Source organism: Ruegeria sp. CG1, assembly GCF_056537265.1.
In genome coordinates, this window is the sequence record NZ_JBQFRF010000001.1 from 1,073,483 (window position 1) to 1,127,457 (window position 53,975).

64 protein-coding genes (2 of these 64 running past the window's edge) are annotated in these 53,975 nt (G+C 57.2%); 37 read left to right on the forward strand and 27 right to left on the reverse strand.

Annotated features, from left to right (window positions below; genetic code table 11):
* The 4 genes in view from ACR0AU_RS05355 to ACR0AU_RS05370 are tightly spaced (at most 45 nt apart) and all read left to right on the forward strand, a layout consistent with a single transcriptional unit that may run on beyond the window.
* A protein-coding gene (locus ACR0AU_RS05355) for a glutathione S-transferase family protein (protein WP_480795375.1) crosses the window boundary here: on the forward strand, positions 1-523 show its 3' portion. It extends 179 nt beyond the left edge of the window; only the last 523 of its 702 coding nucleotides appear in the window; its start codon lies off the left edge, out of view; the stop codon is at positions 521-523.
* A 1-nt stretch (position 524) separates the two neighbouring features.
* Positions 525-1,898, forward strand: coding sequence for an L-serine ammonia-lyase (locus ACR0AU_RS05360; protein WP_170393564.1), 1,374 nt, complete (start codon positions 525-527; stop codon positions 1,896-1,898).
* Positions 1,899-1,925: 27 nt separating this feature from the next.
* On the forward strand, positions 1,926-2,342 hold the full coding sequence (locus ACR0AU_RS05365) for a GFA family protein (RefSeq protein ID WP_170510657.1): 417 nt from the start codon (positions 1,926-1,928) through the stop codon (positions 2,340-2,342).
* A gap of 45 nt (positions 2,343-2,387) precedes the next feature.
* Positions 2,388-3,302, forward strand: a complete 915-nt coding sequence (locus ACR0AU_RS05370) for a DMT family transporter (protein WP_480795376.1) — start codon at positions 2,388-2,390, stop codon at positions 3,300-3,302.
* Here ACR0AU_RS05370 and ACR0AU_RS05375 read toward each other — a convergent pair.
* Entirely contained in the window at positions 3,247-3,954 is a 708-nt protein-coding gene (locus ACR0AU_RS05375) for a thiamine diphosphokinase (RefSeq protein WP_170645837.1), read from the reverse strand. The two genes, ACR0AU_RS05370 and ACR0AU_RS05375, sit on opposite strands and share 56 nt — an antisense overlap.
* 120 nt (positions 3,955-4,074) lie before the next feature.
* Between ACR0AU_RS05375 and ACR0AU_RS05380 the strand changes: the two genes are divergently transcribed.
* Complete coding sequence (locus ACR0AU_RS05380) at positions 4,075-5,763, forward strand: hypothetical protein (protein ID WP_480795377.1); 1,689 nt, start codon at positions 4,075-4,077, stop codon at positions 5,761-5,763.
* Positions 5,764-5,861: 98 nt separating this feature from the next.
* Here the strand turns inward: ACR0AU_RS05380 and ACR0AU_RS05385 are convergent, their stop codons facing one another.
* From ACR0AU_RS05385 to nthA, 6 genes are all read right to left on the reverse strand, one after another.
* The gene (locus tag ACR0AU_RS05385; protein WP_170404917.1) at positions 5,862-6,569 is read right to left on the reverse strand and encodes a YfaZ family protein; all 708 of its coding nucleotides are present in this window, start codon (positions 6,567-6,569) and stop codon (positions 5,862-5,864) included.
* A 79-nt stretch (positions 6,570-6,648) separates the two neighbouring features.
* On the reverse strand, positions 6,649-6,891 hold the full coding sequence (locus tag ACR0AU_RS05390; protein ID WP_170731856.1) for a DUF2842 domain-containing protein: 243 nt from the start codon (positions 6,889-6,891) through the stop codon (positions 6,649-6,651).
* Positions 6,891-8,183 (reverse strand): adenylosuccinate synthase, encoded by a 1,293-nt coding sequence (locus ACR0AU_RS05395; protein ID WP_170393577.1) that lies wholly within the window; start codon positions 8,181-8,183, stop codon positions 6,891-6,893. Before ACR0AU_RS05395 ends, ACR0AU_RS05390 begins: the two co-directional genes overlap by 1 nt.
* Before the next feature lie 220 nt (positions 8,184-8,403).
* Complete coding sequence (locus ACR0AU_RS05400; protein WP_170510675.1) at positions 8,404-8,733, reverse strand: nitrile hydratase accessory protein; 330 nt, start codon at positions 8,731-8,733, stop codon at positions 8,404-8,406.
* A complete protein-coding gene (gene nthB / locus ACR0AU_RS05405; protein WP_170731853.1) occupies positions 8,730-9,407 on the reverse strand; it encodes a nitrile hydratase subunit beta in 678 nt (225 codons plus the stop codon). The genes ACR0AU_RS05400 and nthB overlap by 4 nt, the downstream gene beginning before the upstream one ends.
* Positions 9,404-10,018, reverse strand: a complete 615-nt coding sequence (gene nthA, locus ACR0AU_RS05410; protein WP_170511094.1) for a nitrile hydratase subunit alpha — start codon at positions 10,016-10,018, stop codon at positions 9,404-9,406. The genes nthB and nthA overlap by 4 nt, the downstream gene beginning before the upstream one ends.
* A gap of 151 nt (positions 10,019-10,169) precedes the next feature.
* Between nthA and secG the strand changes: the two genes are divergently transcribed.
* From secG to ACR0AU_RS05440, 6 genes are all read left to right on the forward strand, one after another.
* Positions 10,170-10,538 (forward strand): preprotein translocase subunit SecG, encoded by a 369-nt coding sequence (secG, locus tag ACR0AU_RS05415; protein WP_010439184.1) that lies wholly within the window; start codon positions 10,170-10,172, stop codon positions 10,536-10,538.
* Positions 10,539-10,697: 159 nt separating this feature from the next.
* A complete protein-coding gene (locus tag ACR0AU_RS05420; protein WP_170421030.1) occupies positions 10,698-12,341 on the forward strand; it encodes a CTP synthase in 1,644 nt (547 codons plus the stop codon).
* Positions 12,342-12,443: 102 nt separating this feature from the next.
* Positions 12,444-13,220, forward strand: a complete 777-nt coding sequence (locus tag ACR0AU_RS05425; protein WP_170393586.1) for an isocitrate lyase/PEP mutase family protein — start codon at positions 12,444-12,446, stop codon at positions 13,218-13,220.
* Between the two features lie 71 nt (positions 13,221-13,291).
* A complete protein-coding gene (locus ACR0AU_RS05430) occupies positions 13,292-13,585 on the forward strand; it encodes a DUF1330 domain-containing protein (protein ID WP_170393588.1) in 294 nt (97 codons plus the stop codon).
* 41 nt (positions 13,586-13,626) lie between these two features.
* The gene (locus ACR0AU_RS05435) at positions 13,627-14,076 is read left to right on the forward strand and encodes a tellurite resistance TerB family protein (protein WP_170393590.1); all 450 of its coding nucleotides are present in this window, start codon (positions 13,627-13,629) and stop codon (positions 14,074-14,076) included.
* Positions 14,077-14,097: 21 nt separating this feature from the next.
* Entirely contained in the window at positions 14,098-14,535 is a 438-nt protein-coding gene (locus tag ACR0AU_RS05440) for a tellurite resistance TerB family protein (protein ID WP_170393592.1), read from the forward strand.
* A 31-nt stretch (positions 14,536-14,566) separates the two neighbouring features.
* On the opposite strand, the gene ACR0AU_RS05445 is transcribed toward ACR0AU_RS05440, so the two are convergent.
* Together ACR0AU_RS05445 and ACR0AU_RS05450 are read right to left on the reverse strand one after the other, a co-directional pair.
* Positions 14,567-15,145: a disulfide bond formation protein B gene (locus tag ACR0AU_RS05445; protein ID WP_170393594.1), complete on the reverse strand. Its 579-nt coding sequence runs from the start codon at positions 15,143-15,145 to the stop codon at positions 14,567-14,569.
* A 9-nt stretch (positions 15,146-15,154) separates the two neighbouring features.
* The gene (locus ACR0AU_RS05450) at positions 15,155-15,310 is read right to left on the reverse strand and encodes a DUF5993 family protein (RefSeq protein WP_223118239.1); all 156 of its coding nucleotides are present in this window, start codon (positions 15,308-15,310) and stop codon (positions 15,155-15,157) included.
* 366 nt (positions 15,311-15,676) lie between these two features.
* Between ACR0AU_RS05450 and ACR0AU_RS05455 the strand changes: the two genes are divergently transcribed.
* The 4 genes from ACR0AU_RS05455 to ACR0AU_RS05470 all read left to right on the forward strand — a co-directional run bounded on the left by ACR0AU_RS05455 (position 15,677) and on the right by ACR0AU_RS05470 (position 19,007).
* A complete protein-coding gene (locus ACR0AU_RS05455; RefSeq protein ID WP_170393596.1) occupies positions 15,677-16,453 on the forward strand; it encodes an ABC transporter ATP-binding protein in 777 nt (258 codons plus the stop codon).
* Positions 16,454-16,486: 33 nt separating this feature from the next.
* Positions 16,487-17,236, forward strand: coding sequence for a transporter substrate-binding domain-containing protein (locus tag ACR0AU_RS05460; protein ID WP_170393598.1), 750 nt, complete (start codon positions 16,487-16,489; stop codon positions 17,234-17,236).
* An 80-nt stretch (positions 17,237-17,316) separates the two neighbouring features.
* A complete protein-coding gene (locus ACR0AU_RS05465; protein WP_170393600.1) occupies positions 17,317-18,204 on the forward strand; it encodes an ABC transporter permease in 888 nt (295 codons plus the stop codon).
* On the forward strand, positions 18,201-19,007 hold the full coding sequence (locus ACR0AU_RS05470; RefSeq protein ID WP_170393602.1) for an ABC transporter permease: 807 nt from the start codon (positions 18,201-18,203) through the stop codon (positions 19,005-19,007). The genes ACR0AU_RS05465 and ACR0AU_RS05470 overlap by 4 nt, the downstream gene beginning before the upstream one ends.
* On the opposite strand, the gene ACR0AU_RS05475 is transcribed toward ACR0AU_RS05470, so the two are convergent.
* Complete coding sequence (locus ACR0AU_RS05475) at positions 19,004-19,831, reverse strand: M90 family metallopeptidase (protein WP_480438403.1); 828 nt, start codon at positions 19,829-19,831, stop codon at positions 19,004-19,006. The genes ACR0AU_RS05470 and ACR0AU_RS05475 overlap by 4 nt on opposite strands.
* Positions 19,832-20,024: 193 nt before the next feature.
* On the opposite strand from ACR0AU_RS05475, the gene ACR0AU_RS05480 reads away from it, so the two are divergent.
* From ACR0AU_RS05480 to ACR0AU_RS05500, 5 genes are all read left to right on the forward strand, one after another.
* Positions 20,025-21,344 (forward strand): glutamine synthetase family protein, encoded by a 1,320-nt coding sequence (locus ACR0AU_RS05480; RefSeq protein WP_480795378.1) that lies wholly within the window; start codon positions 20,025-20,027, stop codon positions 21,342-21,344.
* A gap of 58 nt (positions 21,345-21,402) precedes the next feature.
* Positions 21,403-22,083, forward strand: a complete 681-nt coding sequence (locus ACR0AU_RS05485; RefSeq protein ID WP_170731848.1) for a type 1 glutamine amidotransferase — start codon at positions 21,403-21,405, stop codon at positions 22,081-22,083.
* Positions 22,083-23,441, forward strand: coding sequence for a glutamine synthetase family protein (locus ACR0AU_RS05490; RefSeq protein ID WP_170731847.1), 1,359 nt, complete (start codon positions 22,083-22,085; stop codon positions 23,439-23,441). The genes ACR0AU_RS05485 and ACR0AU_RS05490 overlap by 1 nt, the downstream gene beginning before the upstream one ends.
* A 12-nt stretch (positions 23,442-23,453) precedes the next feature.
* Positions 23,454-24,758 carry an NAD(P)/FAD-dependent oxidoreductase gene (locus ACR0AU_RS05495; protein ID WP_480795379.1) on the forward strand — a complete coding sequence of 435 codons (1,305 nt, stop codon included), beginning with the start codon at positions 23,454-23,456 and terminating at the stop codon, positions 24,756-24,758.
* A 112-nt stretch (positions 24,759-24,870) separates the two neighbouring features.
* Positions 24,871-26,070 (forward strand): DegT/DnrJ/EryC1/StrS family aminotransferase, encoded by a 1,200-nt coding sequence (locus tag ACR0AU_RS05500; RefSeq protein ID WP_480795380.1) that lies wholly within the window; start codon positions 24,871-24,873, stop codon positions 26,068-26,070.
* A 9-nt stretch (positions 26,071-26,079) separates the two neighbouring features.
* Here ACR0AU_RS05500 and ACR0AU_RS05505 read toward each other — a convergent pair whose 3' ends face one another.
* From ACR0AU_RS05505 to ACR0AU_RS05520, 4 genes are all read right to left on the reverse strand, one after another.
* Positions 26,080-26,835, reverse strand: coding sequence for a trypsin-like serine protease (locus tag ACR0AU_RS05505; RefSeq protein ID WP_170393616.1), 756 nt, complete (start codon positions 26,833-26,835; stop codon positions 26,080-26,082).
* A gap of 8 nt (positions 26,836-26,843) precedes the next feature.
* On the reverse strand, positions 26,844-27,398 hold the full coding sequence (gene phaR, locus ACR0AU_RS05510; protein WP_170404880.1) for a polyhydroxyalkanoate synthesis repressor PhaR: 555 nt from the start codon (positions 27,396-27,398) through the stop codon (positions 26,844-26,846).
* Between the two features lie 135 nt (positions 27,399-27,533).
* Entirely contained in the window at positions 27,534-27,980 is a 447-nt protein-coding gene (locus tag ACR0AU_RS05515; RefSeq protein WP_029621740.1) for a phasin family protein, read from the reverse strand.
* 132 nt (positions 27,981-28,112) lie between these two features.
* On the reverse strand, positions 28,113-29,915 hold the full coding sequence (locus tag ACR0AU_RS05520; protein WP_480795381.1) for a PHA/PHB synthase family protein: 1,803 nt from the start codon (positions 29,913-29,915) through the stop codon (positions 28,113-28,115).
* A 111-nt stretch (positions 29,916-30,026) separates the two neighbouring features.
* Between ACR0AU_RS05520 and phaZ the strand changes: the two genes are divergently transcribed.
* Positions 30,027-31,298 (forward strand): polyhydroxyalkanoate depolymerase, encoded by a 1,272-nt coding sequence (gene phaZ / locus ACR0AU_RS05525; RefSeq protein WP_170404873.1) that lies wholly within the window; start codon positions 30,027-30,029, stop codon positions 31,296-31,298.
* On the forward strand, positions 31,295-31,879 hold the full coding sequence (locus ACR0AU_RS05530; protein ID WP_170731841.1) for a DUF6151 family protein: 585 nt from the start codon (positions 31,295-31,297) through the stop codon (positions 31,877-31,879). The genes phaZ and ACR0AU_RS05530 overlap by 4 nt, the downstream gene beginning before the upstream one ends.
* Here the strand turns inward: ACR0AU_RS05530 and ACR0AU_RS05535 are convergent.
* The 4 genes from ACR0AU_RS05535 to ACR0AU_RS05550 form a co-directional block, all read right to left on the reverse strand.
* Positions 31,876-32,586, reverse strand: coding sequence for an alpha/beta fold hydrolase (locus tag ACR0AU_RS05535; RefSeq protein ID WP_170393627.1), 711 nt, complete (start codon positions 32,584-32,586; stop codon positions 31,876-31,878). The two genes, ACR0AU_RS05530 and ACR0AU_RS05535, sit on opposite strands and share 4 nt — an antisense overlap.
* Before the next feature lie 73 nt (positions 32,587-32,659).
* Positions 32,660-33,274: a hypothetical protein gene (locus ACR0AU_RS05540; RefSeq protein ID WP_170732430.1), complete on the reverse strand. Its 615-nt coding sequence runs from the start codon at positions 33,272-33,274 to the stop codon at positions 32,660-32,662.
* A gap of 20 nt (positions 33,275-33,294) precedes the next feature.
* Positions 33,295-34,311: an alpha/beta hydrolase gene (locus tag ACR0AU_RS05545; RefSeq protein ID WP_480795382.1), complete on the reverse strand. Its 1,017-nt coding sequence runs from the start codon at positions 34,309-34,311 to the stop codon at positions 33,295-33,297.
* Positions 34,302-35,051 (reverse strand): alpha/beta fold hydrolase, encoded by a 750-nt coding sequence (locus ACR0AU_RS05550; protein ID WP_170731837.1) that lies wholly within the window; start codon positions 35,049-35,051, stop codon positions 34,302-34,304. Before ACR0AU_RS05550 ends, ACR0AU_RS05545 begins: the two co-directional genes overlap by 10 nt.
* Before the next feature lie 216 nt (positions 35,052-35,267).
* Between ACR0AU_RS05550 and thrS the strand changes: the two genes are divergently transcribed.
* From thrS to ACR0AU_RS05575, 5 genes are all read left to right on the forward strand, one after another.
* Positions 35,268-37,226 (forward strand): threonine--tRNA ligase, encoded by a 1,959-nt coding sequence (gene thrS / locus ACR0AU_RS05555; protein ID WP_170421002.1) that lies wholly within the window; start codon positions 35,268-35,270, stop codon positions 37,224-37,226.
* Between the two features lie 221 nt (positions 37,227-37,447).
* On the forward strand, positions 37,448-37,750 hold the full coding sequence (locus ACR0AU_RS05560; protein ID WP_010439128.1) for a BufA1 family periplasmic bufferin-type metallophore: 303 nt from the start codon (positions 37,448-37,450) through the stop codon (positions 37,748-37,750).
* Positions 37,751-37,821: 71 nt separating this feature from the next.
* Positions 37,822-38,679: an MNIO family bufferin maturase gene (gene bufB, locus ACR0AU_RS05565; protein ID WP_480795383.1), complete on the forward strand. Its 858-nt coding sequence runs from the start codon at positions 37,822-37,824 to the stop codon at positions 38,677-38,679.
* Positions 38,676-39,437 (forward strand): HvfC/BufC family peptide modification chaperone, encoded by a 762-nt coding sequence (locus tag ACR0AU_RS05570; protein WP_170731833.1) that lies wholly within the window; start codon positions 38,676-38,678, stop codon positions 39,435-39,437. The genes bufB and ACR0AU_RS05570 overlap by 4 nt, the downstream gene beginning before the upstream one ends.
* The gene (locus tag ACR0AU_RS05575) at positions 39,434-39,952 is read left to right on the forward strand and encodes a DoxX family membrane protein (protein ID WP_170393639.1); all 519 of its coding nucleotides are present in this window, start codon (positions 39,434-39,436) and stop codon (positions 39,950-39,952) included. The genes ACR0AU_RS05570 and ACR0AU_RS05575 overlap by 4 nt, the downstream gene beginning before the upstream one ends.
* A gap of 1 nt (position 39,953) precedes the next feature.
* On the opposite strand, the gene ACR0AU_RS05580 is transcribed toward ACR0AU_RS05575, so the two are convergent.
* Positions 39,954-40,322: a hypothetical protein gene (locus ACR0AU_RS05580; protein WP_170596068.1), complete on the reverse strand. Its 369-nt coding sequence runs from the start codon at positions 40,320-40,322 to the stop codon at positions 39,954-39,956.
* 42 nt (positions 40,323-40,364) lie between these two features.
* Entirely contained in the window at positions 40,365-40,682 is a 318-nt protein-coding gene (locus ACR0AU_RS05585; protein WP_170596070.1) for an ArsC/Spx/MgsR family protein, read from the reverse strand.
* Positions 40,683-40,896: 214 nt separating this feature from the next.
* On the opposite strand from ACR0AU_RS05585, the gene ACR0AU_RS05590 reads away from it, so the two are divergent.
* Positions 40,897-41,103, forward strand: a complete 207-nt coding sequence (locus ACR0AU_RS05590; protein ID WP_008758035.1) for a cold-shock protein — start codon at positions 40,897-40,899, stop codon at positions 41,101-41,103.
* A 115-nt stretch (positions 41,104-41,218) separates the two neighbouring features.
* On the opposite strand, the gene thyX is transcribed toward ACR0AU_RS05590, so the two are convergent.
* Positions 41,219-42,130, reverse strand: a complete 912-nt coding sequence (thyX, locus tag ACR0AU_RS05595) for an FAD-dependent thymidylate synthase (RefSeq protein WP_480795384.1) — start codon at positions 42,128-42,130, stop codon at positions 41,219-41,221.
* 177 nt (positions 42,131-42,307) lie between these two features.
* On the opposite strand from thyX, the gene ACR0AU_RS05600 reads away from it, so the two are divergent.
* Genes ACR0AU_RS05600 through ACR0AU_RS05610 form a run of 3 tightly spaced genes read left to right on the forward strand, consistent with a single transcriptional unit; the run spans position 42,308 to position 44,204 of the window.
* Entirely contained in the window at positions 42,308-42,736 is a 429-nt protein-coding gene (locus ACR0AU_RS05600) for a VOC family protein (RefSeq protein WP_170393645.1), read from the forward strand.
* Complete coding sequence (locus tag ACR0AU_RS05605; RefSeq protein ID WP_170662131.1) at positions 42,733-43,437, forward strand: DUF1194 domain-containing protein; 705 nt, start codon at positions 42,733-42,735, stop codon at positions 43,435-43,437. Before ACR0AU_RS05600 ends, ACR0AU_RS05605 begins: the two co-directional genes overlap by 4 nt.
* On the forward strand, positions 43,434-44,204 hold the full coding sequence (locus tag ACR0AU_RS05610) for a DUF1194 domain-containing protein (RefSeq protein WP_170731829.1): 771 nt from the start codon (positions 43,434-43,436) through the stop codon (positions 44,202-44,204). The genes ACR0AU_RS05605 and ACR0AU_RS05610 overlap by 4 nt, the downstream gene beginning before the upstream one ends.
* Here the strand turns inward: ACR0AU_RS05610 and ACR0AU_RS05615 are convergent.
* From ACR0AU_RS05615 to ACR0AU_RS05625, 3 genes are all read right to left on the reverse strand, one after another.
* Positions 44,151-44,648 (reverse strand): MarR family winged helix-turn-helix transcriptional regulator, encoded by a 498-nt coding sequence (locus ACR0AU_RS05615; RefSeq protein WP_170393651.1) that lies wholly within the window; start codon positions 44,646-44,648, stop codon positions 44,151-44,153. The two genes, ACR0AU_RS05610 and ACR0AU_RS05615, sit on opposite strands and share 54 nt — an antisense overlap.
* Before the next feature lie 77 nt (positions 44,649-44,725).
* Positions 44,726-44,983 (reverse strand): succinate dehydrogenase assembly factor 2, encoded by a 258-nt coding sequence (locus ACR0AU_RS05620; protein ID WP_170393653.1) that lies wholly within the window; start codon positions 44,981-44,983, stop codon positions 44,726-44,728.
* A complete protein-coding gene (locus ACR0AU_RS05625) occupies positions 44,980-45,372 on the reverse strand; it encodes a helix-turn-helix domain-containing protein (RefSeq protein WP_170393655.1) in 393 nt (130 codons plus the stop codon). Before ACR0AU_RS05625 ends, ACR0AU_RS05620 begins: the two co-directional genes overlap by 4 nt.
* A 92-nt stretch (positions 45,373-45,464) precedes the next feature.
* Here ACR0AU_RS05625 and ACR0AU_RS05630 point away from each other — a divergent pair, with 92 nt between their 5' ends.
* Both ACR0AU_RS05630 and ACR0AU_RS05635 read left to right on the forward strand, forming a co-directional pair.
* Positions 45,465-46,667 carry a pyridoxal phosphate-dependent aminotransferase gene (locus tag ACR0AU_RS05630; protein WP_480795385.1) on the forward strand — a complete coding sequence of 401 codons (1,203 nt, stop codon included), beginning with the start codon at positions 45,465-45,467 and terminating at the stop codon, positions 46,665-46,667.
* Positions 46,668-46,681: 14 nt separating this feature from the next.
* Complete coding sequence (locus ACR0AU_RS05635; RefSeq protein WP_170404825.1) at positions 46,682-47,083, forward strand: hypothetical protein; 402 nt, start codon at positions 46,682-46,684, stop codon at positions 47,081-47,083.
* 4 nt (positions 47,084-47,087) lie between these two features.
* Here ACR0AU_RS05635 and ACR0AU_RS05640 read toward each other — a convergent pair whose 3' ends face one another.
* From ACR0AU_RS05640 to ACR0AU_RS05650, 3 genes are all read right to left on the reverse strand, one after another.
* Positions 47,088-48,452, reverse strand: a complete 1,365-nt coding sequence (locus tag ACR0AU_RS05640) for an MATE family efflux transporter (protein WP_170645810.1) — start codon at positions 48,450-48,452, stop codon at positions 47,088-47,090.
* Positions 48,453-48,581: 129 nt separating this feature from the next.
* On the reverse strand, positions 48,582-49,511 hold the full coding sequence (ppk2, locus tag ACR0AU_RS05645) for a polyphosphate kinase 2 (RefSeq protein ID WP_170404818.1): 930 nt from the start codon (positions 49,509-49,511) through the stop codon (positions 48,582-48,584).
* Between the two features lie 169 nt (positions 49,512-49,680).
* Positions 49,681-50,289 carry a carboxymuconolactone decarboxylase family protein gene (locus ACR0AU_RS05650; RefSeq protein WP_480795386.1) on the reverse strand — a complete coding sequence of 203 codons (609 nt, stop codon included), beginning with the start codon at positions 50,287-50,289 and terminating at the stop codon, positions 49,681-49,683.
* Between the two features lie 378 nt (positions 50,290-50,667).
* On the opposite strand from ACR0AU_RS05650, the gene ACR0AU_RS05655 reads away from it, so the two are divergent.
* The 4 genes from ACR0AU_RS05655 to ACR0AU_RS05670 form a co-directional block, all read left to right on the forward strand.
* Positions 50,668-50,892, forward strand: coding sequence for a hypothetical protein (locus ACR0AU_RS05655; protein ID WP_170776118.1), 225 nt, complete (start codon positions 50,668-50,670; stop codon positions 50,890-50,892).
* 275 nt (positions 50,893-51,167) lie between these two features.
* Positions 51,168-53,126, forward strand: coding sequence for a DNA topoisomerase IV subunit B (gene parE / locus ACR0AU_RS05660; protein ID WP_480795387.1), 1,959 nt, complete (start codon positions 51,168-51,170; stop codon positions 53,124-53,126).
* Positions 53,127-53,129: 3 nt separating this feature from the next.
* A complete protein-coding gene (locus ACR0AU_RS05665) occupies positions 53,130-53,363 on the forward strand; it encodes a hypothetical protein (RefSeq protein WP_480795388.1) in 234 nt (77 codons plus the stop codon).
* A 546-nt stretch (positions 53,364-53,909) separates the two neighbouring features.
* On the forward strand, positions 53,910-53,975 hold the start of the coding sequence (locus tag ACR0AU_RS05670) for a hypothetical protein (RefSeq protein ID WP_170731822.1). 321 nt of this gene lie beyond the right edge of the window; the window shows 66 of its 387 coding nt (coding positions 1-66); it begins with the start codon at positions 53,910-53,912; its stop codon lies off the right edge, out of view.

The following is a 53,975-nucleotide window of genomic DNA, read 5'->3' on the forward strand; positions in this document are numbered from 1 at the left end:
GCCTCAGGGTCCGATCTTCGAGACCGCCGCAATCCTGCTGTGGGTGGCCGATGCGCACGGGCAGATGGCCCCTGCACCCGACAGCCCGGATCGTGCGGCTTTCCTGAAATGGCTGTTCTTCGCCTCCAATACCCTGCATGCCGATCTGCGCATCCTGTTCTATGCCGAGAAATACATCGCCGCGGATCAGGCCGACACGCTGCGCGCAGGCATACGGCCCCGGCTGCGTCAGCATCTGAACCTGCTGGACGCGCTGGCCAAGAACGCGCCGGATTGGTTCTGCGCTGATCACCCCTCGGCCCTGACAATCTACGTCGCCTGCATGATGCGCTGGATGGCGCTATACCCTGCTCAGGCGGATCGCAGCTGGTATCAGCTGGCTGACACGCCGTATCTGCAAACGATCCTGATGCAACTAGAATCACGCCACTCGACCCGTGCCGCCATTGGCGCCGAGGGGCTGGGGGTCACTCCCTTCACCTCGCCAACCTACGCCAACCCTCCAGAAGGCTCAGCTACCTGATATGTTTCTCTCTGTCTTCGATATGTTCAAAGTGGGCATTGGCCCATCCTCGTCTCACACCATGGGTCCTATGGTGGCAGCCGCGCGGTTCCTTGACCTGATGCGCGCCTCACCGTTCGAGTTTTCGGGCCTGCGCGGCTCGTTGCACGGCTCGCTGGCCTTTACCGGCGTCGGCCACGCCACCGACCGCGCTACCATTCTGGGCCTCGCCGGGTTTGTGCCTGACACCTATGACAACGACAAGGCCGAAGCCACACTGGCAGCTATCGCAGAATCCCATACGGTGACACCCGAAGGCCTGCCGACGCTGAGCTTTGATCCCAAAGCCGATCTGATCTTCGACTACGACAACAATCTGCCCGGTCATGCCAATGGTATGATCCTGATGGCCACTGACGCACAAGGCGATGTCATCCTGCGTCAGGTCTACTACTCCATCGGTGGAGGATTTGTTCTTACGGAAGAGGAATTGGCCGAAGGCAAGGCAACTGACGAAGGTGCGCCTGTGCCCTTCCCGTTCAAATCCGCCGCCGAAATGCTGCAAATGGCCAAAGACAACGGTAAAAGCATCGCTCAGATGAAGCGCGAAAATGAGATCGCGCGCGGTTGCGCGGATAGCTTTGCCAAAGGCACCGCGCGTCTTTGGCAGGTCATGAATGACTGCATCGAGCGTGGGCTAAAAACGGATGGCATCCTGCCCGGTGGTCTCAGCGTGCGCCGCCGCGCCAAAGGCATTCACGATGCCCTGCTGGCGGAACGAGGCATGAACCTGAATGCCCCGCATACGATCAACGACTGGATGAGCGTCTACGCCATGGCCGTGAACGAGGAAAACGCAGCCGGTGGGCAAGTTGTCACCGCCCCCACAAATGGCGCGGCAGGCGTGCTGCCATCAGTTCTGCGCTATTACCTCGATCACGTGCCCGGCGCGTCCGAAAGCCATATCGAGGATTTCCTGCTGACCGCCGCCGCCATCGGTGGTCTGGTCAAATTCAACGCTTCGATCTCGGGCGCTGAAGCGGGCTGTCAGGCCGAGGTTGGCAGCGCGTCAGCCATGGCTGCGGCAGGCATGTGCGCCGTGATGGGCGGTACGCCTGAGCAGGTTGAAAATGCCGCCGAGATCGCGTTGGAACACCACCTTGGCATGACCTGCGATCCAGTCGCGGGCCTTGTGCAGGTGCCGTGTATCGAGCGTAACGGATTGGGCGCGATTAAGGCCGTCTCGGCGGCCTCGCTGGCCCTGCGTGGCGACGGCAAGCACTTTATGCCTTTGGACGCGGCCATTGAAACGATGCGCCAGACCGGCGAGGATATGCACGAGAAATACAAAGAAACATCTTTGGGCGGGTTGGCCGTCAACGTGCCGAACTGCTGATCTGACAGCAAGAACAAGTGGGGTGACATGCGCGGACACTGCCTGTGCGGCAAGATTGGATACGAGGTTGATCCTCCGGTTCTGTCCTGTGTCACCTGCCATTGTGACAGCTGCCGTCGCCAATGCGCCGCTCCGATGACCACCTATTTCGGCGTGCGCGACGGCAATTGGCGCTGGATCGGGGAAGAACCGAAACGCTTCAACTCCTCCCCCGGGGTCGAGCGCAGCTTTTGTCCCCATTGCGGCACACCGATATCCTTCCGGTCGACGGTGATGTCGGATGTGATGCATCTCTACGTCGCGACACTGGAAAATCCCGAAGTACTCAGCCCGACCTTGCATGTCGCGCACGAGGAAAAGCTTAGCTGGCTGCAGCTTGGTGACGGCCTGCCCACCTGCATCGGCCCGGATTACACCAAAGTCCAACCCCTGCCCGACACCTGAGATCAGAGCTTCCCCCTGTGCCGCTAAAGCGCTAGCGTCGCGCACATGACTCAGGATCGTCCCGTTCTCGGCATCATTTTGATGCTCGGTTTTTGCGTGCTCGCACCGCTGGGTGACGGGATGGCAAAGCTGTTGGGTGAAACCACAGCTTTGGGACTGCTGGTACTGGTGCGGTTTGCTGTTCAGGCGATGATCCTGATCCCACTGATCGCGATGACCGGCAAGCCATGGAAGATGATGCCGCGCGTTTTGCGCCTGACGATGATCCGCACCCTTCTGCACATCATTGGTATCGCAGCGATGTTCACAGCGCTGCAATATATGCCGCTGGCCGATACCGTGGCCATCGCCTTTGTAATGCCCTTCATCATGCTGCTTTTGGGCAAATACGTACTGGGCGAACAGGTCGGCCCCCGTCGTTTGATCGCCTGTGTCGTGGGATTCATTGGCACCTTGCTGGTGATCCAGCCCAGCTTTGCTGAGGTCGGCGCGCCCGCCTTGCTGCCCCTGATCGTTGCGGTGGTCTTCGCCCTGTTCATGTTGGTTACGCGGCAGATCGCCAAGGAAACAGACCCGGTTGCACTGCAGGCGGTATCGGGGGCCATGGCTACCGTCTTTTTGCTTCCGATTGTCCTGCTGGGTTCCCAGATCGGCCTGCCAGCAATGTCCCTGACGATACCCACGGCCGAGACGCTCTGGCTGCTACTGGGGATCGGTGTGCTGGGCACCTTGGCGCATCTGCTGATGACATGGTCTCTGCGCTATGCGCCGTCTGCGACTCTGGCCCCGATGCAATATCTAGAGATTCCGGTCGCCACCCTGATCGGCTGGCTGATCTTCCACGATCTGCCAAACGGGCTGGCCGCGCTGGGCATCGGCATCACCATCGCCGCCGGGCTCTACGTTATCCTGCACGAGCGGGCCAACGCTCGGTCCGGCCCGACTGAAACGCCTGCATGACCTGATCCAACGCCGCGCGCGGCAGGATCGTCAGCAACCCGGGTCCATCGACCTCAAGCGTTAGCGCGCCTAGCGCTCGGTTTGAGGTTCCGACCTGCCCGTCCGGTTCTAGCACCAGATCATCAATCGGCCATTCCAGCCCCTCGCTGCGCCCGGTCACCCGCCGCAGCGGAAACAATGAAACCGTGTCTCCTACTGTGAGCTCCAGACTGATCCTGGGTGGCGCATGAAAGACAATTTCTCGTGCGCCCAACAGGACACAAGGCCGATCCTGCAACCGAACCAGAGTATTGAACGCCACCAACTGATGATCCACCCGCGCGCCCAGAAATCCTGCTGCCAGCACCACAGGCGCATCCATATTGCGCAGCGCCTTGTCAAAATCGGTGCTGTTCTGCTCGGATATCCGGAACAACCGATCCTTGGGAATCCGGGCCCGATATTCTGCCGTAATCGAGTCCAAATCGCCGATCACTGCGTCCGGCATCCGTCCCGAATCAATCAACGCAGCCGCACCGCCATCCGCCGCAACGGCAGAATTGACGCGATTTAGCACCAGATTCACATCCTCTGAACAGATTTCGCCCCCACCAAACAGCCCGATTGGCCCGCCAGAGCGAACAATTGCCCCATTTTCCACAAGATTGACCATATTTTCCAGTTTTGGACATAATGAAACCACAAAATGATAGCTTCATGGCTAGAGTTTCGAGTCGGTTGCCCCTGCTGTGTCTGGTAGTCGACCTGGTAGTTTGTAAAGGACATGCGTCTGATGGTACAGAACAACAAGGTACTCACCGTTTCATACGGCACCTTCTCGTGCACCCTCGAAGGTTTTGACGATTCATTTGAAACAATGAAGGCGATCGCCGAGTATTTCCGGGACCTTGCAGCGGATGACCGATACTTCGGATCGGAACCCCCTCAGCCTGACGCCGAGATGCTGACCCGGATCGCACAGCGGGACGCCGCACAGAAGGTTGAAGCCAGCCAGAACGAGACCGGCCTGTTGCTGCGCGCAACGGAAGCCGCCCCGGTTGCAGCACCGACCCCCGCTGCAATTGCGCCAGCCACAACACCTGAACCTGTTCAGCCTGTCGCGGATGTTGTTCCCCCTGCTCCGTCTGCTCCGCAATCCGACGATGCCCCCGCCGCTGACAGTATCGCAGCCAAGCTGCAGCGAATCCGGGCTGTTGTTTCGCATTCCGATGCTGCCCCTGCCGGATACTCTGAAGACGAAGACGTCAGCTATCTGCAGCCTGTGAAGCCAAAGGTCGATGCAATCTCTGCCGCTTTTGAGTCCGGCGCGCTGAGCCCGGCCGATCTGGAAGACACTGCTACGGACGACGCTCCGGCAACGGCCCCGCAGGTCGAACAGCCTGCCGAACCCGCGCAAATGGCAACGATTGCCGAGCTGCCGGTTGAGGACGAAGAACCACTCGCGCCTGCCGCTATCGAGCAGGACGAAGTCGAAGCAGCCCCGATCATCTCACCGGCGATCACTGCCGAACTTGAAGACGAGGACGAAGCGCCCGAACAGCCGTCGGCCGATGTCACGGACAAGGACGTGTTGTTCTCGGACCTCGACGACGAATCTGAAACTGAAGACGAAGGCCCGTCAAACATCCTGAATGGCCAGGACGACACCGACGAAGACGACACCGACGAAGATGAAACATCACCGGATCTTACCGGCCTCACCCATGGCGTCATCTCGGCCGAGGATGAGGCGCTGCTGCTTGACGAAATGGCGCTGGTAGAATCCGAGCTGGCGGCAAACACGACGGCTGAGCTGCCCGATATGACGGGTTTGGATCAGGACGTATCGCGCCTGATGGACGAAGCGGGCGCCCATATGGATGATCCTGCCACCAGCGGCCAGCGCGAAACATATTCTCACCTGCGCACTGCCGTTGCTGCAACCGAAGCAGACCGCGAAGATGGCGCAGACAAATCTCAGACCCCCGAGGATGATTATCGCGGTGATCTGGCCTCGGTCGTCAATCCACGCCGACCCGAGATCGAGGTCACCAGTGAACGCCCCACCCCGGATGCTGCCGCACCATTGAAACTGGTGGCTGAACAGCGGGTGGATACCGAAACGGCTGACACCGGCCCGGTGACACCGCGCCGTGTCACCTCGGCGGACGAGGAATCTGCAGATGAAGAAGGTGGTTTTGCAGCCTTTGCGCAAGAACAGGGTGCCCAATCACTACTCGACCTGCTGGAAGCTGCCGCGGCTTATCTGTCCTTCATCGAAGGTCAGGAGCAGTTCTCACGTCCACAGCTGATGAACAAAGTTCGCTCGCTCAAGCAGGAATCGTTCAACCGCGAAGAAAGCTTGCGCTCATTCGGTCAGTTGCTGCGGGACGGCAAAATCGAAAAGGCCGGAGGTGGCCGTTTTGCCGCCTCAACCCAAATCGGGTTCCGCCCGAACGACGACGAGCGTGCCGCTGGCTGACTCCAAGATCCCCAAATACCCCCTCAAGACAAAATTGGGCCAGAGGAAACTCTGGCCCTTTTTCGTTCCGTGGCTGGCAGCCAAAAAGCCAATCAAGTTCAGAAGTTGAACGCCAGCGCCACGTAAGGGCCGGTCAGGATCAGATCAATCACATCGCGCCCGTCTTCAAACTCAACATCCAGATGGCGATACCCGCCCGCAACGTTGATATTCTCACGCCACTTCCAACTAGCCTGCACCAGCGCCTCCCACTGGAATTCCGAGCCATAACCGAAGCCGCCGATATTGCCCATCGCTGTGAGGCTCCAGCGGTCATTCAGCGCGTAGTTATAGCGTGCGCCGATCAACGGGTCGGTCCAGCTTTGATCTGTGCTGAAGGTGCGATCCAGCACGGTGGTCGAAACATCCAGGTCCCAATGGCGCAGCCCGGCCAACGCTTCCAACCGTGACCGATCATCCTGATAGACCGCATAGCTGGCCGCCAGTGAGACCATCGTGCCCTCAAGATCCCAACTGGCTGCATCGTCAAACCGACCGACCGAGACATCGTCACCCAAATTGAGATAATTGAACTCACCACCAATGGTCCAACGCCCATTTCGGGCCTGACCAGCGATCAGGAACGCGCCCTTCAGAATGTCGAAGATCGAGGTATCCCCGTTCACCGGCGGGTTTGGTCCCACGTCCAGTGAGGTTCTGAATTCCGGCCCCCAGAAATAAGGCGCAATGGTATAGCGCCAATCATCGGCCTGAGCGCTGCTCGCGATACATGTTGTGGTAACCGCCGCTAATACCCGGTTTTTCATGCCCTATCTGCCTCTGGTTGCCGCTATAGAAAGTTGCAAACATCGTGCCACGCAGAAGACACCAAGACAATCGGGCGGCTTAGCTTTGATCTTGATCCGGGTCCTCTTTGCCCACCCCGCGGAAGACAAATTTGAACGGCAACGCCCAGACAATGCCAAGCGCGACATATACCAGAAGTTCCAGCCAGATCGGCGGGCGATCCAGCCAGTTCACGATTGTCACAACCGCAACGATATAGATGGGGAGCCCGATCAGCAGCAGCACCAATGACCACCGCCGACGTGCCTTATAGCTGAGGCCGGGTTTGTCGTTTCTGCTCATCAATCTGCAAACGGGTCGGTCACCAGAATGGTGTCCTCCCGCTCCGGGCTGGTGGACAAAAGGGCGACCGGACATTCGATCAATTCCTCGACGCGGCGCACGTATTTGATCGCGTTCGCAGGCAAGTCTGCCCAACTGCGCGCGCCTTCGGTGGATTCGCTCCAGCCCGGCATCTCTTCGTAAATCGGCGTGCAACGTGCTTGCTGGTCGGCGGCGGTCGGCAGATAGTCCAGACGATCGCCATCCAGCTCATACCCGACACAAATTTTCAGCGTCTCGAACCCGTCCAATACATCCAGTTTGGTCAGGGAGATGCCGTTCACGCCGCTGGTCGCGCAGGTTTGGCGTACCAGACAGGCATCGAACCAACCACAACGGCGTTTGCGCCCCGTCGTGGTGCCGAACTCATGCCCCCGTTCGCCCAGGCGTTGGCCATCTTCGTCGTCTAATTCGGTTGGGAAAGGCCCCTCACCCACGCGGGTCGTGTACGCCTTGACGATGCCCAAAACGAAGTCGATCGAACCCGGCCCAATCCCAACGCCTGTCGAGGCCTGGCCCGCAATTACATTCGACGATGTCACAAACGGATAGGTCCCGAAATCGATATCCAGCAGCGCACCCTGTGCGCCTTCGAACAGGATTCGCTTGCCTGCCTTGCGCTTCTCGTTCAGCACCTTCCACACCGGTGCTGCGAAAGGCAAAATCTGCGGCGCGATCTCTTTCAACTGCGCAATCAACGCGTCACGATCAATAGGTTCCAACCCCAGCCCATTGCGCAGCGCATTGTGATGGACCAGAGCCCGATCGACCCGCAGCGCCAGCGTCGCATCATCAGCCAGATCAGCCACCCGGATTACACGCCGACCAACCTTGTCTTCATAGCATGGACCGATCCCGCGACCGGTCGTGCCGATCTTGGCCACCGAGTTCTGGCTTTCGCGCGCACGATCCAGCTCGCCATGGAACGGTAGGATCAGCGGGGTGTTCTCGGCAATCATCAGCGTCTCGGGCGTGATATCGACACCCTGCGCGCGGATGGTACCGATCTCTTTGATCAGGTGCCAAGGGTCCAGAACGACCCCATTACCGATCACGCTCAGCTTTCCACCGCGTACCACGCCCGAAGGTAGCGCATGCAGTTTGTAAACCTCACCCTCAATGACCAGCGTGTGCCCGGCATTATGTCCACCCTGAAAACGCGCGATCACATCCGCTCGCTCACTGAGCCAGTCGACGATCTTGCCTTTTCCTTCGTCGCCCCACTGGGCGCCGACAACAACCACGTTGGCCATATCCGGTCCTTTTGCGCTGAATATTCAAACCCGGCTCATATAGCCGGGCACAGACGGCAGGGAAACCGATATTTCGCCGCAGATACAAATCGTGCCGCTCGCGATGCCTCCGGTGGAGGTGATTTTGGCCAGATGAAGAGCGGATCCCCTGCTTCATCTGGCCAAAAGTACCTCGGGGGAGTCGCCCGGACGGGCGGCGGGGGCAGCGCCCCCTCTGCTTTTAGCGCAATTGTACGGGATGACCGTGGGGTGTTGTCAGGTAAGCCTCTTCCCATGCATTGCGAAGATCCTGGACATCATCAGTGGGCGCTTCCCCCTGCTCAGCCAGCAGCGCCTCCAAGGTCTCCAACCAAGCGTGAAAGTAATCGTCCCCACCATCCAGATCTTTTTTGAGGCCGTTCCGTTTCAAAGTATTGGAAAACCGTTCCGCCCAGTCCGGCCAATCAAACCGGCCCGCTTCGTTCAAGGCCACTGTGACCGCAAAAACCTGCGCGTGCCAGGGCTCGGCAAAAATCGGCTCGGGGGCTGAGTGAGTGATACAATCGCTCATGCGGGCTCCAAATAAGACTGCCAGAGGTCCAGCACGACTTCATCCGCCGGGTGCTCAGGGTTTGCCCAAAGTTCTGAGGCGGGAAACACGACCGCGTAGAGCGGCTCAGGGGCTTCACCCAACCCATGGGCGTTGGAATCCGGCAGGACATGAGTGCCATGCAGCCTGAGGATGCGACCCGTTGCACCCGCGGCATAGATCGGCAACCGGGTGTGGCCGCCATCAACCAGTCGATTGGCGCTCTGGCCCAATGCTCGGACTGCTTGTCCGGCTTGAAACCGAACTTCGACGTTCGACGGGCGATCTGCGGGTCCACCTTTGGCCAAAGCGCCTGCGACGGCGTCAGCCTTCAGGGTACGCTCAGTCAGAGGATGAACACCATCCCCGTCAACACCGCGCAAATCATCAAGCGTCAGGACACCCTTTTCGACCAGAAGATCAGCCAGACCAGACATCCATTTCTCATAGTAAGAAAACCGCGCGTAGTCCGTAGGAGACAGTTTTTCACGCGCGTGGCGTGAAACATCGATGTTCCATTGCCCCAGAAACCCCGCAGCGAGCGTTACCGCCAGCGCCCTACCGTGCCAGTCTTCGGCAAACACCGGCGCGTCTTCGGGTTCCGGGTTCACCGGACCATCACCAAAGCGCCCTCCCATATCATGTACGCGCGTCATGACGGCACCTTGGGTAGCCCAGTGCCGATCATGCTGTCGCGGGTGACCAGCGCCGCCAATTCGTCCGCGTTCAATCCTTCTGTGCCCTCTGGGCGCATCGGCAGGACGAGGTAACGAATTTCGGCCGTCGAATCCCAGACGCGAACCGATGTACCTTCGGGCAAGGTAACACCAAACTCAGACAGGACCTTGCGCGGCTCTCGCACGGCGCGGGCGCGGTAGGCGTCAGATTTGTACCAGCCGGGTGGAATTCCTAGCAGCGGCCACGGGTAACAGCTGCACAAGGTGCAGACGACCATGTTGTGCTGTTCAGGCGTGTTCTCGACGACCACCATATGCTCACCCTGACGACCGTAATAGCCCAGATCCGCCACGACTGATGTGGCGTCTGCCAGCAGTGAGGCTTTGAAATCGGGATCACTCCAAGCCTTTGCAACAACATGCGCGCCGTTCTGTGGCCCTATCTTGTTCTGATAAGTATCGATGATTTCATCCAGCGCTGCAGGATCAATCAGACCCTTGCGGGTCAGAATCGTCTCAAGCGCTTTGACGCGCAGCGCGGGTTCGGGAGGCAACAGGGCGTGCGGGTGGTCGTGATCATCATGTGGCATGAGGCGCAGCCTGCGCGACAGCACAGCGCTCTGTCCAGTCTCTTTGGTGTGATATGAAACATCACCGCACGTGATGCCAACTCGTGACTTGCCCCCGCTGGCAAACTTGCATAAGTACCACGCGATACACGCCACGCTGTACAGGACCACCATGGAAAACGTCGTTCTCATCATCCACCTTCTTCTGGCCTTGGGCCTGATTGTCGTTGTGCTGATGCAACGTTCCGAAGGCGGCGGCCTTGGCATGGGTGGCGGTGGCGGCGGGGCCATGACGGGCCGCGCGGCAGCAACGGCGTTGGGCAAGCTGACATGGATCCTGGCCGCGTGCTTTATCGTCACCTCGATCACGCTGACGATTCTGGCGGCCCAGAAATCTTCTGGCAGCTCGGTGATTGACCGTTTGGGCGTGCCTGCCCCGGCCCCGGCTGAGGAAAGCGCTCCGGCAGTCCCATCGGCAGATGAATTGTTGCCGCCGGCGCAGGGCGACAATGCTCCGCTGATCCCGCAGGCGGCCGACTAAGCCACAAAACCTAGAAAATCATAAGGGAACTGCAACAGCATCTTGCGGTTCTCTTGCGCTATGTGCGCGAATCCTTTATACGTGAAGTCCCGTGATGCAGCGGTTTTTTCGAACCGCCGGGCAGCTAATAATGACGTCTCACGGGAGCAGCCGAAAAACATGGCGCGTTTTATTTTCATCACTGGTGGTGTGGTTTCGTCCTTGGGCAAAGGACTGGCTTCGGCGGCGTTGGGATCGCTGTTGCAGGCCCGGGGATATTCGGTGCGTCTGCGCAAGCTGGACCCCTATCTAAACGTCGATCCGGGCACCATGTCGCCCTTCGAACATGGCGAAGTATTCGTTACCGATGACGGCGCTGAAACCGATCTGGACCTTGGCCATTACGAACGCTTCACCGGTGTGGCGGCACGCAAGACCGACTCGGTCAGCTCGGGGCGGATTTATTCCAACGTGCTGGAGAAAGAACGCCGTGGAGATTACCTCGGCAAAACCATTCAGGTGATCCCGCACGTCACGAATGAGATCAAGGATTTCATCGCGATTGGCGAGGATGAAGTTGATTTCATGCTCTGTGAAATCGGCGGCACCGTAGGTGATATTGAGGGCCTGCCCTTCTTTGAAGCGATCCGCCAGTTCAGTCAGGACAAGCCGCGCGGTCAGTGTATCTTCATGCACCTGACGTTGCTGCCCTATATCAAAGCCTCGGGCGAGTTGAAAACCAAGCCAACCCAGCACTCGGTGAAAGAGTTGCGCTCGATCGGTCTAGCCCCCGACATTCTGGTCTGCCGGTCCGAGGGACCGATTCCAACCAAAGAACGCGAAAAGCTGGCCCTTTTCTGCAATGTCCGCCCTGACAGCGTGATTGCCGCACAAGACCTCAGCACCATCTACGACGCCCCGCTGGCCTATCACCGTGAAGGTCTGGATCAGGCGGTTCTGGACGCATTCCAGATCAGCCCGGCCCCCAAGCCCGATCTGGCCAAATGGGAAGACGTCAGCGACCGCATCCACAACGCCGAAGGCGAAGTGAAAGTAGCCATCGTCGGCAAATACACCCAGCTTGAAGATGCCTACAAGTCAATTGCCGAGGCCCTGACCCATGGCGGCATGGCCAACCGCGTCCGCGTCAAGATCGAGTGGGTCGATGCCGAGGTGTTTGACAACGAAGACGCCGCACCTCATCTGGAAGGCTTCCACGCCATCCTGGTCCCCGGCGGCTTTGGCGAGCGTGGGACAGAAGGCAAGATCAAGGCCGCTCAATATGCGCGTGAACACAAAGTGCCCTATCTGGGCATCTGTCTGGGCATGCAGATGGCCGTGATCGAAGCCGCACGCAACGCGGCGGGAATCACCGAAGCCGGGTCCGAGGAATTCGACCACGAGGCTGGCAAAAAGCGTTTTGAACCCGTTGTTTACCACCTGAAAGAATGGGTACAAGGCAACCACAAGGTCGAACGCAAAGTCGGAGACGACAAGGGCGGCACCATGCGTTTGGGCGCCTATAACGCGGTTCTGGCCGAAGGCTCGAAGGTCGCGGAAGTCTATGGCGGCACCCAGATTGAGGAACGCCACCGTCACCGCTACGAGGTCGACATTAAGTACCGCGACAAGCTGGAAAAGGCGGGCCTGAACTTCTCGGGCATGTCCCCGGATGGTCGTTTACCGGAAATCGTCGAATGGTCGGATCACCCATGGTTTATTGGTGTTCAGTATCACCCGGAACTGAAATCCAAACCCTTCGACCCGCACCCCCTGTTCCGCGAATTCGTGCGCGCCGCGAAAGACACCTCGCGTCTGGTCTGATCACGGGCCGATAACAGATTTGTACCAGTCGGCGCGAAATATCTTTACGCGCCGGCGGTTTGCACGGTTAACTGCCGCCATAGCAGCGACAGGAGACCGGCCATGACCGATCAGATTACCCAAGCAGAAACATTTGCCGCCCTGCACAAGAAGGGTGATCCGGTCATCCTCTATAACATTTGGGACCCCGGCAGCGCCGTCGCTGTACGCGATGCAGGGGCCAAAGCGCTGGCGACTGGCAGTGCTCCGGTCGCGATGGCGCAGGGGTTTTCGGACGGCCAGAACATCCCGTTTGAGTTGGCGTTAGACAACGCTCGCCGCATTGTCGAGGCGGTTGATATACCGGTCACCATGGACCTCGAAGGCGCTTATGCCGAGGATACTTTTGGCATATCGGCCAATGTCAAACGCGCGCTGGAAACCGGTGTAATCGGCTTTAACTTCGAAGATCAGGTCGTTGGAACTAAAGATCTTTATGACATCGAAACACAGGCAGCGCGTGTCGCTGCGATGCGCGAAAGCTGTGACGTGGCCGGTGTTCCCGCCTTCATCAACGCCCGCACTGACATCTTCCTCAAAGCCGCTCCGGACACGCATGATCAAGCGATGCTGGATGACGCCATGGCCCGCGCGGCCGCCTACGCCGATGCCGGAGCCAGCGGGTTCTTCGCGCCGGGCCTGAAAGACGAATCCATGATCGGCCAGCTTTGCGCGGCCACCGACCTGCCGGTCAACATCATCGCCCTGCCCGGCACGCCTGACACGCCGACGCTGGCGAAACTCGGCGTGGCCCGGATCAGCTATGGCCCGGTTCCCTATCGGCAAATGACCGCTTGGTTACAGGATTCAGCACGCGCCGCGCTGCAATCCGGTGGATGATCCACTTTTAGGGGATTGCATTTCAACCTGTTCCTCCGCACCTTGCATCCGATACCAGCGGAGGACACCTTGTGGCCAAAGGATACTGGGTTGCCCATGTCGATGTAGACGACATTGAAACCTACAAATCTTACATTGCTGCCAATGCGGCCCCATTCGCCGATTACGGGGCCAAGTTTCTTGTACGCGGCGGCGAGAGGAGCGAGCCTGAAGGCAAGGCTCGCGCCCGCACAGTTGTCATCGAATTTCCCAGCTATGAACAGGCGCTGGCCTGCTATGAAAGCGATGCCTATCAAGCCGCCAAGGCCTTGCGCGATCCGGTTTCGACCGGCGATCTTGTGATTATTCAGGGCTATGAGGGCTAGCACCGCTTGGCGCGCCTCGAATTACGGAATATCCTGCCGATATGTTGAAAAAATTCTTCCAGGCCTTTCGGCCGCCGCAACATGACAAACTGCCCGATCCTGATGCCGAACTGGCCCTGGGAGCATTGCTGGTACGTGTCGCGCAGGCCGACCGCGACTACAAGCTGGAAGAGATCAGCCTGATCGACCGCATTCTTGCGCGACTTTACCAGCACAATGCGATCGAGGCCGCCAAGGTCCGCGCCACCTGCGAAAAATTGCACGCAGCTGCTCCGGAAACAGATACATTCGGCAAACTGATCCGCGAAACCACCGATCTTCAGGAACGCTTGGCCGCGCTTGACGCCCTGTGGGAGGTCGTGCTGGCCGATGGCAACTCGGACGAGGGCGAGGTCAAGATCGTCGAAGAAGCCCGCATTGCCATGGGCCTCAGCTTCAACGACAGCAAAGCGGCACGCGAGCGGATACAAAGCCGCTTGGAAGCGACCTAGGCTATCTCTATATAAACGCTTATGTTCAGTGATTTCCTGTCCCGGCTCACGCAGCCGCAGCCCGACCCGCTTGTCGAAGATGATGCCCGTCTGGCCCTCACCGCCCTGTTGGTGCGTATCGCTCGGTCCGACAACGACTATGCCGATACCGAAATGGCCCGAATCGACCGCATCTCGGCCGAACGCTACGGCCTGTCGCCATTTGAGGCCGCAGCCCTGCGCGCCCGAGCCGAAGACCTTGAAGCCGAGGCGCCCGACACCGTCCGCTTTACTCGCGCCATCAAAGAGGCGATCGCCTATGACGACCGCCTGGCCGTTGTGCAGGCCATGTGGTCGGTCGCACTGGCGGATGGGCACCGCAGCGGTGAAGAGGATTCTCTGCTACGCCTTGTCGTCAGCCTGCTCGGCGTGAGCGATGTGGATTCGGCGCTTGCAAGACAAAAGGCGGCGAAGGTCTGATCAACCGGCAAGCCTTTGGGCGTTGTCAGCGCTATGAATCGCTGCCTTCAAGCTCATTCAGAAACTTGTAGTCTGTCGGCGGATCGTCACAGATGCCGGGCCCACACTCCAAAAGCGCCGAACCAGCGTTCGCGACAGCCAATGCCAAAATCAGGAAAAACGCTGTTTTGGCCAATGTACTTCCTCCGAAGCGTTCGGTTGCCCGAACGTCCGACGCAAGATCATACTGCTTCTCGAATACCAGCATGATTGCGGTGCCAAGGATGATCAAACCAAAGGCAACTCCCGCCCAGGTATAGAAGTGTAGGCCCAGAACCGGGGAGCCGTAGTGCCCTGTTCCGGGCACGATATGCAGCAGAATCTGCCGGATCGAAACACTGATCCCAAAGATCGCCGCCACCAGCACGATGCCATAGTTTCTGGCGCGCGTACCCCACAACAGGTTAAGAGCAAGCCCGAACCCAACGGCCACGAATCCCACGCGTTGGAGCAAACATAACGGACAGGGCAGTTCGTAAAGGACAAGCTGAAAGTAGAAGGCAAGCACCAGAACCAGGCAAACCGCCAGTGCACCAATCGCATTCATGTTACGAGCAAATTCAGGTGACATTGGACGACCTCACAGTTGAATCGTTAAGGGGGTCGTGGCGTGAAACTTCAGCCAGTAGGCACTAGCCAAAAGCGTCAGCACGAACAATGCGTATGAAATTCTGACCAGCTTAAAGTATGCCAGCACCATCGTGCCGGCGAACAATGCAAATAATAGCGCGATCACAAGAAGCCCCTTACGTGAATTGAATTCGTATATTTCAATCTTTAACTCAAAACGAATTATTCCCAAATTCAAACAGTTTTGGTGATTGGATCAAGCCAGTTCAATAAATTTGGTTTCGCTGAGGATCACCTCGATTGATCCGGAATCCTGTGACCTGAATCTCTGGGCCGCAATCAAGAGATTGATCTGGCTGACCTGTCGATAATGGTGCATCGAGCCACAGAATGCGCCCAACAAACTGACAGTTTAGACAGCGCGACCGCCCGATTTGGCAATTTCGCTGCGTGAACTTGTCAATTGCGCATTGCATTAGCCCGATTTTTCAGCCCTATTACCGCACCAACACCAATCATATCTGGACTGCCCGTGACAGACGCCGCTCCCGTCATTGAGATCAAGAACCTGCACAAAAGCTTTGGCCAACTCGAGGTGCTCAAGGGCGTGGACATCACCGCGCATCGCGGCGACGTCGTGTCGCTGATCGGATCATCCGGCTCGGGGAAGTCTACCCTGCTGCGCTGCTGCAATCTGTTGGAAGACAGCCAAGAGGGCGAGATTCTGTTCAAAGGCGAGCCCGTCCGTTGGACTGGCAGCCACAATCATCGCCGTCCCGCCGATCCCAAGCAGGTGCTGCGCATCCGCACAAATCTGTCGATGGTGTTCCAGCAGTTCAATCTGTGGGCCCATATGACCATCCTGCAGAATGTGATGGAGGCTCCGGTCACTGTCATGGGCCGCGACAAGGCCGAGGTCGAAGACAGCGCGCGCAAATATCTGGAAAAGGTCGGCATCGGCGACAAATGCGACGTCTATCCGGCGCAACTATCGGGCGGACAGCAACAACGCGCCGCAATCGCACGTGGGCTGTGCATGGAACCTCAGGCGCTGCTGTTTGACGAACCGACCTCAGCGCTCGATCCCGAACTGGAACAGGAAGTGATCAAAGTGATCAAGGATCTGGCCGCAGAAGGCCGCACCATGATCATCGTGACCCATGACATGAAGATGGCTGCGGATATCTCCAGCCACGTTGTGTTCCTGCATCAGGGCCTGATCGAAGAAGAGGGTTCAGCCGAAGACATTTTCACTGCCCCTGAATCCGAACGGCTTCAGGGCTTTCTCTCCGCCACTCAGGCGGCTTAACCAACGGACAGAACCAATAAAGGGGAGTAACTCATGAAAAACCTGATTCTGACCACCGCAGCGCTGGCGTTGACCGCCGGTATCGCAATGGCCGAAACTGTGCGCATGGGCACCGAGGGCGCCTACCCTCCGTACAACTTCATCAATGATGCTGGTGAGATCGACGGCTTCGAGCGTGAAGTCGGTGACGAGCTGTGCAAGCGCGCTGGTCTGGAATGCGAATGGGTCAAGAACGACTGGGATTCGATCATTCCGAACCTGGTCTCGGGCAACTACGATACCATCATCGCCGGCATGTCGATCACTGACGAACGCGATGAGGTCATCGACTTTACCCAGAACTACTACCCGCCGACCGCCTCAGCTTACGTAGCTGCTTCAGATGGCGCTGACACGAAAGGTGGCATCGTCGCTGCACAGACCGCAACCATTCAGGCCGGTCACGTTGCTGAATCCGGCGCGACTCTGGTCGAATTCGCCACCCCCGAAGAAACCATCGCCGCCGTGCGCAACGGCGAAGCGGATGCGGTGCTGGCGGACTATGACTTCTTGGTCCCGATTGTTGAGGAATCCGGTGGCGAGCTGGTCTTTGTCGGCGATCTTGTCCCGCTGGGCGGTGGCATCGGCATGGGCCTGCGCGAGAGCGACGCAGAACTGCGCGGCAAGTTCGATGACGCTATTTCGTCCATGAAGGCGGACGGCACGCTCAACGAGATGCTGGTCAAATGGTTTGGCGAAGGTATCGCTACATACAACACAGACGGCTCGGTCGTAACCAACTAAGCCCTCCGTCCAATTGTCCGGCGCGTGCGCGCGCCGGACCTGCCGGACCTGAGACCGGCCAGACGTTCGAAAGACGCCTTATGTTCTCCTACTGCGCTGATCCTGACACGCTGGGCACGTTCCGCTGGTTCTCGTGCTATCTGACCAATGGCGTCCACTGGTCGTTCTACTTGTCGTTCTTCAAGGTGCTGGGTCTGCTGGCCGTCACCGCCCCGGTCGCCCTGAGCTTCGGTTTTGCCGGCGCTATGGCAGCGCGATCGCATTTCCCGCCGCTTAGCTGGCTGGGTAAGGCCTATATCGCCATCGTGCGTGGCGTGCCTGATATCGCTTTCTTTCTGTTCTTCGTGATCGCTCTGGATCAGGGCTTTGAATGGCTGCGCCATAAAGTGCTCTGCCCCGAATGGACCGATCCGGTGCGGCAGGGCAACGACTTCATCGTCTGTCAGGCCGCCAAGCTGCCGCTGGGCACTGCACCCGAATGGGTGCATGAAACCTACGGCTTCTTCCTTGCCGTCGTCACATTCTCTATCGTGTTCGGCGCGTTTGCCGCCAACGTCCTGTTCGGCGGCATGCGCGCTGTACCACACGCCCAGCTTGAGACGGCCGCAGCCTACGGCATGACACGCCGCCAGACCTTTTGGCGTATCCTGGTGCCGCAAATGTGGGTCTACGCCCTACCCGGCCTATCGAACCTGTGGATGGTGCTGATCAAGGCCACGCCACTGCTGTTTCTGCTGGGCATCGAAGATATCGTCTATTGGGCGCGCGAGTTGGGCGGCACAAAAACATCCCGCTTTACCGATTACCCTCATGGCGACTGGCGCATGTGGTACTTCCTCGCCCTGCTGATCTTCTACCTCGGCATGACCCGCGTCTCGGAAATCGGGCTTGAGAAACTGATGCGCCGCCTGTCCCATGGTCAGGCCACATCGGGCGGAGAGCTTCTGCGCAAGGAGACCACCGCATGAGCTGCATCCAGACCATTCAGGACTACGGCCTCCGTTCGCTGGGCTTTGGCGAGCGCCTGCTGCCCAAAACCGATTTCACCCTGTGCGAGCACTTCACGCTGATCGGCTCGGGCATGATCTGGAATATCTATTTCGGGATCATGGCGATGGTCACGGGGTTCTTCCTCGCCACCGCGTTGGCCGTCGGCAAAGCCTCGTCGAATAAATGGCTGCGTAAACCGTCCGAGTGGTTCATCTTTTTGTTCCGCGGCTCGCCGCTGTTCATCCAGTTCTTCTTCGCCTATTTCTTCTTCCTTTCGCTGAAGAAGCCCTATCCGATGTTCGACGCCTTCACCTCGGCCTGGCTGGGGGCGCTGATCGTGCTGTTCCTGAATACTTCCGCCTATTCGGGCGAGATCTTCTATGGCGCCCTTCGTTCAATCCCCAAGGGCGATATCGAAGCCGCCGACGCCTATGGCATGTCCGGTTGGTCGCGCTTCCGACGTATCGTTTGGCCCACAATGCTGCGGCTGGCGTGGCCCGCCTATACGAACGAAGCGATCTTTGTCTTCCAGTCCACCACACTGGTCTTCTTCTCGGCCTTCCCGGCCTGGCAACAACGGGGCGACGCGCTCTATTACGCCAGCTACTTCGCGGACAAGACTTTCAACCCGTTCATCCCCTACCCGATTCTGGCGTTCTATTTCATCCTGCTGACGCTGGTCATCGTTTGGGGCTTCGGAAGGGTCAACAAACGCCTGAACCGCCACCTACCTGCCGAGCGGAAAGCCAAGATGCGCTTCCGACTAAATCTGGCGCGCTAAGCCCACTCCACCGGGTTCAGCCGGAACAGTTTCGAAAGCTGCTCATAGACCTCGGGCACCTCGTGCTTCAGCGCCTTCGGGCGCTCAAAGAACACTTCAACCGAAACGGCAAAGAACTCTTCATGCCCGGTCGCGCCATACGGATCGATGACTGTCCGCCGCCCGCTTTCAACCGCATCGACATGCGCGTCATAGGCGCTCAGGAACACCTTTTCCCATTCCGCGAATGTCTGCCCTTCACTCAGGATCGGTACGCCATTTGTACCCCCGGACAGATCATCGATCTGATGCGCAAATTCATGCAGCACTACGTTCTGCCCGTCGCGATCATCCAGAGCGCCCTGCTGGCTGTGTGCCCATGATAAAATGACCGGTCCGCGATCCCAGCTTTCCCCGGTCCGCACTATCTCTTTCTCGGACACGACATAGCCCGAGCGCCGCTGCTGCTTTGACTTGAACGCATTGGGATAGATCAGAATGGTCGTCAGATTGTCATACCAAATGTCGCTATTGATCACGAGCAAACAGGCCTGCGCCGCAATCGACAGCTCCATCTCCTCAGTCACTTCCAACCCGTCGCAGCCGTAGAAGCTCACTTGATCCAGAAACAGGTTCACCTTGCCATCCAAGTGGCTGCGCAGCCCGGCGGGCAGCCGCCGGATGATGGGAACTTGCTGATCAATGATGTCCCGTTGATCCGAGGTCAGACGCGTCGCCAACAGCGCCGCGCGGGCCTGTCTCTTGGACCAGACGTAATAGCCGACCCCGCCTGCGATCAGTAACACTATGGTAAGAAAGATGAACATATATGAGACTATAGGCATCGCTACGCCCGGCACAATCGGGCACCTGAATGTTGTACAACTCGGAAGACAGCGGTCTCGACCACTGTACAAGTCGGTTGATTTTCAACATCGCGCCCCACCGCAAGCGACGCCTGTTCGTAATTTGATCAAATTTCGTGACAAGACGCTAATCCTGATTTAAACCTCTCGTGACTAGACCACGGAGCCCCCAATGGACCTGAGCGCCCTGCATACATTCCGCGTCGCCGCCTGTGACCTCAACGGTCAGATGCGTGGCAAACGCGTGCCGCCCTCATACGGTGCCAAGTTGGACAAAGGCGCCGTACGCATGCCGTTCTCTGCGCTCAATGTCGATCTCTGGGGCGCTGATATCGAAGGCAGCCCGCTTGTCTTCGAAAGCGGTGATGCAGATGGTGTGTTGCGCCCCACCGGGCGTGGTCCGGTTCCCATGCCCTGGCTTGATACACCCACCGCGCTGGTGCCCATGTGCCTGTACCACGATGACGGCACGCCTTTTGCGGGCGATCCGAGACACGCGCTTTCTGCGGTTCTAGATCGATTTTCCGAACGGGGCTGGTCGGTCATCGCCGCTACCGAACTCGAGTTCACTCTGCTTGACGCCTCAGGCGACCAACCGCAGCCTCCGATCAACCCGGTCACGCGCCGCAGGCTCCGGGACGAAGCCGTTCTGTCGATGGCCGAAATGGACGCGTTTGATGCGTTCTTCACCGATCTCTATGATGGTTGCGCCGCTATGGGTATTCCCGCTCAGACTGCAATATCTGAAAGCGGGATCGGTCAGTTCGAGATCAATCTGAACCATCAGGACGCCATGCGCTGCGCCGATGATACGTGGCTTTTCAAGACCTTGGCGCGTGGCGTGGCCCGCAAGCATGGCTTCACAGCAACTTTCATGTCCAAGCCCTATGCCGAGGATGCGGGCAACGGAATGCATGTGCATTTCTCGGTCGTCGATGTCGATGGACGCAATGTCTTCGATGACGGAGGGGCCGAGGGAACCGATGAACTGCGCTCGGCGGTTGCTGGATGTCTGACCGCGATGCCCGGCTCTACGCTGATCTTCGCTCCTCATGGCAATTCTTACACGCGCCTGGTGCCTGGTGCCCACGCACCCACCGGAGCAAGCTGGGCCTATGAAAACCGCACGGCGGCCCTGCGCATTCCGGGTGGTGTCCCTGCCGCCCGACGGATCGAACATCGCGTTGCTGGCGGTGACATCAACCCCTATCTCATGCTGGCCGCAGTTCTGGGCGCGGCAATGGTTGGGATCGAGGATGGCCTGCGACCGCCCAGCCCGATTTCGGGCAATGCCTATGAGTTGACGGATCTGCCGCAACTGGCAGCCGACTGGCCGTCGGCCATCTCTGCTTTCGAAACTGACCCGGTAGTTGCGCGCATTTTCCCGGACGATCTGATCCGCAACCTGGTGATGACCAAACGGCAGGAAATTGCACGATTCGCGTCCCACCCCCCTGACGAGCACTGGCTCAGCTATCTTGAGAGCGTTTGAACCTCTTGCCCAGCTCGCTTCGCTCCGTTAGAATAAATTTGATCAAATTTGGTGAACTATGAAAATCGGCATCCTTGTAACCGGCCACCCACCCGATGAATTGCATGAACAATTCGGGGAATATGATGGCATGTTTCGCGCATTACTGGGTGGGAACGGCTTTGAATTCCAAACATACGCAGTGGTCGATGGTGAGTTTCCGGAAGACGCGCATCAGGCCGACGGGTGGATCATCACCGGATCTCGTCATGGCGCATACGAAGATCACGTTTGGATTCCCCCGCTTGAACAGCTGATCCGGGATATTCAGAAGACAGGGAACCCCTTGATTGGTGTCTGCTTTGGACATCAGATCATCGCGCAAGCGCTTGGTGGAAAAGTGGAAAAGTTTGATGGTGGCTGGGCTGTAGGACGCACGGAATACAGCTTTGGCGATCAGACCGTCACCTTGAATGCTTGGCATCAGGATCAAGTGACCAAACTGCCCGCAGGTGCGGTGGTCACCGGTACGAATGACTTTTGCCAAAACGCCATGGTCACCTATGGCGATACGATCTGGACCGTGCAGGCCCATCCTGAATATGGAAATGACTTCATACAGGGCTTGATGGAGACCCGAGGCAAAGGCGTGGTTCCCGATGCGTTGATGCAGGCGGCAGCGAACCGGAAAGATGCCCCGGATGATAATGCCAAAATCGGACACCACATGGCAGAGTTCCTAAAGAAAGCGAGGGCCTGATGGCCGACTGGACAGATCAGCTGCCTGAGGCGGCGCGCACCTACTTTGAAGGCAAACGGCTGGATGAGGTTGAATGCATCATCTCTGACCTGCCCGGCATCGCCCGCGGCAAGGCGGTCCCGGCGTCAAAGTTTGCCAAGCAATCCTATTTTCACCTACCCGACAGCATTTTCTACCAGACCATCACAGGGGATTGGGGCGAAGCTGCAGGTGAGGACGGTTTCATTGAGCGGGACATGATCCTGAAACCCGATTTCTCAACTGCGTCGGCCGCTCCTTGGACGGGTGACTGGACCTTGCAGGTGATTCACGACGCGTTCGATCGAGATGGAGAGCCGATCCCTTTCAGCCCCCGCAATGTGCTCAAACGCGTTGTGAAGATGTATCACGACAAAGGTTGGAAGCCGGTTGTCGCCCCCGAGATGGAGTTTTTTCTTGTCGCGCCAAATGTAGACCCGGCGCAGGGTATCAAGCCGATGATGGGCCGCTCGGGCCGACCTGCGGCGGCGCGGCAGGCTTACTCGATGACAGCGGTGGATGAATTCGGGCCGGTGATCGACGACATCTACGACTTTGCCGAATTTCAGGGGTTTGAGATCGACGGGATCACGCAAGAAGGCGGTGCCGGACAACTAGAGATCAACCTGCGTCATGGCGATCCGGTGAAGCTGGCGGACGAGGTATTCTATTTCAAACGCCTGATCCGCGAAGCCGCGTTGCGTCACAACTGCTTTGCAACATTCATGGCGAAACCGATCGAAGATGAACCGGGCTCGGCCATGCACATCCATCACTCGATTATCGACATGGAAACGGGTCAGAATATCTTCTCGGGCCCTCAGGGCGGAGAAACGGACGCCTTCTACAACTTCATCGCCGGCTTGCAGAACCACCTGCCTGCAGGGCTGGCGGTGATGGCACCGTATGTGAATTCTTATCGTCGCTACGTCAAAGACCATGCGGCCCCGATTAATCTGGAGTGGGCACGCGACAATCGCACAACTGGCATTCGCGTACCTCTGTCCGGCCCCGAGGCGCGCCGGGTCGAAAACCGCATCGCAGGCATGGACTGCAACCCTTATCTTGGTATCGCATTGTCGTTGGCCTGTGGCTATTTGGGCCTGACTCAGCAAGAACGCCCACGCCGCCAATTCTATGGCGACGCCTATGAAGGCGACGGCGATATCCCTCAGATCATGGGTGAAGCTCTGGATCTGTTTGATGAAGCCACTGCCCTGCACGAAGTTCTGGGTCCCGAGTTCGCCCGTGTCTACGGCATCGTCAAACGTGCTGAGTACGAAGAGTTCCTGCAGGTCATTTCCCCGTGGGAACGCGAGCATCTGCTGATGAACGTCTAGGGCAAAGACGCGATGAACCTGCTGTATTCTAATGACCGCAAGGCGGAGTACCCGCCAAGCTGGTATGCCGCGACGGCGCACGCCTTTGACCGCCACCCGGCGCTTGAAGGCGACCATTCCGCAGATGTCTGCATTGTCGGGGGCGGATATACGGGCCTTTCGGCAGCATTGCACCTGGCTGAGGCTGGGTTCGATGTTGTCCTGCTGGAAGCTCATCGCGCGGGCTTTGGGGCTTCGGGTCGCAACGGAGGCCAACTGGGCAGCGCGCAGCGTTTGGATCAAGAGGATCTTGAACGGCTTGTCGGTGATGAAGACGCGTTAAAGCTTTGGGATCTGGCCGAAGAAGCCAAGGATCTGGTCAAATCTCTGATCTCAAAACATCAGATCGATTGCGACCTGAAGCCCGGCATTGCGGTTCTGGGCTTTAACAACTCGGAGCGCGCAGAGCTACATGATCACGCGGCGCATCTGTCGGGTAAATACAAATACGACCAAATCGAAACTTTAGATGCCGATGCCGCGCGCGGACTTTGCCCCTCACCAGCCTATGCGGGTGGGTATCTGGACAATGGTGCCGCGCACCTACACCCGTTGAACTACGCCCTCGGCCTTGCGCGTGCCGCTGTCAGAGCCGGATTAAGACTGCATGAAGACACCGAAGCTCTTGGCATCGATCAGGGCGCTCGTGTCACTGTACGCACTGAAAAGGGCAAGATCACTGCCGATCACGTTATTCTGGCCTGCAACGGATACCTCGGAGATCTGAACCGGCAAGTTGCATCGCGCGTGATGCCCATCAACAATTTCATCGCGGCAACCGAACCTTTGGGCGCTGAAGTGCAAAAAGTTTTGGCCAAAGATATCGCCGTTGCTGACACCAAGTTCGTGATAAACTATTTCCGGCTAAGCGCCGATGGCAGGCTGCTGTTTGGGGGTGGCGAAAGTTATGGTTATCGTTTCCCCGAGGACATCGCCGCAAAAGTCCGCAAGCCGATGACCGAGATTTTTCCGCATCTGCGTGACGTCAAAATCGACTACGCATGGGGCGGAACGCTGGGCATCACCATGCGGCGCATGCCCTATTTGACCCGGGTTGCGCCAAATATCCTGTCCGCCTCGGGTTATTCTGGCCACGGCGTCGGCACCGCGAGCCATGCGGGGCAACTCATGGCGTTGGCGATCCAGGGGCAGGCTGAGGGGTTCGATACCATGGCCCGCGTTCCTGCAGTGCCATTCCCGGGTGGTCCTGCTTTGCGGACGCCGTTGCTGATACTGGCCATGACTTGGTATGCGCTGCGTGACAGGCTGGGAATCTGAACACATTCTTTACGACGAATTGGTGAAATCTCGCTGACGATGCGAATTGGGACTTGGCTTGCCTGCACATCGAATTTATATTTCCCAAAGATAAAATTCGGGAAATCCAAATATGACGCTTGTACCCAACGTTCATGAAGCCGAACCCATCCCCGCAGCCGCCCGAGACGCAATCGACGCCCTGATGAAGTCAGGCGATCTGTTTCGCTATACCGCACCTCAGGATGCGCCCGTTGCTCTTCTGGAGACAGAGTTTGCCGAACTGCTCGGCACAAAATACGCGCTGGCGGTCTCTTCCTGTTCTGCCGCGCTGTTTTTGTCGCTCAAGGCGCTTGGGCTTCCCCGCGATGCGCGGGTTCTGATCCCCGGATTTACCTTTGCCGCCGTGCCGTCTTCAATCGTGCACGCGGATTGCATTCCGGTTCTGTGCGAGGTCGGGGACAATTATCGCGTCGATATGGCCGATTTCACGGCCAAGCTGGACAGCGTGCAGGCAGTGATCATCAGCCATATGCGCGGCCATACCTCGGACATGGACGCGATCATGCAGCTGTGCGAAGCGCGCGATATCCCGGTGATCGAAGACGCCGCCCACTCATTGGGCACAACCTGGCATGGGCGCAATATTGGCACCATCGGTAAGGTCGGCTGCTTCTCGTTCCAGTCCTATAAAATGATCAACGCAGGCGAAGGTGGCATTCTGGTCAGCGACGATGCGGATCTTGTGGCGCGCGCTGTTATCATGTCGGGCGCATACGAACACAACTGGAAAAAGCACTCTGGCTCACCAGAGCTGGAACAGGCCTTTGCCAAATGGCAGAACCAGTTGCCACTGTTTAACCTGCGCATGAGCAACCTCAGCGCCGCAGTCATTCGCCCACAAATCCCCGAACTAGCCCGCCGTGTCCGCGACGGGCTGGCAAACCATGACTATGTGGCTGATCGTCTGAACACATCGCCCTACATCGATGTCCCTGCCCCCCTGACACCCGAGCAGCGCGCACCGGATTCGATCCAATTCAATCTGGTTGACCTCAGCGACGATGAAATCCGCGCCTTTGCCGCCGCAGCCGAGGCACGCGGTGTCAAGGTGCAGGTCTTTGGCCTGAGTCAGGATAACGCTCGTGCCTTCTGGAACTGGCAGTTCCTACCCGAACAGTTCGACCTGCCACAGACCCGTGCGATGCTGATGAAGGCCTGCGATGTACGTCTGCCCGTGCGTTTGACGCGCGATGAACTGGACGTAATCTCGGACATCCTGCTGGCTTCTGTTGGCGAGGTTGTCGGCCCGGTGCCAGTCTACGGGACCTGATCGTCAGTACTATTGCAGATCAAGGTCATGAACTGAAAGTAACAATGCGTCGATCCCGTCAGGGGTTGGCGCGACGCGCGACAAAATCCCGGCAACGGCAAGCCCGGTTTCTGTTTGCATCAGAAACGGCGCACCGGAATCCCCCATCATGACGGGGCAGATCGCGCGCATCAGCCCTTGGCCGGCCTGTGCGGCATTACAGCTATCGGTGCGACTGAGCACGTGGGGCCGCAATCCGGGATAGCCCGCGAACGAGCCCATCTGCGGGACAGTCCGGGAAATATCGAAAAAACCAACCTGCTCTCCAATTGGCTCGGCCAACTCCAACACGGCCCAATCCAGATCGGCGCGATTGTTGAATACACCGTCGCGCCCCTGTTCCGAATCCAGCCGATAGGCCAATACATTGGACACGGCGGCAGCCTCGCCGCGCTGATACCCTGCGGCAAACCGGATACTGGCCGGAGGAATCCAGCGGTTGCGCGCGCTGTTGTACAAGCAATGTGCCGCGGTCAAAACCAGCCGCTCAGACACCAGCACGCCTGTACAATGGGACCGCTGACTGCGGCTGGCAAAATTGACCCGGCCAATGGCGCGCCAGGGCGGGGTCGTTGCATCCAGAATTTCGCGCGCGCGAATCTCGTCGCAGCCCGCAGCCGTATCCCGACCCATTGTGCAGATAGGTTCCCACACGGATGTAAACTGGCCTTGGGCCTGTGCAGTCTGGGCCCAGATCAACGCGCCCAGAACAGACAGCCAGCGCATCGGTCAGGCTAGCTCAGCTTCGATAGTTTTTGCTGCAGCTCGGCAAGTTGCTTTTTGATGTCGTCCAAATCCTCTTTGGGTTCGGGCGATGTTTCTTGTTCATCATCCGGCCCCGACCAGTTTCCCGACAGACCACCGGTCATGGCTTTTAGAAAGGCCTTTTGCTGCGCCTGCATCGCCTCGAACCCCGGCATCTGGGACATTGGGTTCATGGCGTTCATGTTTTCCATCATCTTGGACTGGCTCTCGCGCAGCATGTCGAACGAGCTTTGCAGGAATTGCGGCATCATGCCCCCGCCCGGCACCATGTAGCTGCGCACCAGATCGTTCAGCACATTAATCGGCAAAACATTTTCGCCACGGCTTTCGTGTTCGGCAATGATTTGAAGCAGATACTGACGAGTCAGGTCATCACCGGTTTTCAGGTCAATGATCTGAACCTCGCGCCCGTCGCGGATGAAACCGGCTATATCTTCAAGCGTCACGTAATCGCTGGTCTCGGTGTTATACAGCCGACGGCTGGCATAGCGCTTGATCAGCAGCGGTTTGTCTTGTTCCGACACCCTGTACCCTCCCCAAGGATGATGCGTTGCAGCAGAGGTTATGCGACTGCAGAACAAAAAGAAAGGGCAGGTCAAGCGACCTGCCCGAAGCGATTACACCATTTGGGAGGAATGGGTGCTATATCGCAGCCTTACTTACTTGGCGGTTGCTGCTTTCTTTGCGGCAGCGGTCACCTCGTTGGTGGCTTTTTTGACGGCTGCGGTTGCATCTTCTGCAGCGTCTTTGCCAGCCGCCATCAACAGCTCAACTGTTTCGGTCTGAACTTTTTTCGCGATCTCAGCGAAAGCAGCCAGGTTTTCAGCGGCAACTTCAGCCGACGCGCTTGCGAAGTCGGTTGCAGCTTTTGCGTAATCCGCAGGCTCGGTTTTTGCTTTCGACATCTCGGTCAGTTTGGCCAGGGTTTCTTTGGTCCATTTGTTCGAGATCTCAGCTGATTTCTCAGCTGCGTCCAGAGCAACACCCGACAGCTTTTCGTTCAGAGAAGCGGTCGATTTGAATGCGTCTTCCAGAGCGGTTGTGTCAACCGGGAACGCGCCCATCATGTCTTTCAGGGTCGCGGTAAAGTCTTGGGTCTTTGCCATTGTCCTAAATCCTTCTAGCCGTTCCGGGCCCACCCCGGTTCTCATCAGCTTGAAGGCAATATGATTGCTGCATCGCAGCATTGCAAGCTTTTTCTTGCTGCAACGCAGAAATTTTTGAGTTTCAAAATGATATCAGCGGTTTGCCTTGACCAAAACATAGGTACCCGGAGCCGGGCAAAGGCGTGGATGATCCGAATCGCCGGTATCGCGCGCGGGAACCTGCTTGCCTGATCGCTTCTTTAACCACGCTTCCCACATCGGCCACCACGAACCTTCGTGGAAGTCAGCTTCTTTCAGCCATGTATCAGCATCACACTTCAGCTCAGGATTGGTATAGTGACCATATTTTTTCTTACTGGGCGGGTTCACAATGCCCGCGATGTGACCGGACTCGGAAACCACAAAGGTCTTCGACTTCGCGCCCATCTGCTGTACCCCGCGATAGCAATCCTTCCACGCGGCAATATGATCCGTCTCGCATGTGATCGCCATCAAAGGCACATCGACATCCTTGATATGCAGCTTATGGCCAAGCAATTCGAACCCGTCGTCGACGAAATCGTTGCTCTGACACAAACCGCGCAGATACTGGATCGCCATCCGGCCTGGCAGGTTGGCCCCGTCGCCGTTCCAGTACAACAGGTCAAACGCTGGCGGTGTTTCACCCATCATGTAGCTGCGGATCGCCGGAGTATAGATGAGATCTCTGGATCGCAGGAAAGACATCGTTCGCCCGATGATCCATGCCTTTAGAATACCATCCTTCGAGACCTGTTCTTCGATGCCATCTACAAAGTCATTTTGCAGGAACGGCGTGAACTCCCCCTGCTCACCAAAGTCTGTCAGGGTGGTGAAGAAAGTGGCAGATTTGATCGACTTGTCACCGCGCTGCTTCATCAGCGAAAGCGTCAGGCTCAGCGTCGTACCAGCAATGCAATACCCAACAGCATTGACCTGCTTGACCTTGCAGATTTTCTTCGCCTCTTCGATGGCGGTCAGGAACCCTTCCTGAATATAGTCCTCCATCCCAATATCGGCGTGTGAGCAATCGGCATTCACCCAGCTGACCACAAACAGGGTATAGCCCTGCTCTGTCACCCATTTGATCAGGCTGTTCTGAGCCTTCAGGTCCAAGATATAGAACTTGTTGATCCATGGCGGGAACAGAACGATCGGCGTTTCGTGCACCGTCTCGGTCACCGGTTTATACTGGATCAGTTCCATCATTCGGTTGCGATAGACGACGTCGCCGGGTGTAGTTGCGATATTCCCGCCAATCTCAAAGGCACTTTCGTCAGCAAGTCTGACAACCATTTCGCCGTCATTGGCCTCAAGGTCCGACACGAGGTTCTCCAGCCCCTGTATCAGGGACTGCCCTTCGGTCTCGATCGCCTTTTCCAGCGCATCGGGGTTGGTGGCCAGAAAATTCGTCGGTGCCATCATATCTATGATCTGTTGCGAGAAGTACTGCAGACGCTGCTTATCCTTGGTTTCCAAATCGTCAACCGATGCAACGGCCTGCGCGATCGCTTCGGCATTGGTTTGGTACTGCTGGCGAATGAGGCGAAAGTAGGGGTTGGTTTCCCACATTGGATTGGCAAACCGTTTATCTTTGGTAGCGGCTGGGGGCACATCCCCGTCGCTTTGGGTCATCGCTTTCTGCGCTTCCGCAAAGTTGAGAACCGATTTTCCCCAATACTCAATTTGCTGCTCCAACAGCTTTGTGGGGTTTTGAAACGCTTCAGCCCAATACGCAGTTGCTGCTTTTGCAAAAAGCTCTTGATTCGGGCCATCCAGAGCGGGGGTGTGCGGCGTTTTTCCGGCCATGACCTCGACCAGGCGTTTGGACAGTTCTTCTACTTTGTCCATATTTTCTTTAAGTCGTTCAATATGTTCTTCGGTCAGTTTTGGCGTCTGGTCTTCGGTAGTTGTCATTTTAACAATTCCCCCCTAGTCTCGCTGCTGTGCAGAATAACGTCGTTGGCGTCGGGGGGCAAAGCGGCGAATGGTCCGAATTCTCAGGCTGATACTCAGGAGGCACATTCGATGCGCTACATGATGACCTATGACCTGATGGAAACCATGCGTAACACCAACCAATGGCTTGGTGCAACCGCAAGCGCGATGGCATCCTACCCCCTGTTCTCGATGACACCCAACCCGGCCTTCAACTGGATGGCTGCATGGGGCGAAGTAACCGAGCGCACATTCCAGCGTATGGTCGTCAAGCCTGATTGGGGCATCCGCACCTTTACCTGCGAAGACGGCAAGGACCATCTGGTCGATATCACAACCGTGCTTGAGCGTCCTTTCGGCGACCTGATCCATTTCCGCGTTAATGGGCGCAAAGAACAGCCACGCAAGGTGCTGCTGGTTGCCCCGATGTCGGGGCATTACGCGACCCTGCTCCGCTCGACCGTCAAAAGCCTGCTTGTCAATTGTGAGGTCTACATTACCGATTGGCATAACGCGCGCGACATTCCCGTGTCCGAAGGCAAGTTCGATGTAGAGGATTACACGCTCTACCTTGTCGATTTTATGAAAGAGCTCGGCCCCGATACGCATGTTATTGCGGTTTGTCAGCCCGCACCGCTGACTCTGGCCGCAACCGCCTATCTGGCCGAGGTCGAGCCGAAGGCGCAGCCAAGTACCCTGACCCTGATCGGCGGTCCCGTCGACCCCGACGCAACTCCGACCGAGGTTACGGATTTTGGTCGCCGTGTAACGATGGGTCAGTTGGAAGAAACGATGATCCAGCGGGTTGGCTTTAAATACAAGGGCGTAGGCCGGATGGTGTATCCCGGCTTGCTACAACTGGCTTCGTTCATGTCAATGAATGCCGAACGTCACAGTAAGGCGTTCTCGGATCAGATCCAGCGCGTTATTCGTGACGAGGCATCCGACCACGATGCCCATAACCGGTTCTATGACGAATATCTGGCGGTGATGGACATGACTGCCGAGTTCTATCTTTCGACCGTTGAACGTGTCTTCAAAAACCGTGAGATCGCGCGCAACGAGTTCGTTGTAGCCGGCCACAAGGTAGATATCGGCAAGATCACTGATGTGGCTGTGAAATCGGTCGAAGGCACGAATGACGATATCTCAGCCCCCGGGCAATGCATTGCGGCGCTGGATTTATGCACGGGTCTGCCCGACAGCAAAAAGGCCAGCCATGTTGAACCCGGCGCGGGTCACTATGGCATTTTTGCGGGCCGCAGCTGGCGCGACAACATCCGTCCGCTAGTGATTGATTTCATGAATGAAAACAGCCGCAAACCCCGTCAACGAGCCGCCAATAGCAACAAAGTTGCATGAGCCGCGCAGCGGCAGGAGACCTTCCTTTCCGTTGCAATTGCGGCGCCCTTTCGGGGCGCATTACTGAACACGGCGTCGTATCCGGCACTCATGTCGTGTGTTTTTGCCATGACTGCCGCGCGGCTCAGCTGTATTTTGAACAGCCCGACCCTGCGCCCGACCCAGTCGAGGTGTTTCAGATGTCACCGGAAGACATCAAGATCGATGCAGGGGTCGAGCACTTGGCAGCTATGCAACTTAGCCCCAAGGGCATGTTGCGATGGTATGCCAGATGCTGCAACGCGCCGCTGGCCACGACGCCGACAACTCCAAAATTTCCGTTCGCGGGTTTTATCGTCAAACGTATTCCCCACCCCAGCAGTTTGGGTCCCATTACAACGCGTGGATTTGTGCCAAGGGCTGACAGCAAGCAGTCTCATGAGAAAATCCGCTATGCCGCTATGGGTCTGCTTAAACGCGTACTAAAATCGCGTCTGTTCGGGAGCTGGAAGAAAACGCCATTCTTTGACTCTGAAACCGGTCGGCCGGTGGTGCAACCAACTGTTCTGACCAAGAACCAGCGCGCGGTTTTCTACGACTAGGTCAGCCGCAGTGGTTTCCGGAGCCAATCCTGCAGCATCGCAATCACGGATTCGGGTGCTTCCAGTGTCGGATAGTGCCCGGCCTCATCAATCACGCGCAACTCTGCATCCGGAATGAGATCAGCCATGAAGGTATTCTTGCGGACCGGATTCTCCGCATCATGGGCACCGCAAATGATCAGCGTGGGCATCCTGATCCGGCGCAGCGTGCCTTGTTGGTCCGGACGGCGTTGCAGGGTTCTTATCTGACGCACAAACACATCCGAGCCCAATTCCTCGGCCATCTGCAACACTTCGTTCAAAATCGGGATGCGTTGCGGACCGGGAGACAACATGTCCGAGCCGATCAGCTTGCGCATCACTTCGTCCAACCTCCCCGCCTGCGCGCCAACAATCAGGTCTTCGCGACTCGCCGCGATATGAGGTGTGTCGGCCTGCGCATCCGTCGCCAGCAAGGCCAGTCGTGTCACCCTCTCAGGTGCTCGCCGCACGATCTCAAGCGCGACGCCACCACCCAGACCAAACCCGCACAAAGCAAACCGGTGCGGCAGTTGATCCAGCAAGCCCGGCGCGATTTCTTCGAACCGTTCACCGCCGGTGATCGGTGCGACCATAACTGCACGTTCACGCGACAGCGCGGTGATCTGCGCCTGAAACAACCGTGCATCGCACATCAATCCGGGTAGCAAAACCAACGGCTCGATCACCTCGGTGCCCTCCGCTCGTTGTTATTGTTTTGTTACAGGATGAGAGGTTTGCCAACGGCGGGCAAGCAAAACTTCACGGATAGCTGATCGCCCGAAACGGTGGGAAATCCGCATAGCGTTCCTGCCTTTGGCCCAGCGGTTCATCTGGCTCCGCCCCGGCCCGCAACAAGCAGCCGCGCGGGGCGATGTAGCTGTCGATCCGCCGTACAGGCTTGGGCCGCCAAACCAGATTGAACGCGCATAGTTTGGGAAAGAACCAAATCTCGGAATAATCCAGATGGTCATGCATCCACCACGCCAAATCGCGCCAATCGCGCCCCTGCGCATAACGGTCTGCAAACCACGGAATTACCACCGACGCCCCTGCTACACGTGCGTCACCTTCGCCCCAATCCCAAATGTGGCACTCCAACGGGTTGTCATTGCGGGCACAGTTCAACCTGTTCTCGTTCCCGAACCGGTTCAGTGATCGCGAGCGATAGCCCGAGCGCACCGCGATACGACCAAAGGTTTCTTCCAGCGGGTCCAGCAGGGTCTCGCAAAACGCGCGCCCGGTCTCGATCGCAAGATCAGGGTTGTCGGGAATATTTTGCAATTCGTGAAAGTTCCCGATCTCGGAATATAGAAAATCACGCATGAAAAAATGCCGGGATAGTCGCACGCGACCCAACGTCTCAAGGCTCCACATACTGCCCGGTCTACGCATATTCAGCCCCCGCTTTGCTTCGGAATCCCCTGCTCTGACAGCCATTCCAATATGCCCGCGACCGCCGCGTCGGTCTGACCCGGTGACATCAGACGCCCCGCGACCACGTGTGAGGTCGGATCATCCCCGGGCCCCATTGTCACCAATGAAACCATCGCCTGACCACCCCAGGTCTTGGCCGCCTCATGCATTTTATCCGGACGCACCACCTGATCATCATCAGAAAACCAGAACAGCGCCGGAACCCGCGCGCCCGAGAAGTCAAGCGCATTGACCGCATCTACAAGGGCAAACATCGGCACGACCGCCTCCCATGGATAAACAGTTGTCCAAAAGATGTTCTTCTCGGGATCAGTGCTTGAGACATCCCGGTCCTGTCCCATCAATGGCGGCAGCCAATGCCGGGCCCACGGCAAGGATGGCACCCAGGAACCAGCCGAGTTTACGCCAAAGTTCGGCGATACCAAAACCAACGCAGCCACATCAGTGCTCAGTTTCGTGTCCATCGCAGCCGCGGCGGCCAGGGTCGCCCCCGTCGAGGTTGCGAGCACAATGACTTGCTCACCAACAGCCCTGGCGGCAGCCAACGCCTCGGCTGTATCCTGCATCCAGCCCGACGCCGTACCTTCGGCCATTGCGTCCCCATCGCGGCCATGCCCCTGAAGCCTTGTGTAGACAAGGTTGGCACCCAACGCGTCCGCAACGCGATCAGGTACTGGCCTGATCTCCTCGGACGTGGCGGAAAACCCATGAATGTAGAGCACCGCAAAAGCTGTCCGCTGTTCAACAAAACCATCCTGCCAGATCACGCGCTTTTCAACACCTGGCACGATGTCATCATAGGCGGATTCGATGCTTTCAAAGTAAACCTGAACGCCCTCGCCAAAATTGCGCGGATCGAAACGCGGATGCAGGTCCACTGGCTCGCGCGGGCCAAAGGCGTAGATCAACACACCAACCAGCGTCAAACCCACCATCACCCGCGCCAAAACCCAGCCCAGGCGACGCATCAGGTGCATTCCAGGACTTCTCGCAGAGCCTGCTCAATCAGCCCGAGGCATCGCTCATCCGAAAACCTGTGATCCGCATCTTTGACCAGCAGCAGTTGCATGTCCGGACCAGTGGCATGATCCAGCAGGCGCACTGCCGTATCGGTCGAGACGGCCGTATCTGCTGTCCCCTGCAGGAGACGCACAGGGAAAGGCAGATCAAGCGAAGCGCGCAAAACCAACCGCTGCCGCCCATCCTCAATCATCCGCTTGGTGATGACGTAGGGCTCCATGTAGTCCGATGGCAGTTCCACATGTCCAACCGTCTCTAGTTCAGATTTCTGCTCGTTCGAAAACGACGCCCAATACCCATCCTCGGTAAAATCTGGGGCCGCCGCGATTGTCACCATACCTGCGATCCGTTCGGGCATGACACGCGCCAGCAACAGCGCTTGCCACCCGCCCATCGACGATCCCACAACAACCAGCGGACCATCAGTTAACCGAGAAACTGCGGCCAGCGTATCCTCGTGCCAGTCCCCGATACACCCGTCAGTAAAGGCGCCCGAGCTTTCACCGTGCCCCGAATAGTCAAACCGAAGGAACCCCTGCCCGCGCGCGCGAGCCCACGCTTCCAGGTGCAGCGCCTTGGTGCCCTCCATATCTGATTTCAAGCCACCTAGAAAAACGATGGTCGGCCCGCGCCCATCACTCTTGTGATACGCCAGACGTCGTCCCTGCGCGGTTTCCAGAAATTCTGCCTCTGCCATGCTACCCTCATTGCTTGTCAGCCCATCATGCATGTCACGCACCTCTCTGCAATTGCCCGATCCTTCTTCATCTGGCTAAAAATACCTCGGGGAGTGCGAGGGGCTGGCCCCTCGCTCCTGCCCTTGACACCTGTGTCCCCACCTGCCACATGAGCCGAGCATACATAACCCGCAACCGGGCGTTCAGTGGGCGCCAAACCGACGAGGAGAGCCGATATGGCCCTGGACTCACAGTCAGTCTCCCTTACCTTTCCCGATGGCAATTCCCGATCCTATGAAGCAGGCGTTACGCCCGCACAGGTCGCCGCCGACATCTCGACCTCGCTGGCGAAAAAAGCCATTTCTGCCACGGTGAATGGACAGCATTGGGACCTGCAATGGCCAATCGAAGCCGACGCGCAAATCGCTATTCATACCATGAAGGACGAGGCGCAAGCCAATGAGCTGATCCGACACGATCTAGCGCATGTCATGGCCCGCGCCGTGCAAGAGATTTGGCCCGCAACCAAGGTCACCATTGGCCCCGTCATCGAAAACGGCTGGTACTATGACTTTGACCGTGAGGAACCGTTTACGCCCGAAGATCTCGGCCTCATCGAGAAAAAGATGAAAGAGATCATCAACAAGCGTGACCCGGTGACCACCGAGGTCTGGGACCGCGATCGCGCGATCGAGTTCTACAAGGCCAATAATGAGCCCTATAAAGTTGAGCTGATCGAATCCATCCCGGGTGATGAACCACTGCGCATGTATTGGCACGGTCACTGGCAGGATCTCTGCCGTGGCCCGCACTTGCAGCACACCGGTCAACTGCCGGGCGACGCGTTCAAGCTGATGTCAATCGCCGGGGCTTATTGGCGCGGCGACAGCGACCGCGCAATGCTACAGCGCATCTATGGCGTGGCCTTCACCGGCAAGGAAAAGCTGAAGGCTCATCTGCACATGTTGGAAGAAGCCGCCAAGCGCGACCACCGCAAGCTGGGTCGCGAGATGGATTTGTTCCACATGCAGGAAGAGGCCCCAGGGCAGATTTTCTGGCACCCTAATGGCTGGACCATCTACACTCTTCTGCAAGATTACATGCGTCGGCAACAGCGCAAAGGTGGCTATGTTGAGGTCAACACCCCTCAGGTCGTCGACCGCAAGCTGTGGGTAGCCTCGGGTCATTGGGACAAATACCAAGAGAACATGTTCATCGTCGAAGTGGACGAGGAACATGCACGGGAAAAGGCGGTCAACGCCCTGAAACCGATGAACTGCCCCTGCCACGTGCAGATTTTCAATCAGGGTCTCAAATCCTATCGCGACCTTCCTCTGCGCATGGCCGAGTTCGGATCGTGTAACCGGTACGAACCTTCCGGCGCGCTGCACGGCATCATGCGCGTACGCGGCTTTACCCAGGATGATGGCCATATCTTCTGCACCGAAGACCAGATCGAATCCGAAACCGCTGAGTTCATTCGGTTCCTGTCCGGTATCTACAAAGACCTCGGGTTTGAGAACTTCTCGGTCAAATTCTCGGACCGGCCGGAAAAACGCTCAGGATCGGACGAAGTTTGGGACAAGGCTGAAGCCGCCCTGCTCAGCGCAACCCGCGCCGCCGGGATCGAGCCGGAACTCAACCCGGGTGAAGGGGCATTCTACGGCCCGAAACTCGAGTTTGTTCTGACCGATGCGATCGGGCGGGATTGGCAATGCGGCACGCATCAGGTGGACTTTGTTCTGCCCGAGCGACTGGACGCCACGTATATCGGCGCTGATGGTGGCAAACACCGCCCAGTTATGTTGCACCGCGCGACCTTGGGCTCGTTTGAACGTTTCATCGGCATCCTGATCGAGGAACACGCTGGCAAGCTGCCGTTCTGGCTGGCCCCGCGCCAGGTCGTTGTGGCCTCGATCACCTCCGAGGCCGATGAGTATGTGGCCGAAGTGGTCAGCACCCTTCGCGCAGCAGGCATCCGCGCCGAGGCGGATATTCGCAACGAGAAGATCAACTATAAAGTCCGCGAACATTCGGTCGGCAAAGTGCCGATCATTCTGGCCGTTGGTCACCGTGAAGTCGAAGACCGCACGGTCAGTGTCCGTCGCCTTGGCGAAAAACAGACGCAGGTCCAATCGCTTGAGGCTGTAACAAATGAGTTGAGCGTGGCTGCAACGCCCCCCGATCTGCTGTAACATTCGGCAGCAAACCGCTAGAAATCCGGCCCGTTATTTTGGGCCGGATTGAAACAAATATCATTTTTCAATTCAAAAACAATTTGTTAACGTTCAAGGGTGCATGACGACCTTTGACGGGGTTGTGAGACACGGGCTCGTGAATTCAACTGCTGCCCCTGAACCATTATCTTGTCGTTGTCACAAGCAGACATACGCAGTCATTAACAAGGATTACCAAGATGTCGAACACTGCAAAAACACTGGTTATCGCAAGCGCAGTTGCTGCAGCCGTTTCCGGCGCGGCCACAACCGCAACAGCCCAAGCCAAAGAAAAATGCTATGGCGTTTCTCTGGCGGGTCAGAACGACTGTGCAGCCGGCCCCGGCACAACTTGCGCGGGCACTTCGACCGTCGACTATCAGGGCAACGCATGGACCCTGGTTGACGCAGGCACCTGCGCAGACATCGAGCTGCCGAAAACAGCAGACGGTGCAGATCGCAAAGGCTCGCTTGAGCCGCTGGAGCGTGACCTGCCTGCATAAGGCTTTTCCGAATGAACCAGAAAGGGCGGGCAGGATCGCCCGCCCTTTCCACGTAATCAGGGGATTTGCAAATGTTGGACAATGCGCTCAGATCGAACCGGCTGCCTGCAGCACCGGGCGTTGGTTACAAACCACAGCATTTCTCGCAGATTCTTGAACAAGCCAAGCCTGTGGCGTGGCTAGAGATTCATGCCGAAAACTATATGGGCGATGGTGGCAGACCTCTGGCACAACTGCGTCACCTGTCCGAACAATTCCCGATTTCAGTGCATGGTGTCGGGCTGTCGATCGGCGGCGAAACGCCACTTGACCCAGATCACCTGGACCGCCTGAAGCATCTTGTCGGCTGGTTGAGCCCGGCCAGCTTTTCGGAGCATTTGGCATGGTCAACCCATGACAGCCATTTCCTGAACGATCTACTTCCTCTGCCCTATACTGATGCGACTCTGGCCCGCGTTTGCGACCATATCGATCAGGTGCAAGAGGTGGTCGGGCGGCAAATGCTGTTAGAGAATCCCTCAAGCTATTTGGCCTTCGAGGAAAGCACATGGTCGGAACCTGATTTCTTGCGCGAAATCACCCGGCGCACCGGCTGCGGGCTGTTGCTGGACGTGAACAACGTCTTTGTTTCAGCCACCAATCTGGATTTCTCACCGCAGGGCTATATTGATGCCTACCCGCTGGACCAAGTCGGTGAGATTCACCTGGGCGGGCATGATGAGGACGAGGACGATCATGGACATCCCTTGCTGATCGACAGCCACGGGCGCGAAGTGGTGGACCCGGTCTGGGCGCTGCTGGACTACGTACTAGACAAATCCGGCCCCAAACCCCTGTTGATTGAATGGGACACCGATGTGCCAGACTGGCCGGTGTTACGGGCCGAAGCCGAGCGCGCGCAAAAAGCGCTGGATCGCGTGCCCGCATGAGCGTGTCGCAAACGACATTCCACATGGCACTGCTAGATGCCAACAAGCCCATTCCCGATGGGTTGCTGGACGCCGAGGCGCAGCCCGCCGGTCGTCGCTTCAGCGTCTATCGCAACAACGTCGCCGTCTCGCTGACCGAGGCGATGCATCAAGCCTTCCCGGTCATCACAAAACTTCTGGGCCCCCAGAATATGGACGGGCTGGCTGGAATATTCTTGCGCCAGCACCCGCCGTCCTCACCCCTGATGATGTTTTATGGCGAGGAATTCCCTAAATTTCTGGAAGGAATGGAGCAGTTGTCGCATCTGGGCTACCTGCCGGATGTTGCCCGTCTGGAACTGGCGCTGCGTAGGGCTTACCACGCCGCTGATCGACAACCCATAGATGCCGAAGCGCTCAGCTTGCCACCGGAAGATTTGATGCAAGCCAAACTGACCCTCGCGCCGTCGGTGCAGGTGTTGCGTTCAAGCTGGCCCGTACATGCGATCTGGCTATATAACACCGAAGAAGGCGCGCCGAAACCCGAGGCGGGCGCTCAGGATATTTTGATCATGCGTCCCGAATACGACCCTGCCCCACACCCATTGCTACCGGGTGGTGCGGCATGGATCGCGCTGATTCAGGATGGCAAATCCATCGGTGAGGCATTTGAATCCACCATGGCCGAAACACCCGAATTTGATCTTGGAACCACTCTGGCACTGCTTTTGCAGGGCGGTGCAATAACTTCTGTGACTATCGAAAGGCTGGACACATGACTGCCCTGATCTCAACTTACAATAATGCGATGGAAAAAGCGGATCACGCGTCCGGTTGGCTGACACCAACCCTGGCTCGGGTGGTCTTTATCGCCGTGTTGTTCGTCTACTACTGGAACTCGGCCACGCTGAAAATCGACGGCTCGATCTTTTCGCCATCGGCCGGAGCCTTCGGCCAGATCTTTCCCAAAGCTGCAGAGGCGGTGCTGTATGATGTGACTCAGATGACCTTTTTCCAGCGGGTCGTCATCTTCTTTGGCACAGTGGCCGAATTTGTCCTGCCTGTGCTTTTGCTGGTCGGCCTGCTGACGCGCCTTGCCGCGCTTGGCATGATCGGATTTGTCTGGGTTCAAACACTGACCGATGTCACCGGGCATGGCATCAAACTGGGCGGCTTGTTCGACAACGCAATTACGTTGATGGATCAGCGCGTGATGTGGACATTCCTGCTGCTGGTGATTGTGATCAACGGCGCGGGTCCGCTGTCTCTGGATCGGTTATTACGCCTGAAGTGACCTAGAAATGTGCCTTGGGCTCGTCCGGTTTTCCTGCGGCGAGCCCGAGCAACCCTGCTGCGCCTGCAAAGGCAATCGGGAACATGGTGAAAACACCGAAGCCAAAGGCGTAGTACATCCCAGCGGCAGAAATCAGCAGCAAAATGCCTGCAATCAGAGCCCGCGAATGGGCCATCGCCCCGCCAACGATTGCCAACAAAGGCGCCACGATCGAAGCCGTCTGGATCAACTCGGGGTTCTCTACCTGCTCGGCAATGCCTTCGATCTCACCAAACTGGTCGATCAGTTCCACAAAGCCGTAGCCAAAAAAGCCGACGATCATCCCGATCAGCCCGGCAATGACGCCTAAAATCATGGCAGCGTTTCGCATTCACAGGTCTCCGCTTGTTGCCCGTGTCACATAAGCAGTTCTTCAGGCAACACCAAGGGCCTGAAGGGTTTCAGGCGTCCAGCCCAGATACATCTGACCATCGGATACTATCAATGGGCGTTTCATCAGGGTCGGATGATCAGCCAACAGCGCGAGCACCGGTCGATTGCGTGTGTCATCATCCAATCCCCGCCAGGTTGTTGATCGCGTATTGAGCAAGGCTTTGCCGAAAGTCTCGTACGCCTCGGACAGCACATTTTCGGGAACCCCTTGCGCGCGGACATCAACGAAAACCGCATCTGGAAGCAGTTTCAATGCCTTACGGCACGTATCGCAAGTTTTTAACCCATATAGCTGCATTATCTAACTAATCCTGTAATCGCTGCAAATTTAGACAAACCCATCAGGCTGCCCCAGTTATTCTTGATTTTTTACTTCACCGTGTAATGTTGAAAAAGGCGAAACACGCGACCCGGGCTGTATCGTGAGGGCGAACAGTGACGTGTGGCGGTTTTGCCAGCCAAGGCCCCCACCAATTTGTGGGACAACTTGTAAGTAGAAGGAGACACGGGAAATGCCAACCGGCACCGTGAAATGGTTTAATACAACCAAAGGCTATGGTTTTATTGCGCCCGATGAAGGGGGCAAAGATGTGTTTGTTCATATCTCGGCCGTAGAACGATCCGGTCTGACCGGACTCGCTGACAATCAGAAAGTCTCGTACGAGTTGCAGGACGGACGTGACGGCCGCCAAATGGCTGCTGATTTGAAGCCGCTGTAAGGCACAGCCCGCCCCGGCGGGAAAGATAAAAGAAGGTTGACGGCCAATTTCAGGCCGTTAACCGCAAACCCTAGTGAACGCGCCCACCTTGGGACGTGCTCGGTTTTCTGTTGAATCAACCCTCTCTGATAACAGCCTCAAACTCACGCCATTCCCGTGCGGTCATGCCTGAGTTTTCCTGAGTGACATCTTCACCGCTGAGCATCCGACGCAAGCAGGTCACCATCTGCGCCGAGAGGTTGACTGCGCCAAGGCGGTAGTCCTCAAACGCGCGGTAGGCAAACGGTACCCAGTCGGCGACAATCTTGCACATGGTATCTGCGTAAACGCGGATTTCGTACTGCGCGTGCGGGTCGGCACGCAGACGCAAGAAGTGGAACAAGTTGTGCAAGTCCACCTTCCAATACCATTGCGTATAAATGTTGGCTGGAAGGTTCATCCGCGCCAGTTCACGCGCAAGCCCTTGCTGGCCGTCCTGACCGATCATCGCCTCGTAGTTGTCATAGCAGCGCGCACTGTCCGCTTTCAGTATCTCCAACACACGCGCGGCCTCTTCGCCTTGCAATGTGTCTCCACGGCCCTGATTGTTAACCTCGGATTGCGCGGCGACATGTTCGGGTGCCGGGATATAGAACTCTCGATCCAGGATCGAATACCGCGCCGAATATTCGTTCACATTCGCCGTGCGGTGGCGGATCCACTGGCGGGCTACGAACACGGGCAGTTTGACGTGCAACTTGATCTCGCACATTTCAAACGGGGTCGAATGCCAGTGGCGCATCAGATAGCGGATCAGGCCTTCATCATTTTGCACCGACTTGGTGCCTTTGCCGTAGGAAACACGCGCGGCCTGACAGATCGCAGCATCGTCGCCCATATAGTCGATAACGCGGACAAATCCGTGATCCAGAACCTGATGCGCCGTGTACAGATGATCTTCCATACCTTCGGCAACGACGCGGCGGGTCGGGCTCGACTGTGCGCGTTGAGCTTCGATCTCGGCCAGTTGGTCGACAGACAGAGGCATGAAATTATCCTTTCCAGCAATGAGTCGCCGACCACTATATATCGGCAAGCTTGCCATCGGAACCGCGATATGTGCGGCGCATTGCGCTAAATCGGAATTGTGTCCGGCCAGCCCCTCGACATGGGATGAAGGCGCGCTAAGGTGCTTGGCATCACAACCAATGCAAGGAAAGTCGCGATGGGGCTGACATATCTCCACACCATGGTCCGCGTGAAGGATCTTGAGAAATCCATAGCGTTTTATGAACTATTGGGCCTGAAGGAAACGCGTCGTTATGAAAGCGAGGCTGCGCGGTTCACACTGGTATTCCTCGCCCCACCGGGACAAGAGGACGCGCCCATTGAACTTACATACAACTGGGATGGCGACGACGCACTGCCAAGCGACAGCCGCCATTTCGGGCACCTCGCCTATGGCGTCGACAACATTTACGAGACCTGCCAGCATCTTCAGGACAATGGCGTCGTGATCAACCGCCCGCCACGCGACGGGCGTATGGCGTTCGTTCGCTCGCCCGACAATGTCTCGATCGAGTTGCTGCAAAATGGTGAAGCGTTAGCCCCGGCAGAGCCTTGGTCTAGCATGGAAAGCACCGGCCACTGGTGATCCGCTGGCTGGGAGCATTGGGGCTGGCTGTCGCGGGCAGCCCCCTTTGGGCCGAGACCTGCCGCCTGGCGCTGGCGCTGGCCATGGACATCTCGACCTCGGTGGACGCGACTGAGGATGCGCTGCAACGACAGGGGCTGGCCAACGCATTGATTGCGCCCGAGGTGCAGGAGGCTTTCTTCCTTTCACCTCAACCGGTTGCATTAGCCGTCTATGAATGGTCCGGCAGTTTCAACCAAACATTGCTTTTGGATTGGACGATAATCGATACTCGGGCCAATTTGATCTCCGCCGCGCATCGGATCGGGACATCGAAGCGATCGGAAGACGAGTTTCCAACTGCAATGGGTCACGCGCTGGCTTATGGGGCAACCCTGCTGGGGAGCGCCCCGAATTGTCTGTTCCAAACCATCGATATCTCGGGCGATGGCAAGAACAACGATGGCTACGGGCCACAGATCGCTTACAAACACTTTCCGTTCGAAAACACGACCGTGAATGGTCTGGTGATCAATGCAGCTGATTTCGAAGGAGAAATCGACTTGATCCCGTTCTTTCAGAAAAATGTACTACACGGACCCGGAGCTTTTCTTGAGATCGCCGCCGGGTTCGAAGATTTTGAGCGTGCCATGCGTCGCAAACTGGAACGGGAATTGAAAGGATTGGAACTTAGTGCGTTGCAACCGGATAATGCGAAATGATCCGCCTGTGTGCGACACTTCTTTGCCTGCTGGCCAACCCGCTTTCAGCGCAATGTCGACAGGCTTTGGCGTTGGGAATGGATGTCTCTGGTTCGGTCGACAGTCGTGAGTACAGGTTGCAACTTAGTGGCCTTGCGGCGGCGTTGCGCCATCCCGAGGTGGTTCAACTGATCCTTTCAAACCCGTCTACCTTTATTCGGATCGCTATCTACGAATGGAGCGAACCTGGCCACCAACGCCTCTTGCTTGGTTGGACAGATGTTCGCTCGACTGCTGATCTGCGTCGAATTCAGCAACATTTAGAAAGCACAACACGCTCATCAGCGCCGCAGGGAACGGCGGTCGGGTCGGCCATGTTGTACGGTGCTGAGATGTTGGAGAGCCAAAGCGATTGCTGGCGGCGAACACTGGATCTGTCCGGTGATGGTAAACACAATCTCGGACATCACCCGCGGGACATAAAAGCCACTCTGCAAAACACTGATATTACAATCAATGCCCTTGTAATCGGTATCGACGACCCCAATCCAGGAGACACCCGCCAGGTAGAGATTGGGGAGCTATCTGCTTATTACCACGCGTGGGTCATCCGAGGCCCCGATGCTTTCGTCGAAGTCGCCCTTGGCTTCGAAGCCTATGAAGATGCGATGACACGTAAACTGATCCGTGAGCTTGAGGGTCTGTCGCTCTCCCAAACTCAGCCATCAAAGCTATTAGTAGATATACCGAATCTGATCGGTCCAATATCGTTCGACCCGACGCAGTGAACCGGTAATCTCTTCAATCCCATCGGTCCCGATCACGCCGCGGTTTTGCAGCCCTTCTGCATGGCGGGCGAACAGGTCTGACACGATGTCACGAATCTCACGCCCGCGCGGGGTCAGGCGTACCCGTACCGAGCGGCGGTCGATCTCGCATCGCTGATGGTGCATATAGCCCATCTCGACCAGTTTCTTAAGATTGTAGCTGACATTGCTGCCTTGATAGTAACCACGGCTCTTCAACTCTCCGGCGGTTACTTCATGGTCGCCTATGTTGAACAACAGCAGGGCCTGCACCGCGTTGATCTCAAGTACGCCGACACGCTCGAATTCATCCTTGATGACGTCCAGAAGCAAGCGATGCAGACGCTCGACCAGCGCCAACGCCTCAAGATAGCTCGTCATGAACCCCTTGGTCCCGGGCGCGGTGACCTGTAACTCCATACTCATTCAATCCTCCGATTCATCGCGCTGTTTCTGAAAACATGACGCGAATTCCCGAAAAATCGGTTAAGCCTGATGATTGCTTATTTTTGAAAGGTTTGCGCGATATCCGCGATCAATTCGGCCAGCGGTTCCGGCGGGCTGGCCTGACCAGTGACCCATTGATAAAGGTCCTGATCATTTTCATGCAGCAAGGCATCGTATGTGTCCAATCCCGCCTCGTCCATCGAAGACAGATTGCGATCGGCATATGCCGTCAGGATCAAATCCATCTCTTTGATGCCCCGCCGCATCGAACGCATTTTCATGCGCTTGATCCGGGTCTCGCGCGGCTCGGTCATTGATTGCGTTCCAATTTCAGACGCAGCGCTTTTTCGACGCGGGCCAGCCGCTCGGAGTTGGCTCGCATCTCACCTCGGATCGTGCGGAGCTCTGCAACAAGATCGCGCAATTCCGAGTCCGTATCGCCATGCAGGCTTGTTTCGTCCATACCGTCGCCCTCGCCCGTCAGAAGCCACATGATCGAGACATTCAGTAGCCCCGCCATCATCGACAGCTTGTTCGCGCGGGGTTCCGACAAATCATCTTCCCACGAAGTGATCGTGGCTTTTTTGACACCAAGCCTGCGGGCCAATTGGGTCTGCGTCATGCCTGCGGCTTCGCGTGCGCCAGCAACGCGATCCCCGAAGGTTGCGGTGTCCGGTCCGAACCAGTCTGTTTCGTCGTTCATCGGGGTCTCCAAAGGGTAAAACTCAATTGGCTTGATCGTTATTTCGGCGCACCCTATGACAGTCGGGCTGAACATACAAACCGAGGCCGACCATGAGTTTCCTGTCTGCGACACTGTCACGCGTAAAACCCTCGCCCACCATCGCGATGACGTCCAAAGCAGCCGAGCTGAAGGCCGCCGGGCGCGATGTGATCGGGCTGAGCGCAGGCGAGCCCGATTTCGACACGCCGCAGAACATCAAGGACGCCGCCGTGGCCGCCATCGCTGCGGGCAAGACCAAATACACTGCTCCGGACGGCATCCCCGAGCTGAAACAGGCGGTTTGCGCCAAGATGAAGCGTGACCACGGATTGGACTATACGCCCGCTCAGGTCTCGGTCGGGACCGGGGGTAAGCAGACGCTTTACAACGCGCTGATGGCTACGCTGAACGAGGGCGATGAGGTCCTCATCCCCGCGCCCTATTGGGTCAGCTACCCGGACATGGTGTTACTGGCCGGTGGCGCACCAGTGATCGTCGAAACTTCGCTGCAGACCAATTTCAAACTGACAGCGGATCAACTGGAAGCCGCAATCACACCTAAAACGAAATGGTTCATCTTCAACTCACCCTCGAATCCCACCGGGGCGGGCTATAGCCGTTCTGAACTAAAAGAACTGACTGATGTCCTGATGCGACATCCGCATGTCTGGGTGATGACCGATGATATGTATGAGCACCTGGCCTATGACGGGTTCGAGTTCTGCACGCCCGCACAGGTGGAACCGAGACTTTATGATCGGACGCTGACTTGCAATGGCGTCTCCAAAGCCTATGCCATGACCGGTTGGCGTATTGGCTATGCGGCAGGCCCGGTCGAGTTGATCGCCGCGATGCGCAAGGTGCAATCTCAATCAACTTCGAATCCCAGTTCGGTCAGCCAATGGGCAGCAGTCGAGGCTCTGAATGGAACTCAAGCATTCCTTGCGCCGAATAATGAGATCTTCAAACGCCGTCGCGATCTGGTCGTCGACATGCTCAGCCAAATCGACGGTATCTCGTGCCCGACACCCGAAGGCGCGTTCTACGTCTATCCATCAATTGCAGGCTTGATCGGGAAAACCACACCCGCGGGCACCGTGATAGATTCGGACGAAACCTTCGCAATCGCCCTGCTGGAAGAGGCCGACGTGGCGGTGGTGTTTGGCGCAGCTTTTGGTCTGTCGCCCAATTTCCGCGTCAGCTATGCGACCTCTGATGAAGCCCTGACTGAAGCCTGCACACGCATCCAACGTTTTTGCGCCGCGCTCACCTGATTCCGGAGTTTGTTATGTCCACAGCCCTGCCTGAATACTATTTCCGCGTGCGCGAAAATGGGGCAGCGGTGTTCAGGATCGACACGGAAAACCGCCATCGCCGGATCGAGATGGAACAGATCGCGGTCATCAACATCCGCAATGGCGAGGTCAAACCGCAGGGCCAGCGTGTACTAAGCGACGCCGACAACGATGAAATCGCGCGCTGGATGGAAGAGCGCAAAGCCCTGCTATCCCGCCGCGATATGGATGATATACACCGTGCGGTTGACTACCTGAATCTGACCACGCAATGGGCCCAGTCTAAAGCAACGGATGCGCAATTAGAGGACGTGACCGACCCATTGCTAATGGCAATGCACGACTTGCGGTCGGTACTTGTTCGAAAGAAATCCGACCGGATGAGCAAAGAATGATCCCCTAGGCGGGAACTTCTCCTACATCGCGCACCGACCTTAGCCAGAAGCGCGCCATCAACAATACGGCAGCACAAGCGAGGCCAATCACGAGGCCAAGCCAGACTCCGATCCCCTCCATACCTCGAACAAAGCCGAAATAGTACGAAGCGGGGATACCAATCACCCAATAGCTAAGTGCGGCCATCACCATCGGTATTTTTGCATCCTGCAAACCTCGCAACAGGCCTAGTGCGATGACCTGCGCCCCATCGACCAGCTGGAACAACGCAGCCATCGCCAGCAGGCCAGTGCCGATTAGCAGGATCTGTGGCCGCTGCGGATCATCAGCCTCCATAAACAGCGAGATCAGGGGCTCAGCGCATGTCAGGAATAGAACAATCGTCAAGACCGACACGATCAACGACATCCCGGTCACCGTAATCGCGCCTTTCTCAAGATGCGCCCGATCCCGTCGACCCAACGCGTTGCCCGCCCGAATAGTCGCCACATTAGACAAGCCCAAATGAACCATGAACGTCGCCGAGGCGAGGTTCAACGCAATCCCGTGAGCTGCCAGCGGCACTGGACCCAACCAGCCCATCATGACAGCAGAGATCGCGAACAACGACACCTCCGCCAGTGTCGTCAGACCGATGGGAACGCCCAAACGCAGCACGCTCATGAACATCTCCCAATCCGGGCGCCAAAACCGCTGAAACAAGCTGTGTTCCGGCAACGCACGCACCGCATAGATCACGACCGCCACCAATGATACGATCTGCGTCACCACTGACGCGATAGCCGCACCAATCACCCCAAGTTCGGGCGCGCCCCAGTTTCCGAAGATCAGCGCATAGTTGGTCACGCCATTGACCACAGCTGCAACAATCGTGATCCACAGCACAATCTGCGTCCGCTCAAGTGCGGCCAAATAGGACTTCAGGACCATCACCAACAGCGCCGGGAACAAGCCCCACCCCGCGACCCGCAGGTATACTGACGCAGTTTCAGCAACTTGCGGCTCTTGCTTCAAAGCAATCAGGATCGGATGGGACCACCACAAAAGGGGCATCATCACCGTCGCATAGATCAGTGATAGCCACAGACCCATGCGAGTGGAGCGCCGAATGCTGGTCTCATTCTCCTCGGCGGCAGCGGTCGCCACCATCGGCATTACAGCCCACCCAAACCCGGCACCAAACAGGAACAGGACGAAGTAATAGCTGTTGGCCAGCGTCACGGCAGCCAACGCCTCGACCCCGTACCAGCCCAGCATGACTGTATCGGTCAAACCAATCGCATACTGTGCCAGATGCCCGCCAATCAATGGCAGGCCCAGCACCGCGATTGCGCGCAAATGGCCGGGATATGTCATCACCTTGTTCATTCCGCCAGCCTTAGGCTTGCGCGCTGCCCGAGACAAGAGCGGAACAAACTTATTTCATAATGAGACTAACGAGGACAAAGCGACGCAATCCATCACCTTTGGTGCAACGGCTTTACAGTTTATCGATTTTCAGCCGATCTTCGCGTCAGGATGCAGCGCTGTCCCCAGAATATGGTCCGAGTTATGAATTACGTGATGCGCCTGCCCAACTATCAACGGATCAGGCTCACCAACGATCCTGAGGTCTTTGTCCGGGTAGTCCAGCGTCGACAGGAAATGCCGCATGCAGTTCAGACGCGCGCGTTTCTTGTCGTTGGATTTGACAATCGTCCAGGGCGCATCAGCGGTGTCGGTGTAGAAGAACATCGCCTCTTTCGCCTCGGTATAATCATCCCATTTGCTCAGGCTAGCCTTGTCAATCGGTGACAGTTTCCATTGCTTCAACGGATCAGTTTCACGACTCCCAAAGCGCCGCTGCTGCTCTTCCTGCGTGACCGAGAACCAGTACTTATAAAGTTGAATGCCCGAGCGCACCAGCATCCGCTCCAACTCGGGCGTCTGCCGCATGAATTCCAGATACTCATTGGGTGAGCAGAAGCCCATCACCCGCTCGACGCCCGCACGGTTGTACCAGGACCGATCATAAAACACCATCTCGCCCACGGTGGGCAGCTGCTGCACATAACGCTGGTAATACCACTGCCCCTTTTCCTCATCCGTCGGCTTGTTCAATGCGACCACACGCGCCTGACGCGGGTTCAGATGCTCCATGAACCGCTTGATGGTCCCACCCTTGCCGGCGGCGTCGCGGCCCTCGAACAACAGCACAAACCGCTGCCCGGTCTCCTGCGCCCACAATTGAACCTTCAGCAACTCTGCCTGCAGCTCGGCCTTTTGCGCCTCGTAATCCTTGCGTGCCATCTTGCGGCCATAGGGGTACTTGCCGCTCTCAAAAGCTTGCCGGATTTTCTCGGATGTTGGTGCCGAGGCATCCGCCTTCAGGTCAGTTACAGCTTTGATCTGAGATGATTTTTGTTTGATCTGGGGTGCCGCATCCATACATGTTCTCCTCGGTTTCACTGTCGAGGAGATGCTTAGCCGATTGTCACACGGCGCGCTTTGATTGGTGTCAAATTGACATAGGTTTTATCGGGGCGTCAAAGAACAAGCCTATGCCCGTTCTTTACATGATCCCAAAATACATAGGGGGGAGCGGCCAGCCCCGCACTTACCGATGTCCCCAATCATCAGGATTGTCCGAGTTGTTCGGCGACAAGCCCAAAACGTCTCCGTCAGTCGAACACCCCAAACCCAAAACGGTTCTGTTCGCATAGGAGAAATAAGAACACACCTGATTGATCTCAAGAATCTCGCCATCTTCCCACCCCGCCTCTCGCAGAGCTATCACATCCGCCTCAGTCAGATCACCGGGTGCCTCGGTCAGCTTGCGCGCATATCTCATCGCTTCGACCTGTGCCGCGTCCAGCGGGGCCGAGGCCGGATCACGCGCCTCAATCGCCGCACGGATCGCATTGCCGCGCACCTCATCATGCAGCAACCGCTGCAATCCGGAAAAGTGATGTTCTACGCAATATCCACACTTGTTCAGAGAGCTGACCCACACGCCCAACACCTCAAGAAACCACTTCGGTATCTTGTTGCCCGAGTGATGCAGCACCGCCTTGTACATCGCCATATGGCCTTCCATCGAATGCGGCCGCAGGCTGTGCGCCATCATGATATTGTCCACATTGTTGTCCGGCCCGGTGACCCGTTCATAAAGCTTCCTCAGCTTTCCCGTCGCCTCTTCGAATGGAATGGTTCTGATCCAGCTCAATTCTTCTGCTCCCTAATTTCTGCTTCCGGAACAAAGCCTAAACGGGATTTCGAAACATGACGAGACCTTGGAAAGCTCGCGGTTTAATATCAATCTGTTTTGCATCACTGATATATGCTGGGCAGCCACCCCTACTGTCTGCTACGTCCCTATTGAAACAACTTTCTAACCAAAGACTTTTCAACTGTGCGCCCTCTCATCTGTATTTTTGCCCTGTCTTGTTTTGGCTCTGCTATAGCTATGTTCAATCCAGCGTTCTCAGATTGGTTATTGCTGACAGGTCCGTGCGCATTGGCAAGTTTGCTGCTACTGTTCGGAAAAAGGCTACGCCCGCTCAATACTTCAAAAAACTGGGCTGTCGTCGATGGATCAAGTGTTTTGCACTGGAAAGGCGGTGTTCCTAATATCGTCTCAGTGCGCGAGGTTGTCGACGAGTTGAAGACAAAGGGGCGGACACCGGGCGTCGTCTTTGATGCCAATGTAGGATACAAAATCTCAAATCGCTATATGAACGACAGTTCCATTGCGGCTTTGCTTGGGTCGCCACGCAGCCACGTGATGGTTGCGCCAAAGGGTACTCCTGCCGACCCGCTGGTCCTTTAGGTAGCGCGGGATCTCGGTGCTGCTATCGTCACAAATGACCGGTTCCGTGATTGGGATGACGAATATTCGGATGTGCTTGGGGAAAGTTCTCTTGTTCGAGGTGGCTTTAAAGACAAAACTCTCTGGCTGTCATTGTAAACGCGCTGCAATACAGCGCTGAGCATCGTTCCGGTTCCGTCAACCCCGACAAACCGCACACAACACCTCGGGCCCCTCTTCCCCCGGACCACATCACCTGCCATAATGGGAAAAACTCAAAAACAAGAGCAGCACCCATGCCCGACGATCTGTTGACGCCAGAAGCGACCACTACCTATGACGCCTCGTCCATCGAGGTGCTCGAAGGGCTGGAACCCGTTCGCAAACGCCCCGGCATGTATATCGGCGGCACGGATGAGCGGGCGCTGCACCACATGGTGGCCGAAATCCTCGACAACTCAATGGACGAAGCGGTCGCAGGCCATGCCAACCGGATCGAGGTGGAACTGCACGCAGATTACGCTCTGACCGTGCGCGACAACGGGCGCGGTATTCCGATCGACCCGCACCCCAAGTTCCCGGACAAGTCGGCTTTGGAGGTGATCCTCTGCACCCTGCACGCGGGCGGTAAGTTTTCGGGCAAGGCTTATCAGACCTCGGGCGGTCTGCACGGCGTGGGTGCGTCTGTGGTCAATGCCCTGTCGGATTCCATGGTCGTTCAGGTGGCGCGCGACAAGCAACTATTCGAACAACGCTTCTCGCGCGGTATCCCGCTAGGCCCCGTCGAAAAGGTGGGCGCGGCCCCCAACCGGCGCGGCACAACCGTCACGTTCCACGCCGACGCGGATATCTTCGGCCATCATAAATTCAAACCCGCGCGGCTGTTCAAATCTATACGCTCCAAGGCCTATCTGTTCTCAGGTGTGGAAATCCGCTGGAAATCTGCCATCGACGATGGCGAAACCCCGACCGAAGCGACCTTCCACTTCCCGGGCGGTCTGTCGGATTACCTGAAGGAGACGATGAACGGCTCCTCCACCTATGCCGAGCAGCCCTTTGCCGGCACCGTGGATTTTCAGGAGAAGTTCGGCACCCCCGGTAAGGTCGAATGGGCAATCAACTGGACGCCTTCGCGCGACGGGTTCATCCAGTCCTACTGTAACACCGTTCCCACCCCCGAAGGCGGCACGCACGTGGCCGGGTTCTGGGCTGCGGTCCTCAAAGGGATCAAGGCCTATGGCGAGTTGATCAACAACAAGAAGGCCGGCCAGATCACCCGCGATGACCTGATCACCGGCGGTTGTGCGCTGGTATCCTGCTTTATCTCGGAACCGGAATTCGTCGGCCAAACCAAAGACCGTCTGGCCACGGTCGAGGCGCAACGGCTGGTCGAAAACTCGGTCCGCGACCATTTCGACAACTGGCTGGCGGCTGATACGAAATCCGCCGGGGCGATCCTCGACTTCCTCATCCTGAGGGCCGAAGAACGCCTGCGCCGACGGGCCGAGAAGGAAACACAACGCAAGTCCGCCACTAAGAAACTTCGTCTCCCCGGCAAGTTGGTGGACTGTTCTAGTTCAACACGGGACGGCACGGAATTATTCATTGTCGAGGGCGACTCGGCGGGCGGGTCCGCCAAGATGGGCCGCGACCGCAAGACACAGGCCCTGCTGCCCCTGCGTGGCAAGATTCTGAACGTGCTGGGCGCGGCCAGTTCGAAACTGGGCACCAATGCCGAGATCAACGACCTGACCCAAGCGCTGGGTGTCGGCCTTGGCACCAAGTTCAACGTCGACGACCTGCGCTATGACAAGATCATCATCATGACCGATGCGGATGTGGACGGGGCGCATATCGCCTCGTTGCTGATGACGTTCTTCTTCACCCAGATGCGGCCTATGATTGACGCGGGCCACCTCTATCTGGCCTGCCCGCCCCTCTACCGCCTGACCCAGGGCGCCAAGCGCGTCTATTGTCTGGACGAGGCCGAGCGCGACGAATGGCTCGAAAAAGGTCTGGGCGGCAAAGGCAAAATCGACGTCTCGCGCTTCAAAGGTCTCGGCGAAATGGACGCCAAGGACCTGAAAGAGACCACGATGGACCCGGCCTCGCGCAAACTGATCCGCGTCACCATAGACGAGGACGAACCCGGCGAAACCGGCGACCTTGTCGAGCGTCTGATGGGCAAAAAACCCGAACTGCGATTCCAGTACATTCAGGAGAACGCGCGGTTTGTGGAGGAGTTGGATGTTTGAGATATGTCTGAAAATTCTGCAGACACATCCCATGACAAGGACAAAAAGCTAGGCCGTCTGCGGATTATACGAGCAATCAAAGTTTTTAGTCTGATTTGGGTTGCTTTTGTTATTTGGGCGACGGTTTTTCCTGACTACTTACCAGTTACCCAAGTGCAATCAAAAGTTTACCTTTTCATTTTCGGTTGGTGGCCACTGGCAGGGTTTCTCTATTTTGCTGCGGCACAATCAGATTGACTTTTGGTTCTGGTCGAGCGCCTGATGGGCAAAAAACCCGAACTGCGGTTCCAGTACATTCAGGAGAACGCGCGGTTTGTGGAGGAGTTGGATGTTTGAGGGATGCCATTGCTGAACAAGATCGGAATTAGGTGGGCTGCATATTTTGCAACCCGCCAGCAAGTCCCTAATCACTATTCGCCTAGAAACCGGGGTAACAACTTTACATACTTTTGGGTTTGCCACGAAGATACCGAGTTGGAGAAGTTTTTGCCAACTTTGAACGGTGTTAGGAGTGGATTGAACGGTATTATTCTACCATCTGAATCTTCGCGTTGGCCGCCCGGAAATATGACGGAAGCGTGCCTACCTTATTCACGGTTGGGCAAACCCAAAATCAAGATATTCAGGCACTACAATGAAACGGAAATCGAGTTCTCGAGCGTCTGGATGTACATTCTCAGTGAACTTACTCGGTTCCACAAACTCAAAAATCAGCTTGAATCGAAGAGGGAACACCGAGAACAGAGAAAATTTTCTCGAAATTTCCAATTTTCGTCGGAGCGAATGGATATTTTGGGAAAGATAGTCGAATGGCGGAGATCAAAGTCAAAGAACGAAGGCCGGAATGCC

What these genes read in the sequence shown, in the direction of transcription:
- ACR0AU_RS05380 (WP_480795377.1), top strand. Translation starts at nt 4,075, where the DNA reads ATGGTACAGAACAACAAGGTACTCACCGTTTCATACGGCACCTTCTCG.
- ACR0AU_RS05515 (WP_029621740.1), bottom strand. Translation starts at nt 27,980, where the DNA reads ATGGCAAAGACCCAAGACTTTACCGCGACCCTGAAAGACATGATGGGC.
- ACR0AU_RS05575 (WP_170393639.1), top strand. Translation starts at nt 39,434, where the DNA reads ATGACTGCCCTGATCTCAACTTACAATAATGCGATGGAAAAAGCGGAT.
- ACR0AU_RS05615 (WP_170393651.1), bottom strand. Translation starts at nt 44,648, where the DNA reads ATGAGTATGGAGTTACAGGTCACCGCGCCCGGGACCAAGGGGTTCATG.
- ACR0AU_RS05460 (WP_170393598.1), top strand. Translation starts at nt 16,487, where the DNA reads ATGAAAAACCTGATTCTGACCACCGCAGCGCTGGCGTTGACCGCCGGT.
- ACR0AU_RS05585 (WP_170596070.1), bottom strand. Translation starts at nt 40,682, where the DNA reads ATGCAGCTATATGGGTTAAAAACTTGCGATACGTGCCGTAAGGCATTG.
- ACR0AU_RS05530 (WP_170731841.1), top strand. Translation starts at nt 31,295, where the DNA reads ATGAGCCGCGCAGCGGCAGGAGACCTTCCTTTCCGTTGCAATTGCGGC.
- bufB (WP_480795383.1), top strand. Translation starts at nt 37,822, where the DNA reads ATGTTGGACAATGCGCTCAGATCGAACCGGCTGCCTGCAGCACCGGGC.
- ACR0AU_RS05490 (WP_170731847.1), top strand. Translation starts at nt 22,083, where the DNA reads ATGGCCGACTGGACAGATCAGCTGCCTGAGGCGGCGCGCACCTACTTT.
- ACR0AU_RS05470 (WP_170393602.1), top strand. Translation starts at nt 18,201, where the DNA reads ATGAGCTGCATCCAGACCATTCAGGACTACGGCCTCCGTTCGCTGGGC.
- ACR0AU_RS05505 (WP_170393616.1), bottom strand. Translation starts at nt 26,835, where the DNA reads ATGCGCTGGCTGTCTGTTCTGGGCGCGTTGATCTGGGCCCAGACTGCA.
- ACR0AU_RS05475 (WP_480438403.1), bottom strand. Translation starts at nt 19,831, where the DNA reads ATGCCTATAGTCTCATATATGTTCATCTTTCTTACCATAGTGTTACTG.
- ACR0AU_RS05465 (WP_170393600.1), top strand. Translation starts at nt 17,317, where the DNA reads ATGTTCTCCTACTGCGCTGATCCTGACACGCTGGGCACGTTCCGCTGG.
- ACR0AU_RS05375 (WP_170645837.1), bottom strand. Translation starts at nt 3,954, where the DNA reads ATGGTCAATCTTGTGGAAAATGGGGCAATTGTTCGCTCTGGCGGGCCA.
- nthA (WP_170511094.1), bottom strand. Translation starts at nt 10,018, where the DNA reads ATGCCACATGATGATCACGACCACCCGCACGCCCTGTTGCCTCCCGAA.
- ACR0AU_RS05495 (WP_480795379.1), top strand. Translation starts at nt 23,454, where the DNA reads ATGAACCTGCTGTATTCTAATGACCGCAAGGCGGAGTACCCGCCAAGC.
- ACR0AU_RS05665 (WP_480795388.1), top strand. Translation starts at nt 53,130, where the DNA reads ATGTCTGAAAATTCTGCAGACACATCCCATGACAAGGACAAAAAGCTA.
- ACR0AU_RS05435 (WP_170393590.1), top strand. Translation starts at nt 13,627, where the DNA reads ATGTTGAAAAAATTCTTCCAGGCCTTTCGGCCGCCGCAACATGACAAA.
- ACR0AU_RS05400 (WP_170510675.1), bottom strand. Translation starts at nt 8,733, where the DNA reads ATGAGCGATTGTATCACTCACTCAGCCCCCGAGCCGATTTTTGCCGAG.
- ACR0AU_RS05390 (WP_170731856.1), bottom strand. Translation starts at nt 6,891, where the DNA reads ATGAGCAGAAACGACAAACCCGGCCTCAGCTATAAGGCACGTCGGCGG.
- ACR0AU_RS05610 (WP_170731829.1), top strand. Translation starts at nt 43,434, where the DNA reads ATGATCCGCCTGTGTGCGACACTTCTTTGCCTGCTGGCCAACCCGCTT.
- ACR0AU_RS05370 (WP_480795376.1), top strand. Translation starts at nt 2,388, where the DNA reads ATGACTCAGGATCGTCCCGTTCTCGGCATCATTTTGATGCTCGGTTTT.
- parE (WP_480795387.1), top strand. Translation starts at nt 51,168, where the DNA reads ATGCCCGACGATCTGTTGACGCCAGAAGCGACCACTACCTATGACGCC.
- ACR0AU_RS05445 (WP_170393594.1), bottom strand. Translation starts at nt 15,145, where the DNA reads ATGTCACCTGAATTTGCTCGTAACATGAATGCGATTGGTGCACTGGCG.
- ACR0AU_RS05590 (WP_008758035.1), top strand. Translation starts at nt 40,897, where the DNA reads ATGCCAACCGGCACCGTGAAATGGTTTAATACAACCAAAGGCTATGGT.
- phaZ (WP_170404873.1), top strand. Translation starts at nt 30,027, where the DNA reads ATGCGCTACATGATGACCTATGACCTGATGGAAACCATGCGTAACACC.
- ACR0AU_RS05580 (WP_170596068.1), bottom strand. Translation starts at nt 40,322, where the DNA reads ATGCGAAACGCTGCCATGATTTTAGGCGTCATTGCCGGGCTGATCGGG.
- nthB (WP_170731853.1), bottom strand. Translation starts at nt 9,407, where the DNA reads ATGACGCGCGTACATGATATGGGAGGGCGCTTTGGTGATGGTCCGGTG.
- thyX (WP_480795384.1), bottom strand. Translation starts at nt 42,130, where the DNA reads ATGCCTCTGTCTGTCGACCAACTGGCCGAGATCGAAGCTCAACGCGCA.
- ACR0AU_RS05640 (WP_170645810.1), bottom strand. Translation starts at nt 48,452, where the DNA reads ATGAACAAGGTGATGACATATCCCGGCCATTTGCGCGCAATCGCGGTG.
- thrS (WP_170421002.1), top strand. Translation starts at nt 35,268, where the DNA reads ATGGCCCTGGACTCACAGTCAGTCTCCCTTACCTTTCCCGATGGCAAT.
- ACR0AU_RS05630 (WP_480795385.1), top strand. Translation starts at nt 45,465, where the DNA reads ATGAGTTTCCTGTCTGCGACACTGTCACGCGTAAAACCCTCGCCCACC.
- ACR0AU_RS05620 (WP_170393653.1), bottom strand. Translation starts at nt 44,983, where the DNA reads ATGACCGAGCCGCGCGAGACCCGGATCAAGCGCATGAAAATGCGTTCG.
- ACR0AU_RS05485 (WP_170731848.1), top strand. Translation starts at nt 21,403, where the DNA reads ATGAAAATCGGCATCCTTGTAACCGGCCACCCACCCGATGAATTGCAT.
- secG (WP_010439184.1), top strand. Translation starts at nt 10,170, where the DNA reads ATGGAAAACGTCGTTCTCATCATCCACCTTCTTCTGGCCTTGGGCCTG.
- ACR0AU_RS05360 (WP_170393564.1), top strand. Translation starts at nt 525, where the DNA reads ATGTTTCTCTCTGTCTTCGATATGTTCAAAGTGGGCATTGGCCCATCC.
- ACR0AU_RS05550 (WP_170731837.1), bottom strand. Translation starts at nt 35,051, where the DNA reads ATGGCAGAGGCAGAATTTCTGGAAACCGCGCAGGGACGACGTCTGGCG.
- ACR0AU_RS05600 (WP_170393645.1), top strand. Translation starts at nt 42,308, where the DNA reads ATGGGGCTGACATATCTCCACACCATGGTCCGCGTGAAGGATCTTGAG.
- ACR0AU_RS05540 (WP_170732430.1), bottom strand. Translation starts at nt 33,274, where the DNA reads ATGTGGAGCCTTGAGACGTTGGGTCGCGTGCGACTATCCCGGCATTTT.
- ACR0AU_RS05440 (WP_170393592.1), top strand. Translation starts at nt 14,098, where the DNA reads ATGTTCAGTGATTTCCTGTCCCGGCTCACGCAGCCGCAGCCCGACCCG.
- ACR0AU_RS05520 (WP_480795381.1), bottom strand. Translation starts at nt 29,915, where the DNA reads ATGACAACTACCGAAGACCAGACGCCAAAACTGACCGAAGAACATATT.
- ACR0AU_RS05385 (WP_170404917.1), bottom strand. Translation starts at nt 6,569, where the DNA reads ATGAAAAACCGGGTATTAGCGGCGGTTACCACAACATGTATCGCGAGC.
- ACR0AU_RS05395 (WP_170393577.1), bottom strand. Translation starts at nt 8,183, where the DNA reads ATGGCCAACGTGGTTGTTGTCGGCGCCCAGTGGGGCGACGAAGGAAAA.
- ACR0AU_RS05365 (WP_170510657.1), top strand. Translation starts at nt 1,926, where the DNA reads ATGCGCGGACACTGCCTGTGCGGCAAGATTGGATACGAGGTTGATCCT.
- ACR0AU_RS05625 (WP_170393655.1), bottom strand. Translation starts at nt 45,372, where the DNA reads ATGAACGACGAAACAGACTGGTTCGGACCGGACACCGCAACCTTCGGG.
- ACR0AU_RS05480 (WP_480795378.1), top strand. Translation starts at nt 20,025, where the DNA reads ATGGACCTGAGCGCCCTGCATACATTCCGCGTCGCCGCCTGTGACCTC.
- ACR0AU_RS05420 (WP_170421030.1), top strand. Translation starts at nt 10,698, where the DNA reads ATGGCGCGTTTTATTTTCATCACTGGTGGTGTGGTTTCGTCCTTGGGC.
- ACR0AU_RS05500 (WP_480795380.1), top strand. Translation starts at nt 24,871, where the DNA reads ATGACGCTTGTACCCAACGTTCATGAAGCCGAACCCATCCCCGCAGCC.
- ACR0AU_RS05425 (WP_170393586.1), top strand. Translation starts at nt 12,444, where the DNA reads ATGACCGATCAGATTACCCAAGCAGAAACATTTGCCGCCCTGCACAAG.
- ACR0AU_RS05635 (WP_170404825.1), top strand. Translation starts at nt 46,682, where the DNA reads ATGTCCACAGCCCTGCCTGAATACTATTTCCGCGTGCGCGAAAATGGG.
- ACR0AU_RS05570 (WP_170731833.1), top strand. Translation starts at nt 38,676, where the DNA reads ATGAGCGTGTCGCAAACGACATTCCACATGGCACTGCTAGATGCCAAC.
- ppk2 (WP_170404818.1), bottom strand. Translation starts at nt 49,511, where the DNA reads ATGGATGCGGCACCCCAGATCAAACAAAAATCATCTCAGATCAAAGCT.
- ACR0AU_RS05560 (WP_010439128.1), top strand. Translation starts at nt 37,448, where the DNA reads ATGTCGAACACTGCAAAAACACTGGTTATCGCAAGCGCAGTTGCTGCA.
- ACR0AU_RS05545 (WP_480795382.1), bottom strand. Translation starts at nt 34,311, where the DNA reads ATGCACCTGATGCGTCGCCTGGGCTGGGTTTTGGCGCGGGTGATGGTG.